The following is a 57,671-nucleotide window of genomic DNA, read 5'->3' as shown; positions in this document are numbered from 1 at the left end:
CTTGGCGCGCGCAGCACCCGGCGCAATCTCGGTAGCGTACGACGCCAAGGGCGGCTGGGCACAGAACCTGCCCGGAGCCCCATCGGTCGTCAGCGTCTGGGGATATCTTCTCGGGCCCGACCATCGCCCGCTGCCGGAAGTCCAGGCCGACATCGAAAACAGCGCCGTGCTCGACCTCGTCGCACCGAGCCTGCTCGCAAGCGGCAGCTCCAAGCTGCAGATGTACTACATCGGTCCGCGCGAACGACCGATCTTCAGAACCGCGCCCTATACGGAGCAGGCGCAGACCTTCGATCGCCTCTATCCCGGCCACAACCAGGCGGAATTCTGGACATTCTTCTTTCCGGGTATCTACGAATCCTGGCAACAGTGGGCAGAGAACCCCGGCCTGCGGCCGGTACCGAACGACACCACCCAGACCGCCCCCTATACCGACGCGATCACCGGCAAGCTGATCGTCAGCTTCTTCCAGCCACTCTGGTCGCAGGATCGCAAGAGCGTTGCCGGTGCTGCCGGCGCCGATATCACACTCGATCAACTCGCCGAAGTGGTCGAGAACGTCAAGGTCGCCGACAGCGGCTTCGGCTTCCTGGCGATGTCTGATGGCAATGTGCTTGCCATCAATCCGGTTGGCGAAAAGGTCATCGGCCTGCAACGATCGAGCGATACCGGCGGGCAAGGCGTCACCGGACTCGAGCGTTCGCTGCGTCGCAGCGTACAGCCAGCGATCGCAGACCTGCCGCTCGGCGTCGACGGCGCCATTCAGCGCGTGCTGCTCGACGAGGCCGGCGAGAAAGTGCCTTATCTCATTCTCCTGAAGCAGCTCGAGCCCGAGAATTTCTGGCTGTCCGGCCCCGTCCGCCGCGAGACCATGTCGCTCGGCATCGTGGTGCCCGAACGGGAAATCTACGCCTCGCTGTTTGCGGCGCAAGCGGGGATCTCCGAGGCGGCGAACCGGATCCTGATCTATCAGATCCTGGCCCTGCTCGCCTCGCTGCTGTTCGTCACCGCCGCGGTGTTCGGCATATCCAAGCGCGTGACCCGCGGCATCAGCGCCCTCGCCGGCGCGGCGACGCGCATCGAGGCGAAGGACTATTCCGTCCGCGTCCCGATTTCGACGCGCGACGAGGTCGGCGAAGCGGGCATTGCCTTCAACCGAATGGCGGAAGAGATCAGCTACCACACCGAGAACCTCGAAAACCTGGTAACCGAGCGCACGAGCCAGCTTGAGGACGCAAATCACCAGATTTCAGCACTGAACACGCAGTTGCGCAGTGAGAACCTGCGCCTTGGCGCCGAGCTTGCCGTCGCCAAGCAGATCCAGATGATGGTGCTGCCCAAGGCCAGCGAACTCGCGGAAATTGCCGACCTCGAAATCGCCGCCTATATGCGGCCTGCCGACGAGGTGGGCGGCGACTATTACGACGTGCTGCGCGACGGCGAACGGCTGAAGATCGGCATTGGCGACGTGACCGGCCACGGGCTTGAAAGCGGCGTGCTGATGCTGATGGTGCAGTCCGTCGCCCGGGCCTTGCAGGAGGCCGGCGACATGGACCCGCAAGAGTTCCTCAATCGCCTCAACCGCGCCATCTACAAGAACATCGTGCGAACCAACACCGACAAGCACCTGTCGCTGGCCTTCCTCGATTACGATGATGGCCGCATGACTCTGTCCGGACAGCACGAGGAACTGATCGTGGTGCGCGAGGGCGCCGAAATCGAACGGATCGACACGCTCGACCTCGGTCTGCCGATCGGCCTCGAACCGGACATTTCGGCTTTCGTCGCGACGCGCGAGATTTCCTTCAGCCGCGGCGACATGATCGTCCTGCACACCGACGGGGTGACTGAGGCGATGAACGCCAAGGGCGAGCTTTTCGGGATCGAACGGCTGTGCGAAAGCGCCCGGCAATTTTACGGCCACAGCGCCGAGGACGCCAAGGTGGGTATTCTCGAAGACCTGATGGCGCATATCGGCGAGCAGAAGATATATGACGACATCACGCTCGTCGTCATGAGACACAGGTGATCAGATGACCACGCTCTACGGACTGGCGGACCTGACGATTGGTGCCCACCAGAGAATGACGCGGCTACGCCTCTACGACGGGCCGCTCGATCTCAGCTGGAAGCATTGCGCCATGGCTTCGGATTTCGTCGCTGAACTCGCCGCGCTGCGATACCGCGCCTCACGCAGCACCTACAGGGAGGTACGGCACAATATCGGGTATCTCACCAACGAGTTGGTCGAGAACGCGGTGAAGTTCCGGGCGTCCGGCGAAATCGTCCTCGAAGCCGCTCTCGAAGCGAACAGCTTCCGCACGAAAGTGTCCAACGTGATCGACAACGAAGCGGCGGTGCGCTTCCAGCATCTGCTTTCCGAAATCGCTACCGGCGACCCCGGAGACCTTCTCATCGAGCGCATCGAGGCCAATGCATCCGGGCTTGGGAAAAGTGGCTCGGGGCTTGGTCTTTTGACACTGATGAGCGATTATGGTGTTCGTTTCGCTTGGGTTTTTGGTGCCCTCGGAGAAGATGGCGAAACCACGCTGGAGACCTATGCTTCCATTGCAGTCCCAGCCCTCTCGAACTGATGAGCCGATGAACATGGAAAACAAGGACGTAGAAGAGTATCGCGTTTGGTCCGAAGGCAACGATATCCATTTCGAAGGCACGATGCGGCTGCCGGGAACGGAAGCCTATGCCCCGATCTTCTCGACCGTCATGGGCGTGCTCGAAACCGAGCCTGAGCACATCACGATCGATTTGACCGAATTGCAGTTTCTGAACTCGTCAGGGATCAACCTGCTCGCCAAACTGACGATCGAGGCGCGCAATCGCCCGAACGTGCAATTGACGGTGCGCGGAACCTCCGAAATCCCGTGGCAATCGAAATCCTTGCCGAACCTCAAGAAACTGCATCCCGGCCTCGATCTCCGGCTCAACTGAGGTCGGCGGCCCGGCTGTATCGCGCCGGTTCAACGACAGAGCGCCGTGCGTTCAACTTTACGCACGAGGACGCTCTAGCACTTTGGTTCTATAGCATCTTTCCGCCTCCAGCGACTTCGCCGGAGAGCGGGATGCTGATGACATCAAGCCAGCATTTCCGGCTTCTGCCGGTCATGCTGGCTGGCACCTTGTCGACAAAGCACGCTTCAGAGAAAAAGCTCGTGCCGCTCGCTGCCCCTGGCCGCCGCCGGGCCCCATTGACTCGCGCGTCAACTCGGCTTATCCATCAAATCATCTGATGACTTGATGAGCAGACGATGCAGCCGATCAATCGTACCAATCTCACCGAGAGCGCAGCCGAAAGCCTGCGAACGGAAATCCTCAGCGGCCGCTGGGCAGTCGGCGAGCGCATTCCGAACGAAACGACACTCACCGAACTACTCGCCGTCAGCCGCGGCACCGTGCGTGAAGCCGTTCGGGTCCTGATCTCGAAGGGCCTTCTCGACGCCCGCCAGGGCTCCGGCACCTATGTCCGCTCAACCGTCGACACCTCGGGCGCGCTCGACCGGGTCAAGCGCACCGGTCTGCGCGACCAGTGGGAAGCACGCGCGGCACTCGACGTCGAGGCGGCGCGGCTGGCGGCACTCCGTCATACGCCGGAAGACCTCGAACGCATGTTCAAGCTGCTTGGCGCCCGCGGCACGGTGGCCGATGGAGGACGCGATGCCTTTGGCCAACGCGACATCGCCTTCCACAGATCGATCGTCGAGGCATCGGGCAACAAAGCGATCGTCGAGCTCTATGATTTCTTCACCTCGGCCATCCTCGAAACCATCCACTCGACCCTTCGTGGCGACCTTCCCGAACCGGACGACCGGGCGCATGCGGCGATCGTCGAGGCCATCGCGTCCGGTGATCCGGACCAGGCCGCGGCCTCCGTCCGGGCGTTCATGGCCCCCGTCCTCGCTGAACTTGATCGGCTTCTTACCCAATGAACCAGACTTTTCGTGACCCCCACAAGGCCGAGACCGCCGAGCCACTGGACCTCGAAGACCAGCTCATCGATGCCGAGGCCGACAGCCTGCCGGCGCCGCAACCGCCTGTCTTGAGCCGCAGCGCCCGTGTTCTTCTTGGCGTGAGCCTCGTCCTGATCGCCTTCAACCTGCGGCCACTGTTTTCGAGCCTCTCAGTGCTGCTGCCCGAGGTGATGCAGGCAAGCGGCCTGTCGACCGCAGGCGCCAGCGTACTCACCACCCTGCCGGTGCTTTGCCTCGGCATCTTCGCGCCGCTTGCGCCAAAACTCGCGCAACGTTTCGGCGCCGAGCGCACGCTTCTTGGCGTGCTGCTGCTTCTGACGCTCGGCACGGGCCTGCGCGGTGTTCAATCCGTGCCGCTGCTGTTCCTCGCGACCTTTACCGCCGGTGCGGCGATCGCGGTCGGCAACGTCCTCCTCCCAGGCCTCGTCAAGCGTGACTTCGCCGACCGGGCCGCGATGATGACGGGCCTCTACACTATGGCGCTCTGCGCCGGCGCGGCCAGTGCCGCCGGCCTCACTTTGTCGATCGAGCACCATGTCGCCGGCTCCTGGTCCGGCGCGCTCGCAGCCTGGACGGTGCCAGCTCTGATCGTGCTCCTGATCTGGGCGCCACAGGCGCTGCGTGGCAAGGCGCAGGCCCGCCACAGCGGCTTCCGCGTTGTCGGCCTCTGGCGCGATCGCCTCGCCTGGCAGGTAACCCTGTTCATGGGGTTGCAGTCGGCACTGGCCTATTGCGTCTTCGGCTGGATGGCGCCGATCCTTCGCGAGCGCGGCCTTGATGCCGCAACCGCCGGCGCGGTCGTCTCGGCCTCGATCATGATGCAGGTCGTCACCTGCCTGCTCGTGCCGTCTTTTGCCGTCCGCCGCCGGGACCAGCGCGCCGTCTGCGTGACGCTCGCGGCCGCTGCCGTCATCGCCCTGATCGGCATCCTCTTTGCGCCGCTGTCGACGGTGCTCGTCTGGGCCGTTCTTCAAGGTATCGGACAGGGTGGCCTAATTGCCGCGGCGATGACCCTCATCGTGCTGCGCTCACCCGATTCCCATGTCGCAGCCCACCTCTCCGGCATGGCCCAGGGCGTCGGATACGTGCTCGCCGCCATCGGCCCGCTGTTCGTGGGCTTCATTCGCAGCTGGACCGGCAACTTCGCGGCCAGCTCCATACTCTTCATCGCCCTTGGCATCGGCGTGGCGATCATGGGCATGGGCGCCGGCCGGGCACTCCATGTCGGCGCACGAACGGTCAGGATCGACGATCGCTAAGACGGGCGCAGCCGTCCTCGAAATGAAAGCTCAACTCGATAGGGCTCCACCTCTCCGGTGGAGCCCTTTCTCGTCGATCTCAGTGCACTGCTTCACGCCGCAGCGACCGCCTGCTGATAGCGCGGTGCGGGCCTGAAGGTGAGCGCGATCAGGAACGCCCCGAGACCGATGCCCCAGGAGCCGACATAGAGCCAGGTATAGCTGGCCAGCGCATCATAGATCATGCCGCCGGCAATCGGTCCCGTCGCCATGCCGAGGCTGCCGGCCATGGCCGTTCCGCCGATGACCGTTCCCATCATCCGCAGGGGGAAATTCTCGCGGGCAAGCACGGCATAAAGCGGCATGACGCCGGCATAGATGAAGCCGAACAGGGCGGCGACAGCGTAGAATGAGCCGAGCCCCGCGGCGAAGACATAGGCCAGTGCCCCAAAAGCCTGCGCCAGCAGCCCGAGAACCAGCACGCGCTTTGCCCCGAAGCGGTCGCCGAGCAGGCCGAAGACGACGCGGCCGCCCATGCCAGCGAGCCCCTCGACACTGTAGATCGACACAGCCGCCATCACGGGGATACCGCACGTGATGGCGTAGCTCACCGTGTGAAAGATCGGGCCGGAATGCGTTGCGCAGCAGAAGAAGTTGGTGAGCAGCAGGATAATGAAGAGCGGCGATTTCAGCACCTGGCTCGTCGTCATCGTCGATTGCGCCTCTTCCTCAGGAGAGGCCGCGGCAGCACCGACAGCAAGTGCCGGCGCCTGGCGAACGAGAAGCGACACCGGGATCATGATGACCGCGACGACGACGGCGATGATCTGCAGTGCAGTTCTCCAGTCGTAGCCGGAAACCAGCCATGCCGCGAACGGCGACATGGTCATCGGCGCCATGCCCATGCCGGCCGAAACGAGCGAAACGGCGAGGCTCCGGTGCGTATCGAACCAGCCGGTAACGCAGGCCATCATCGGCGCGAAGATCGCCGCCGTGGCGGTGCCGACGACGACGCCGAAGACGACCTGGAAGGCGATCAGCGAGGTCGCCCAGCTGGCCGCCATCAGGCTGGCGGCCAGAAGCACCGAGCCGATGAGCACGATCGGCCGCGCACCCCAGCGATCGGAGAGACTGCCCCAGGCAATGCTGGCGAAAGCCATCGCCAGGAAGCCGATGGTCATGGCACTGGAGACCCCGGTGACGGACCAGCCGGTATCCCGCGAGATCGGCAGCAGGAAAACAGGAAGTGAGAACATGGCGCCGATCGCCAAGCAGCCAAGCAGGCCGCCAGCCGCCACGATCACCCAACGATAAAACGAATTGCTCATTGCAATCTCCTTGGTGGCGCCCGACTGCCGGCAGCGCCGATAACGTGCAAACTGATCGCGCAGCAGGTTTGGAAGTGCAGAGCACCTCCTCTTGCTGGTTCCTGTAAGACGCAAGCGCCAGCGGAAAGCCGACACCGAAATTTGCAGAATTTTGTAACTATTGCAGGTTCGCCTGGGCGTCGCTCGCGGCATGCCTTCAATCCGTTTGGATCCAACCCACTTGATTGTGCCTCGAAGGTCCTCTCTGTTGTCCCGTGCCGTTCGAGCAATAGATAGAGGCCGAAGCACTGTTGGGGGAGTGACAAGTGTGACGGGATTTCGATGGATTCGCTGATTACCGCGGCAGGCCAGGCGCTGGCCGCCGGTGACCTGCTCGGCGTGCTGAAGCGGGTCGCCTTGCGCGACGACCCGCCGGCGCTGGCGCTCCGCGGCATCGCGATGGCTCAGCTCGGAGATCTCGGCCGCGCCAAGACGCTGTTGAAGGCGGCGGCGCGCGGCTTCGGCCCGAAAGAGGCCGTGGCCCGCGCGCGATGCATCGTTGCCGAAGCGGAGATCGCCATAGTCTCGCGCGATCTCTCCTGGCCGATGAAGGCGCTCGACGCCGCCCGCGCGACGCTCGAAGACCATGGCGACCACCTCAATGCCGCGCACGCCCGCAATCTCGGCGCCCGCCGTCTGCTGCTGATCGGCCGTCTCGACGAGGCCGAGCAGATGCTTGCCGGTGTCGATCCAGGCCGGCTGACACCGCCGGCGAGAGCCACGCACGAGCTCGCGATTGCCGGCATCGCCGTTCGACGATTACAAACCGCTTCGGCGACCCGCGCCTTCGCCCGGGCGACTGAAGCGGCGCGAGCAACCGGCATAGCGGCGCTGGTCGCGGAAGTCGAAGGCGCGGCGCTTGTCCTGAAGACGCCGGCGGCCCGGCTTCTGACCGGGGGAGGCGAGCGCCTGCTGCTGCTCGACGACGTCGAAGCCCTGCTCAACTCCGGTACCCTGGTGGTCGATGCGTGCCGAAACATCATCCGGCGCGGAGCCTCCGCCGTTTCGCTTACAACGCGGCCGGTGCTCTTCGCGCTGGCGCGTGCTCTCGCAGAGGCGTGGCCGGCCGACGTCTCGCGGCGCGCCTTGCTCGCCCGTGCCTTCGGCGCGAAACATGTCGACGAATCCCACCGGGCACGACTGAGGGTCGAGATCGGCCGGCTTCGCGACGAACTCCGCGCTTTCGCGGATATCAGCGCGACCAGCGACGGCTTCCGGCTGGCTCCGCGTGGCGACCACGCGGTCGTGGTGCTTGCACCGCCGGTCGACGATCGGCATGCGGCGATGCTGGCGCTTCTTGGCGACGGCGAGGCATGGTCGAGCTCCGCTCTCGCCATCGCGCTCGACGCCAGCCCGCGCACAGTGCAACGGGCGCTCGAAGACCTCTCCTCGGAAGGCAAGGTGCTGCCGGTTGGCCACGGGCGGGCGCGACGCTGGGTGATCCCGCCCGTGCCGACATTCCCGACAGTCTTGTTACTCCCCGGCCCACTGCCAAGCGATTAGGATTGAGACCATGAAACGATCCGAAGCCGAAATCCTCCGCGAATATGGCCCCTTCCCTGGCGCCGACCACATCCATGGCGTCACATTCGACGGTCGGAACGTCTGGTTTGCCTCCGGCGACAAGATCAATGCCCTCGATCCCGAAAGCGGGAACCCGGTGCGCTCGATCGATGTCGCGGCGCATGCCGGTACCGCCTTTGACGGCAAGCACCTGTTCCAGATCGCCGAGGACCGCATCCAGAAGATCGATCCCGAGAGCGGCCGCGTGCTGGCAACGATCCCGGCACCGGGCGGCGGCGGCGATTCCGGCCTTGCCTGGGCGGAGGGAACCCTTTGGGTCGGGCAGCACCGAGGTCGCAGGATCCATCAGATCGATCCCGAAACCGGTGCAATCCTGCGCACCATCGAATCCAAGCGCGTCGTGACGGGCGTCACCTGGGTCGACGGAGAGCTCTGGCACGGCACCTGGGAAGGCGACGACAGCGACCTCAGGCGCATCGACCCTGAAACGGGGTCAGTGCTCGAGCGGATCGTGATGCCGCCGGGAACCGGCGTTTCGGGTTTGGAATCCGATGGCGGTGAACGCTTCTACTGCGGCGGTGGCGGAAGCGGAACGATCCGGGCCGTCCGCCGGCCGAAGAAACATGCTCCCTAGGTTCAACCCTCAACGCAAGGTCTCCAGCCTGACCGCTCGTCGAGCAAGCAGCTTGGCGGCCAGCGCCAGTGCCGCAAGCGCCAGGCCAAGCGCGCTGACCCCGGGCCAAGAGCCATAGCTCCAGGCGGCGAAGGAGAGAGCCGAGCCCGCCGCTCCCCCGAGAAACATGCTGGTCATGAAGACCGTATTGATGCGGCTGCGCGCCGCGGGCTCGAGCGCATAGATGATGTGCTGGTTGGCGATCAACGCGACCTGGATGCCGATATCAAGCACGATGACGCCAACCGCCAATCCGGCGATCGAGGCCCAGGCTCCGAGTACGACCCAGGCAGCGAGCGTCAAAGCCGCCCCGAACCAGACGACGGACAGCGCACCCCGCCGATCCGCCATCCTGCCGGCGACCGGTGCCGCAAAGACGCCGATTGCCCCGACAACGCCGAACAGACCGGCGGCATCCGCACCCAGGTTGAAACGCGGCGTCGCAAGATAAAGCGCGAGCACGGTCCAGAACGCAGTGAAGGATGCAAAAAGCGCCGCCTGCACCATCGAAGCGAGACGGAGCGCAGGCTCGCGCCGCCAAAGCGTGGCGAGCGAGGCCAGGGCTTCGCGATAGGGCAAACGCAATGCCGGGCGCAGATCCGGCAAGGTCCGAAACATCAGGAACGAAGCTGCTAGTGCGAGCGGCACACTTGCCCAGAACATCTCGCGCCAGCCGGCATGGGCCCCGACAAATCCGGAGACCGTGCGGCTGAGCAGGATGCCGGTCAAAACGCCGGCCATGACCGTGCCGATCGCCGCCCCGCGTTTGTCAGGCGTGGACAGCATCGCAGCGATCGGGACGATCTGCTGCGCGACGGTGGCGCTTGCCCCAAGCAGCACCGAGGCGGCGATCAGCAAGAATGGCGACGGGGCCAAAGCAGCGGCGGTCGCTGCTATCGCGATCGCCAGGAATTGCCCGACGATCAGACGTCTCCGCTGGACGATATCGCCGAGCGGCAACAGAAGCAGCAACCCGAGCGCGTAGCCGAGTTGCGTCGCCGTCGGAAGCAGGCCGACGGCCGTCTCGCCAGGAAACTCGGCCTCGATGAGCCCCAGCAATGGCTGATTGTAGTAGATGTTTGCAACCGCGATACCGCTGGCGACGGCCATGGCGTAGAGGCGGGTTCGACCGAGGTCGGAATGCTCCGTTTCGTGGGTAACCATTTCACTTGCCCTTCTCACTGGAGAGATGGGCTTGATCTATCGCCTTATCGAAATTCGCTGTAGTGTCGTCATTATACATAGCAGAATATCGGATTTCGATACAATGAACCTCGACGAAGTCCTCGTCTTCACCGCAGCGGCAAGCGGCGGCAGCCTCGCCGAGGCCGCGCGACGGCTTGGCATCACCCCCATGATCGCAACCCGGCGGCTCGCCTCCCTGGAGCAGGCGCTTGGCGTCCGGCTGATGCACCGCACGACCCGGTCCCTGTCGCTGACGCCAGAGGGCGAAACCTTTCTGCCCTATGCCCAGGATCTGCTCGAAACCGAACAGCAGGCGCGAACGCTCCTGAGGGGTGACGGCGACGGAGCGACCGGTCTCCTGCGCATCTCGGCGCCGGTTGCCTTCTCGATCAAGCTGATTGCTCCGCTCATGCCTTCGCTGCTTGATGATCACCCGGGGCTCAAGGTCTCGCTCGATATGAGCGACACAATGCCTGACCTGGTGGCGTCGGGCATCGATCTGGCGATCCGCGTCGCGCGTTTGAAGGATAGCAGTCTGATCGCCAAGAAACTGGCCGAAAACCCGCGTTCCCTCGTCGTCTCCCCATCCTATGTCGAAAAGCATGGGAGCCCGCGGACCAGTGGCGATCTCATCAATCATCAATGCCTGCCGCTGCACGGCGTCAGCCATTGGACCTTTCTGAGCGCCGGGGTCGAGAGCCATGTGCGGCTGCAGAGCCGCTTTTCGTCGACAAGCATCGAAGGATGCCATGCGGCCTGCCTCGCCGGTGCCGGCATCACCCTGCTCTCCGACTGGAATATCGCCGACGATCTCGATGCAGGTCGGCTGATACGCATTCGCCTCGAAGATGCGGCACCCGAGACATTGGCGATCTGGGCCGTCTACCCGACGACGAAGCTTGTCGCACCCAAGGTACGCGTCTTCATCGACCGGTTGATGGGGGCACTTGGCAAAACCGCGAAGGCAAATGCTTGAACGACGGAACCCGCACCGCGATCAACACGGTGCGGGCGCCAAGATTTGTCCCGGCACGGTCCGCGGCACCGAGACGCCGCGGATCATGCCAGCCTTTTAGGCCTTGATGAAGGCAAGCAGGTCAGGATTGATGACATCGGCATGGGTCGTCAGCATGCCGTGGGCATAACCCTCATAGACCTTGAGCGTGCCGTTTTTCAGGAGCTTGACGGAAAGCCGCGCACTGTCGTCGATCGGAACGATCTGGTCGTCGTCGCCATGCATGACCAGCGTCGGCACGTCGATCGCCTTGAGGTCCTCGGTGAAGTCGGTTTCCGAGAAGGCCTTGATGCCCTCGTAATGGGCTTTGGCGCTGCCCATCATGCCCTGGCGCCACCAGTTCCGGATCACGCCCTCAGACACCTCGGCACCCGGCCGGTTGAAGCCATAGAAGGGACCAGTCGGAACATCGAGGAAGAACTGCGCACGGTTGGCGGCGAGACCAGCCCGCAAGCCGTCGAACACCTCGATCGGCAGGCCGCCCGGGTTGTTCGCGGTCTTGACCATGATCGGCGGCACGGCACTGACGATGATGAGCTTGGCGACGCGGCCGGCACCGTGGCGAGCCACATAAGCCACGGCCTCGCCGCCGCCCGTGGAATGGCCGATATGCACGGCGTCGCTAAGGCCGAGCTTGGTGGTGAGTGCGGCAACGTCCCTTGCATAGTGCGCGATATCGTGGCCCTCGCTCACCTGTGTCGAGCGCCCGTGACCGCGGCGGTCATGGGCAATGACGCGATAGCCCTTGCTGACGAAATAGAGCATCTGCGCGTCCCAATCGTCTGCCGACAGCGGCCAGCCATGGTGAAAGACGATTGGCTGGCCCGAGCCCCAATCCTTGTAGAAGATATCGACGCCGTCTTCAGTCCTGACGAAGTTCTCGGTCATGGGAGCGGTTCCTTTGCTTGGGTTCTAGGGTGTGTGTCTTCCTGGCACGTTCCGCGGCGCCGGATGGACGCCATGGAACGCAACCCACGTCAACCGAGCTGCGGCCGGTTGATCGCGAGAAGGTGGTGTACGACCGGCGCCGCCGGCCCTTTGTGAAAACGACGAACGTCTTCCTGGACGTCGGCATCGGCCTTGGACACGCGCTTGTGCTGGCGCAGATGCTCGGCCCAGGATTCGACCATGAACCACTCAACCATGCGGCCGGTATCAGCCGCGTCCTCGGTCACGCCCCAGCCATAGGCGCCATCACGGCGGCGCTCGTGCGACAGACGGGCGAGCGCCTTCAGGAATTCGGAGCGGTCCGCCCTGTCGACCATGTATTCGATCAGCACAAGGACGGGGCCGCGGTCGTGTTCGACCGGCTCGCTGGTCAGCGGCTCCGGCCAATGGTTGGAGGGAATGAGGTCCGCCTCTCCCTTCGGCAATTTCATGGCGTGGAAGACGACGCCGACGCAGAGAAGGCCGATAGCCGCCGCCGAGAGGGTGAAGGGCACGCCGATCGCTTCGGCGATGGCGCCCCAGGCCAGGCTGCCTCCGGTCATGGCGCCGTTGAAAACGGTAAGATAGACGGCGAGCGTACGCCCGCGCACCCAATTGGGAAGGATGGCCTGCGCGGTGCTGTTTAGCGTCGTCAGTGCGGTGATCCAGGCCGCACCGCAAGCGAGCAAAGCGACAACCGCCACCCATTGCGCCGGCGCGAAGGAGAGCACGCCCATCACCGCGGCCGTGAGCACCGCAGAAAGCAAAAGCAGCCCGTCGGCATCCATCCGGGCGCGCAGGCGCGGCATCACCAGCGCGCCGCCGATCGCACCCGCGCCGACGGCACCGAGCAGGATGCCGTAGAAGCTGGCGCCACCGCCGAGAAGCTGGCGGGCAACCAACGGCAGCAGGGCCCAGATCGCGCTCGAAAATGCGAAGAACACGGCGGCACGCAACAGGACCACGTGCAGCTCGCGACTGGCGCGTGCGTAGCGCAACCCCGCCCGGAAGGCGCCAAAGAAGCGTTCCGCGAGAACGTCGTCCTCCGATACACCGCGCCGCCACCACAGGAGCGCCGCGATCACGAAGACATAGCTGATGACATCGACGCCATAGGTGACGGCTGCGCCGGACCAAGCGAGCAGCAGGCCGCCAAGCGCCGGACCGATCGCGCGGGCGATGTTGATGCCGAGCGAATTCAGCGCCACGGCGCCCTTGACGTCCTGCCTCGAGACGAGCTCAGGCACGATCGCCTGCCAGGTGGGGGCGACCAGTGCAGCCCCTATGCCGCCGACGAAGGTCAGCGCGATCAGCGAGCTCACGGACTGCAGACCTGTGGCGGAGAGAAACAGCAGGCAGAGGCTCGTGGATGCGAGCAGAAACTGCACCAGGATCAGGAATTTGCGCCGATCGAGAATATCCGAGAGAACCCCGGCAGGAATGGCGAGCAGGAAGATCGGCAGCGTCGCCGCCGCCTGGACCATGGAAACGGCGGCCGGCGTCGCCGACAGGTCGGTAACGAGCCAGGAGCTGGCGACATCACGGATAAAACTGCCGGTATTGCCGATGATCGTCGCCACCCACAGGACCGCAAAGACCTTCTGCCGCAACGGCGCAAACGTCCCTGCGCCCTCCTTCGCTGCCGTCATTGCCCAGCCTTTCCTGCGGATGCCCGTTCACGAAGATCGTAGCAGGCGACGAGCAGGAAGGCACCGCTGAGGCCGATATGCTCGAAGAAGCCGTTCGTCGCCATCGCACGCTCCATGCCGGGCGGAAGCTCCCAGAAGCGAAACGCGAGGAAGGTCGCGGCAAGCGTGAAAGCCGCGAGCGCGCTGGCAGCCGCCCAGCGGTAGAAACCTATGAGAATGAGGGCCGACATCAGAAGCTCGAAAACGATGACCCCGACGGCAAAGAGCGGCGCCGGATGCAGGCCGAAATGATCCATCTCGGCAAGCGCACCCGGAAAGTCGAAGATCTTCGTCAGCGGCCCCTGGATATAGGCCGAGCAAAGCGCCAGCAGGCCGACGAAGACGATCCATCGCCCGGCGTGGCTTGGCCACAGGCGGGCAGCGAGATGTTTTTCGAGAGAAGACAGGCTCAGCATTTTGTTTCCTTGTTAGACGGTCTTCGACTTAACGGGCGGCTTGGCCGCCTTCATCGGGTCTGCGGCCATTTCGAATTGCTGAACGCGGTCCGCGAAATGCCCTTGTAGTAGGCGCCCGCCTTCGCCGGCGATTGGTTCACCACGACCTTCGCCCAGGAGGGTCGCTTGTTATCTTTTGCGGGTGCACCATCGTCGCCGAGTGCCGCCGACGAAGTGATCAGGATGGAGGCTGCCAATGCGGCGGCGCCGACGATCGTTTTCATTTTGCGCCCTTCCACCGTCGTCACACGGCCCAGCAGGAGCAGCCGAGTGCGCCGAAGAAGCCCTTGAGATCGGCGATCGGCAGCTTTGACGTCCAGGCGCCGGCATGGTCGTGACCATGCAGACCGCAATTGCTGGCGCAGCCGCACGCGGTGATCGCCGTGCGCCGGAGCGAGTTCCTGCCGGCACCATCGGGCTCGCCCCAGGCGGCATAACCGCCGAAGCTGCGAACCGGCGACCAGTCGGGCATCGCCGGCGGCACCGGGTTCTCGTCGTGGGAAGCGAAGTCGCCGGCCGCATAGACGACCTTGCCGCCGACCATCGTCAGCTCCGAGGTCAGGAACGAGATCTCGTCCTCGGCGCAGGCGAAGTAGTCCTTGTTCGGCACGATCAGGTCGGCAAACTGCCCCGTCTCGATCCGGCCCTTCTTGCCTTCTTCGTTGGAGAACCACTGCACCTTCTCGGTCCACATCCGCAGTGCCGTCTCGCGATCGAGGCAGTTGGCGCGCGGATAGAGCTGCAGGCCGCCGATGGTCTTGCCGGTCACCATCCACGACAGCGAGACCCAAGGGTTGTAGGAGGCGACGCGGGTGGCATCGGTGCCGGCGGAAACGTTGACGCCCTTGTCCAGCATGCGCCTGATCGGCGGCGTCGCTTCCGCCACCCCGTGGCCGTAGCGCTCGACGAAATATTCGCCCTGGTAGGCCATGCGGTGCTGGGTGGCGATGCCGCCGCCAAGCGCGGCGATGCGGTCGATCGACCGGTCGGAGATCGTCTCGGCGTGGTCGAAGAACCAGTTGAGGCCGTCGAGCGGGATATCCTTGTCGACCTTCTCGAACACGTCGAGCGCGCGGCTGATGGTTTCGTCATAGGTCGCGTGCAGCCGCCAGGGCCAGCGGTTCTCGGCCAGCACCCGGACGACCTCCTCGAGTTCGCCCTCCATCTCCGGCGCCATCTCCGGGCGCGGCTGGCGGAAGTCCTCGAAGTCGGCCGCCGAAAACACCAGCATCTCGCCGGCGCCATTGTGGCGGAAGTAGTCGTTGCCCTGCTTGTATTTGACCGACGAGGTCCAGTTGAGGAAGTCCTCTTTCTCTTCCTTCGGTTTCTGGGTGAAGAGATTGTAGGCCAGGCGGACGGTCAGCTGATCGTCGTCCGACAGCTTCTGGATGACGGCGTAGTCGTCCGGATAGTTCTGGAAGCCGCCGCCAGCGTCGATGACGCTGGTGACGCCGAGCCGGTTGAGCTCGCGCATGAAGTGGCGGGTGGAGTTGACCTGATAGTCGAAGGGCAGTTTCGGTCCCTTGGCCAAGGTCGAATAGAGGATGCCGGCATTGGGCTTGGCCAGGAGCAGCCCGGTCGGGTTGCCGGCGGCATCACGGGTGATCTCGCCGCCCGGCGGGTTGGGCGTGTCCTTGCCATAGCCGACCGCCCTGAGGGCGGCGCCGTTCAAGAGCGCCCGGTCATAGAGATGCAGCAGGAACACCGGCGTATCCGGGGCGACCGCATTGATCTCGTCGATCGTCGGCAACCGCTTTTCGGCGAACTGGTGTTCGGTAAAGCCGCCGACGACCCGCACCCATTGCGGCGCCGGCGTGATCGCCACCTGTCGCTTCAGCATCGCCATCGCATCGGCGAGCGAACGCACGCCGTCCCAGCGCAGTTCCATGTTGAAGTTGAGGCCGCCGCGCACGACGTGGGTATGGTTGTCGTTGAGGCCCGGCAGCACGCGCTTGCCCTTGAGGTCGATCACCCGGGTGCCCGCGCCGGCCAGCGCCATGATCGTCCGGTCGTCGCCGACGGCCAGGAACTTTCCGTCCTTGATGGCAACCGCGCTTGCCGTCGGGTTGCTGCGGTCGAGCGTGGTGACAAGGCCGTTGTGCAGGATCAGGTCGGGCGTCATCGAGGTGTCTCCAGTCTGTTGGGCGTGTGTCGCGGTTGCCCTGCCCAAGGCTAGGGCGGCGGCGGTTGCACCGAGGAACGAGCGTCGCGTCGGCATCATCCGGCCCTTTCATCGTTGATGGCCGCATCCTTCGCCTTGCCGGCGGTGGCCGGTGCGCCGCCGGGCAGGTGGCCGAACATGTGCGGCATGCACTGCAGATTGAACCAGCTGAGATTGACCGGCTCACCCGACAGGGCGCGCTTGACCAGCGGCACCGATTGCTCGCCGATCAGGATGCCGAGCAAGCCGATGAGCGCAATGACCGGCGGCGCCGGCGAGCGGACGTTCAAGAGCGAATAGATGATGCCGACAAGCAGTCCGGCTCCGAGCGAGAGAAGATACAACTTCATCGCCAACTCCTTCACGAATGACAGTGCCGCCCTGGCCGCCTCAAGCACGGCCAGAGCGATAATCCAGGGCATCTCGGTCCCGTGTCAGTGCCCTTCGGAGGCGCCGAACATCGACTTGGCGTAGATGATGCCGAGGCCATAGGCGCCACCGAACTTCTTGGCGATGCCGGTGGTCATCTCGTAGGTCTCGGTACGGGCCCAGTCGCGCTGCAGCTCGAGCATGTACTGCAGCGCCGTCATCGGCCGCACACCGGCCTGCACCATGCGGTCCATCGCCCGCTCATGCGCCTCGTCGGAGACGTCGCCGCAGGCGTCGGCAATGACATAGACTTCGAAACCCTGGTCGAGCGCCGACAGCGTCGGGCCGACGATGCAGACCGAGGTCCAGAGCCCGCACATCACCAGGCGCTTCTTGCCGAGGCGGTTGACCTCTTCGATCACGGCGGCGTCTTCCCAGGTGTTCATCGAGGTGCGGTCCAAAAGCGTCTGGCCCGGGAAGGCGTCGGTGATCTCGGAGAACATCGGACCGGAGAAGGTCTTCTCGGCAACGGTGGTGAGAATGGTCGAAACGCCGAAGCCGGCGGCCGCATGGGCGACCAGTGCGGCGTTGTTGCGCAGCAGCACCGCATCGATCGACTTGGTCGCAAACGACATCTGCGACTGGAAATCGATCATGATCAGGGTGTGGTCCTTGGGCGAGACGAGGAGTTTGCCGGGGGTCGCTGTCGCGGGCATGGTCGTGGCCTCTTTCTATTGAAACTGGCTCCGATTGGAGAGGCCCAACTATGCCGCCGACGGCGGTCCCGTTCTTGTCGCCAAAGATGGATTTTTGAAAATTTCGCTCGTCATACCGGAGACTGTTAGTCTGATCCGGGCCGCTTCGCCGCACAACTATATTTGCGGTAAGCCCTACGACTGCCGGCTGCGTCGCCATTGGCGCGGCGTGGCCCCCACCGCCTGCGCGAAGGCACGGGTAAAATGGCTCTGATCCGAAAAACCGCAGGCGGTGGCGATCTCGCTCAGCGATGTGGGAGAGAACTGCAGCAGGTCCTTGGCCTTTTCGATCCTTTGCTGCAGCAGCCAGCGGAAGGGCGTGCTGCCCATGGTCTCCCGAAAGGCGCGGAGAAAAGCTGCCTGCGACAGGTTGCAGGTCGAGGCCAGCTCTTCGACGGTAAGCTCGCCGTCGAGACGGGCTTGCACGAGTTCGCGAATACTTGCCTGGCAGCGCTGCGAGAGCCTGCGTCCTCCAGCCAAACTTTCGCCGCGGCCGTTGCCGTACTGTCGCACCATATGCACGCCGATTGCGACGGAAAGCTGATCGACGAACAGCGCGCTGCGATCGGTGTAACCGTCCACCGACGCAAACAAGGCACCGAGCATGCCGCCGAGAACAGGATCGGGCGAGCCGGAAATGGACCTCAGCTCGCTGACTCCCGTGGCATTTGCTGCATCCGCAATCCTCTGGAGCGCACCGTAGCCGATTTCAAGCAAAGTGAAGTCGAAGGAACCTTCCAGATCCGCTTTGTAGTCGTCGGCGAAGTTCCTGACGTAAATGGAATTCTGGCCGAACTCCTGGATCGCCGAGTGATGCTCCCCGAAAACCCGGCGGCTATGACCGCCTGCGAGCGACAGGCCGATCAGATATCCCCGCCCATTGCCAGGAGTCGCGACCCTGCCCGGCGGACCCGCTGCCGATCGCTTGCGATAAAAGACCATGTCGCGGCCTTCGATCGTCCTGTCGTCATCGAGCTGGTCCAGCGAACATCCGAGGCTGTCGCGCGGGCGCAGTCCGACCGAGGCAGCGGAGGCATTCGTCATCGTCTTCGCTCCTGTTTGTCGAGACCACCCGCCAAAAACTCCCGCAGCGCTAATGAAAACGAAACGCGCGGAACCAACCGACGCCCGGATTGCTGTGCGCCTGGGACGCGTGCCACGCAGTTCATTCTCATCATCATCTGCAGGAGCGGCCTATGATGGCCCCGGCCGCCGCGTCATTCTTGCACGCTTTTCACGTGTTTTGAACAATCTGCATGAGGGCGCGCCCTCTTTCCACGCTATTACTGATCTACCGCCACCCCGACGGAGCGGTTCTTTTTCCTGAAGCGCGCCGGCGTTTCCGCCGTCTGGCTGGTGAACACCCGGGTCATGTGGCTCTGGTCGGCAAAACCGCAGTGGATCGCGACTTCGGCAAGGGGGGTGTCCTGAAGCAGACACTCCTTGACCCGCGCAATCCGGTATTCGGTCAGCCACCTGGACGGCGTGCGCCCGAAGCTCTCCTTGAAAGCCTTGTTGAAATAGCTGCGCGAGAGCTCGCACTGGGCGGCGAGATCGCCGATCGAAAACGCCTTGTTGAAGTGTGCGACCAGAAAATCCGTCGCCAGCCTCTCCTGCCATGGCGCGAGCGTACCCTTCTTGTCGACAGGGAAATGCAAACCGCCATAGGTCTGGCTGAGATGAGCCAGTGCTGCAAGGTTGATCTGTTCGACGAAAAGCAGATTGGCCCGGTCCGGCTCTTCGAGCGAGGGCAGCAGCGCCTGGGCGAGGCCGAACATCACCGGATCCACGCATCCCTGCACGGAAGACAACGACACATACTCGCCGCGTCCCGCCCTTTCGGTGAAGGCCCGCATGCAGGCGAATGGGATGTGGAAGCGGACATTGTCGAAGGGCGACAGATGGTGGCACTGCCATTGGTCCCGAAGATCGGTGATCGCGAGCGATGCCTTGGAGTGCCCTCCCTCATAGACGAGTTCGCCGCGCCGCCACAGGCGATGTGCCTCGAAGTCACGCATCTGGACGATGACGTTGAAGGCGTCGGCGACCGGGATCAGCGGCCCGAGGTCCAGATCGAAGCGATCCGAAAAGGTTCTCGTCACGGTGATATCGCCCGCGCTGATCCTTTTGACAGTGGGGCGCAGTGTGCGCTCACTTGCGCCCAGTCCCGCTTGTAAGGCCATCGGTCAGGGTCTCCCAGTATCGAGCTCAGCCGCCTGCTTCGGCGGCGGGGCAGATGCTACAACGGTTGGCGGCTGCATTACAGAGGCAAATCTCAGGGGACATCGCAGAGCTTCACAGGTCAACGGACGCTCCCCTCACTGCCGCCAGCGCGCGCGCCACACGGCCGGCGCCACTCCCGTCACCTCGCGAAAGGCTTCGATGAACCGCGCTTCGTCGGCATAACCGCAACTGGCGGCGGTTTTGGCCACCGACCACCCCTCCTCGATCAGATAGCGTTTGGCTCGGCCGATCCTGTACCGCATCAGCCACGCCTCCGGCGTTTGCCCGGTCACGGATGCAAAGGCCGCGGCAAAAGCGTCCTCAGACAGGTTTGCGGCCGACGCCGCAGCCGCAAACGAAAAGTCCTCGGCCCAATGGTCGATCATGAAGTCCTTGGCCGCCTTCTCCTGCCACACGGACAGATCGCGGCTGGCGGATGCATTGGCTCGATCCGGATAGGCGTGCAGGAGATGTGCGCAGATGGCGACAGCGATGTGCTGCAGTACGGGGCCCGGTTCCTTCTCGCTCTTGGCGAGAAGCGGCAGCAGCGCCAAGGCAAGATTGTGTATGACGTCGTCGATCTCGCCGCGGCGGCACCTGAGACCGGTGGCGGCCGGAGCGTGCGAGAACTCGGAGACTTCGCGGAACAAGGCCCGCGGCAGGTGGAAGGCGAGTGAATCGAGATCGCTGACAAGCCGGATACTGGCGCCCTGAACGAGATCGACGAGGCAGACCGACCCCTGCCGGTAGCGGCGAATTTCACTCTCGCCTCCGCCCGGCACCACGTCGCGGTGCATGACGTCCTTGAAATAGAACATCAGGAAATAGGCGTCGTCGGCGGGAAGGGACACGACGCGGCTCATTGCTCCATTCAGCCGGCATTGCAGGCGCGTGACCGAAAACCGGGCGTCGCGAACGGGCCGAACCTTGAGAAACGGCGCCTTCGGCTCGCCAAAACACGCTCCAATGCCATTCGGTTGTTTCATAGCCTGCCGTCCACCTTCGCCTCCTGGCGATGGAGTTCATTCTTCGCGTGGAAACCTGCCTGGATGCATGATCGCTCCGATGACGAACGCACAGGGGATCAACTCGCTATTGCCGTTCATGTCAGGGGAAAATGCAGGGTGCTGCCACCAATTTCTTGTATCCTTTGCTCACATTTAGCCGCAAACGACTCTGTTTTGACGGAAGCCCGTTGTGCGTGAACCGATCGCGCAATGCTCGCGGGACTCCTGGTCGATTGTCTTTTGGGGGCAAAGGGCCGATGTCCGAGCCCCTCTACAATCGTGGCGGGCATGAAATCGGACAGGAGGCATTGAAGGTGCTGCGGGAATTCCTTCAGGAGCCCACAGGCAGAAGTGATGCGGGCCGCATCGGCTGACGCGGCCCGCGATCGATTACTGTGAGGCGGCTTCGAGATCGACCTTGTCGAGCAGAAGCGCCGGATTTTCGGCGGCGCCCATCAGCTCGAGTGCGCCAATCCCGGCTTCATCCTTGGCCTTGACCTTCAGGGTGAAGGCGCCGGGCTTGCTGATGAACTGGGTAAACGCACTTGCCACGTCCTGCAGCTTCGGCTGTGTGGCAGCAAAATGCTGCACGCCAGCGCTCGTCATCAGCACGAGGAGACCGCGAACGCTGTCCTCGGTCATGTGGTTATCCTCGGCATAGAGTTTGATGCCCTTGGCCACGATGCCCTTGTCTTCGAGCTTGAGCGTGGCTTCCCGGGCCGTGAGGCCGAAGAGCGCCACCTGCGCAGCGGTCATGTCGCCGGAGAAGAAGTCCTTGCTCGCGCCGCCCATCAAGCCGGAGAAGGAGAAGCTGCCCATGTCCTTGCCACTCAAGGAGATATCCTTGATGACGAGGTTCTCGTTCGGCTCATCCCAGGTCAGCTCGACGTTGGAAGAGAACACCAGCTTGTCGAAGCCCAGCTTGCGCAGCGTCGCGAAGCCTTCCTCCTGCGTGTCGGCAGGAATCGGCACGCTGAGGTCGCGATAGCTGACGCGCACATCCGTCGGGATGCCGTTGTGCAGCTTGGTCAGGGCCAGCTCGTAGTTGTCGAGCGTGAAACGGACGCGCTCCGGAACGGAAGGCACGGCCGCCTGCTCGGCCGGCGCTTCGGCCATCGGATCGTCCTGGGCATCGCCGGGGACCTCTGCCTCGGATGAGGCGTCGCCATCGGTTGCCTCATCCGGCGCCGGCTCGGCGCTGACCGCCGGATCGGCTTCGCTTTCGGTGACGCTCTGGTCGTCTTCAACAGTTTCGTCGTCGGTCACGCTTGTCGGCGGGCTGCCGGGCATGTCTACATCCAGCCCGGCGATACGGATCGTTCCGAATTCCGGCATCAGGGTCGTGAAGGGGAAGGTTTCAAACTCTTCCTCTTTCAGGCCCGCCAGCTTCGTGAGCGCCTCCATGGTCGGAGCCCAGGAGAAGCCCTTGATGCTGGCTTCGGCGAGCTTGACGTAGTCTGCGCCCTCTCCGGCGGAAAGACCGTGCAAGGCACCGTCGAAGCTGCGGCCATTGAGCTGCATCGCCATTTTGCCGACGGCGAGCTTGATCGTCTTGCCTTCCTCTTCGCTGCTCTTGTCCGGCACTTCCATCTTGAGGCCGAGCAATTCGATGTCGCCGCTGCCGATCATGTCGACAACTGAAAGGATGCGCTTGAAGAACGCTTGCCGCTCCGCCGGCGGCAACGCTTCGGGGTCCGTCACCCCTTGCAACTTCTTCAAGGTCTCCAGCAACGGCTCGGCCGGCATGCGCGCGCTGAAGCCCTTGCTGCGCACTTCGTCATAACCGAACTGCGCCTCGCCGTCGGAGAAGGAAAGGTTCTTTGCCGACATCGGACCGTAAAGCGGCTTCGGCTCCTTGTCGTCCGGGCCGGCCTTTTCCGTGTAGATCCGCACCATATAGGCCGCGTCGAAGTTCTCGCCTGCGACAGCCCCGATCGAGCCGTTCATCTGCTCGCGCTTCGTTGCGCCTTCTCCGTCTGGAACATCCATGGCGAAGGCGAAGCTTGCACCGCTCGCCGAATAACGAGAAACGCGGCCGCCGGCGATGTCTTCGAGCGCGAGGTCCTTGTAGACCGTTTTCTGCTCGGTGCCGGCCACATCCTGGCTGATCGTCGCCTCCGGCGCCGATATCCGTTTTGCGGCAAAGCGCTCGATGCGTTTCAGCGTCGTCAACTCACCCTGATCGCCTGCCTTGGAAAGCGCGCCAGCGAAGAAGTCCGGTTCTTCGAGGGTCGCATGCGGCACGGAGAACTTGCCTGCGGCGATATCGAGCTCAAGGCCCTTCACATCAAGCCTGCCGCTCAGGAAGAAGATCTTTGGCCGACCATCGATCGCGGCGACCTGGACACGGGCGCCATTGGCGAAGGGCAGCGTCACGTCACGCAGATGAATGCGCCCGAGGAAATCCGCCTCGACGGAGCCCGCCTTGCCGCCACGCTCGGCGATGAACTTGTCGACCGTCCTTTCGAGCATGAACTTGCCGCCGACCACGCCGGCGGCTGCGATCGCGATCACCGCGACGGCCGCCCAAAGTGCTTTGCGACGGCCCTTGCCGGCCCCAGTTTCTGTCTCAGCCACGATGTCTGTCCTTTCACCACGCGAAAAATGGAAAAGCTCTTTGAGTCTTTGCGGATGTGACTAACCATTGGCGCTTTCTTACGCAAGTTTGGCGGGAGTACAGTGCACCAATATTCTTGTGTGGGCTGCAATCGGCAAAGCGCTCGCGCGTCATCAAAGATGCATGCAGGGCTGCAAGCATGCGCTTGTTGCCCCGCCGTCCATTAGTCATAGGATCGTCTTATCGCCACCATCAGGAAATCCAACTTAAATTAATGAAACCACTTTGATAGAGTTGCCGGTGCAATGAGGGAGACGCAGCCAGTGGCGAGACCGCTTCGCGGAACGACAACCACCGACGGCACAAAGAATGCCGCAAGCCGGGCCCGGCGCATCGCTGGCCCGCACAGCCTGCCTTTCCTCTGATCCGCACAATTCACGTTATCGCAAAGGGAGATAGAAATGGACGCGAAAGCCGACAAAACGGGCAAATGTCCCGTCATGCACGGAGCTCAGACGAGCGCTCAATCCGCCGGCACCTCGAACCGTGACTGGTGGCCGAACCAGCTCAACCTGAAGATCCTGCACCAGAATTCCTCCCTTTCCGACCCGATGGGCGAAGCCTTCAACTATGCCGAGGAATTCAAGAAGCTTGATCTGCCAGCGGTGAAGAATGACCTCTTCGCGCTGATGACCGATTCGCAGGATTGGTGGCCGGCCGACTTCGGCCACTACGGCCCACTCTTCATCCGCATGGCCTGGCACAGCGCCGGCACCTACCGCACCGGCGACGGCCGCGGGGGCGCAGGCGCCGGGCAACAGCGCTTTGCGCCACTCAACAGCTGGCCGGACAACGCCAACCTCGACAAGGCGCGCCGCCTCCTCTGGCCCATCAAGCAGAAGTACGGCAGCAGCATCTCCTGGGCCGACCTGATGATCCTCGCGGGCAACTGTGCGCTCGAGTCGATGGGCTTCAGGACCTTCGGCTTCGCCGGCGGCCGTCCGGACGTGTGGGAACCGGAAGAGGACATCTACTGGGGTACGGAAAAGACCTGGCTTGACGACAAGCGCTATTCCGGCGACCGCGACCTCGAAAATCCGCTCGCAGCGGTGCAGATGGGCCTGATCTATGTCAATCCGGAAGGCCCAAACGGCAACCCGGACCCGGTCGCTGCGGCCCGTGACATCCGCGAGACCTTCGCGCGCATGGCGATGAACGACGAGGAAACTGTCGCGCTCATCGCCGGCGGCCACACCTTCGGCAAGACCCATGGCGCCGGTGATGCCGCCAATGTCGGTCGCGAGCCGGAAGGCGCCGGCATCGAGGAACAGGGCCTCGGCTGGGCAAGCACCTACGGCAGCGGCCGTGGTGGCGACGCCATCACCAGCGGTCTCGAAGTCACCTGGACGACGACGCCGACCAAGTGGAGCAACAACTTCTTCTGGAACCTCTTCGGCTACGAATGGGAACTGACGAAGAGCCCGGCCGGTGCGCACCAGTGGACGCCGAAGCATGGCATGGGCGCCGGCACCGTCCCGGATGCGCATGACAAGTCCAAGCGTCACGCCCCGTCGATGCTGACGACCGACCTCGCGCTACGCGTCGACCCCGCCTACGAAAAGGTCGCACGGCACTTCTACGAGAACCCGGACGCCTTCGCAGACGCCTTCGCTCGCGCCTGGTACAAGCTGACGCACCGCGACATGGGCCCACGCGCCCGCTATCTCGGCCCGGAAGTGCCGGCCGAAGACCTGATCTGGCAGGATCCGATCCCCGCCGTCGATCATCCGCTCGTCGACGCCAAGGATATCGCCGACCTCAAGGCCAAGATCCTTGCTTCGGGCCTTTCGGTCTCCGAACTGGTCTCCACCGCCTGGGCGTCCGCCTCGACCTTCCGCGGTTCGGACAAGCGCGGCGGTGCCAACGGTGCCCGCATCCGTCTTGCCCCGCAGAAGGACTGGCAGGTCAACCAGCCGGTACAGCTGGCCAAGGTGCTCGAAACCCTCGAAGGCATCCAGCGCGCCTTCAACGACGCGCAGTCCGGCGGCAAGAAGGTGTCGGTCGCCGACCTGATCGTGCTTGGCGGTGCGGCCGCAATCGAGAAGGCAGCGAAAGCGGCGGGTCACGACGTTGAGGTTGCCTTCGCACCGGGTCGCGCAGATGCCAGCCAGGAGCAGACCGACGTCGACTCCTTCGAGGTGCTCGAGCCAATCGCCGATGGTTTCCGCAACTACCAGCGGACCCAATACGCGGTATCGCCGGAAGAGCTGCTGATCGACAGGGCACAGTTGCTGACGCTGAGCGCGCCGGAAATGACCGTTCTCGTCGGCGGGCTTCGTGTCCTCGGCGCGAACCACGATGCGACGAAGCACGGCGTCTTCACCGATCGCCCGGAAACGCTCAGCAACGACTTCTTCGTCAACCTGCTCGATATGGCCACCGCGTGGACGGCGACGTCGGATGCCAAGGACGTCTTCGAAGGTCGTGACCGCAAGACCGGCGACGTCAAGTGGACGGCGACCCGCGTCGATCTCGTCTTCGGATCCAACTCGCAGCTTCGGGCAATCGCGGAAGTCTATGGACAGACGGATGCCAAGAAGAAGTTCGTGCGCGACTTCGTGGCCGCCTGGAACAAGGTGATGGACGCCGATCGCTTCGATCTCACCTGACATTCCGGCCTGACGCCACCATCGACCGCAGGTCCCGGCATAAAGCCGGGGCCTGTTTTTAGAGCATCCGCGCGAAATGCGTCACCTAAGGTTGCAAGGCCGGCCCTGCGGCCGCCACGGCGCAACACACGTTAAACGGTCGCCCTCGGGTGACGGGTTCAACCGAACCATCCTGAACCTCGCGCCAGCAAGCACTTCCACCTCGGACCGGACAAGGGGTGCAAACCATTGCTTTTGTGACAAGTTCTCCTTCGTGCCGTCCAGCTCCGGCAAACCCATCCCATTTATGTGGTCGACGCCTTATCAACCATTAGTTGCGTGACTTGAGGCAGAGAACGTGTTCTGCTTTCAACGCAACGAGGGCGCCTGCCCAGGCGCGCTGAAGTCATCTCAAGCTGTTTCGTTCAGGGGGAACGTTGCATGCGTCATACGAGAATCCGTGCAGCTTCAATCACATCAACGCTTCTGGTCGCAATTGGTCTGACGGCGCAGACGGCTCTTGCCCAGCAGGCTCCGGCCGTTGTCGTGGCGCCGGCAGCAATCATGGACCTGCGCGAAAGCGTCGACCTGACCGGCAAGGTCACCGCCATTCAGAAGGTCGATATTCGCGCCCGCGTGCCGGGCTTCCTCGAAGCCGTCAACTTCACCGAGGGACAGAAGGTCACCGCTGGCACGGTGCTCTACCAGGTCGAAGACGGCGCCTATCGCGCCGCCGTCCAGGAAATCCAGGGACAGATCGAAGCGGCGGAAGCCTCCAAGGATCTGGCTGTCCTTGAGCGCGATCGCGCCGACCAGCTCCTCACCACCAAGACCGTCTCCCAGGCCAAGGTGGACGAGGCTAATGCCGCGGTCCGCAAGGCAGACGGCGATCTCGTGCGGCTCAAGGGCAGCAAGGACAATGCCGACCTCAACCTTTCCTACACGAAGATCGTGGCCCCCTTCGACGGCATCGTCGGCCTGACCGCCGCCGATGTCGGCGCACTCGTCGGTCCGGACAGCGGGTCGCTGGTCACGCTGACCCGGCTTGATCCCATCTATGTTCAGTTTCCGGTAGCGACCGCGCTCTACCTCACCTATCGCGAGCGCGTGCTGAAGGGCGAGATCAGCGGCGGCGCCAATGTCGGGCTTGGGCTTCCGAACGGCACGGAATACAAGCAGAAGGGCACGATCAACTTCATCGCCAGCAACGTCTCGCAAGGCACCGACACGGTGACCGTGCGGGCCGAATTCCCCAATCCGGACAGCATACTGCTCGACGGCGCCCTGGTGCGCGTCGTGCTCGAGCAGTCGGACAAACAGGATGTTCTGGCCGTGCCGCAGCAGGCGATCCAGCGCGATCAGCAGGGGGCCTTCGTGCTGGTGGTCGACGCCAGCTCCAAGGTGGAGCTCCGCCGCGTCGATGTAGCGCGCAACACCCGCGGCCAGGCGGTCATCAGCAAGGGCCTGAAAGAAGGCGAGAACGTCATCACCGAGGGGGCGGGCAAGGTCCGGCCGGGCATCACCGTCGATGCCGCCACGGCAGCAGGTGGCTAAGCGATGATTTCAGAGATCTTCATCGATCGCCCGCGCTTCGCCACGGTCATTTCCATCGTGCTGACGCTGGCGGGCCTTCTGGCGCTCACCCGTCTGCCGATCGCGCAGTTCCCCGACATCGTGCCGCCGCAGGTCAGCGTCACGGCAAGCTATCCAGGCGCCGGCGCCGACGTGGTGGAAACCACCGTTGCCCAGCCGATCGAGAGCAAGGTCGTCGGCGTCGACGACATGCTCTACATGAAATCGACGAGCGGCGCCGACGGCTCCTATACATTGACCGTCACCTTCGCCGTCGGGACCGACCCTGACATCGCCACCGTCAACGTGCAGAACCGCGTGTCGCTGGCCGAGGCCGGTCTACCGTCCGAGGTCAAGCAGAGCGGCGTCAGCGTGCGCAAGAAGTCGTCGGCGCTGATGCAGGTGATCACCATCTTTGCTGCAGACGAGAAGCAGAACTTCGATTCCCTGTTCCTGTCCAACTACGCCACGATCAACGTGCTCGACACGGTCAAGCGCGTGCCCGGCGTCGGCGATGCTCAGCTCTTCGGAGCCCAGGACTATTCGATGCGCGTCGTCCTCGACATCGACCGCATGACGAGCCTGGACCTGACGCCAACCGACGTGATCAACGCGTTGAAGGCGCAGAACGTTCAGGCAGCGATTGGCCGCATCGGCGCCCAGCCGATGACCGACGATCCGCTGTTCCAGCTCAATCTTCAAACGCAAGGGCGCCTCACCGATCCCAAGCAGTTCGAAGACGTGGTGCTGCGTGCAAGGCCCGACGGCTCCTATGTGCGCATCCGCGACGTTGCGCGTGTCGAGCTCGGCGCCGCCAGTTCGGATTCCAACGCCCGGATCAATGGTAAGCCTGTCGCCATGATCGGCACCTATCAGGCGCCGGGCGCCAACGCGCTTGCCGCCGCCAAAGGCGTGCAGGAGGCGATGGAACGCTTGTCGAAATCCTTCCCGCCCGGCCTCACCTATTCGGTCTCCTATGATACGGCGCAGTTCGTCGAAGCCAGCGTCGACAATGTCGAGGAAACGTTGTTCGAGGCCTTCGTCCTCGTCATTATCATCGTCTTCCTGTTCCTCGGGAACTGGCGGGCAACGCTGATCCCGCTCGTCGCCGTTCCGGTCGCCCTGATCGGCACTTTCGCGGTGCTGCTCGCCATGGGCTTTTCGCTCAACACCGTGTCGTTGCTGGCATTGGTTCTGGCGATCGGTATCGTCGTCGACGACGCCATCGTGGTCGTCGAAAACGTCGAGCGGGTGATGGAGGAAAATCCCGGTCTCTCGGCCGCGGAAGCCGCGCGGCGCGCCATGGGCGAAATCACCGGCGCCATCGTCGCCATCACCCTCGTGCTGCTGTCGGTTTTCGTCCCCGTCGCCTTCATCCCGGGCTTGAGCGGCCAGCTGTTCCAGCAGTTCGCCGTCGCCGTCTCGGTGTCGATGGTGATCTCGGCGATCAACGCGCTGACGCTCAGCCCGGCGCTCTGCGCCGTGCTTCTGAAGCCGCATCATGGGCCGAAGCGCGGCATTCTCGGCTACATTTCGCGCACCATCGACAAGGGGCGCGACGGTTATGCCTTTGTCGCCGGCCACATCGCCCGCCGCGCGATCATCGGCCTTGCGTTGCTGGCCGTCGCCTTCGTCGCCACCGGCTACCTCTTCCGTGTCGTGCCGACCGGCTTCCTGCCGGCGGAAGACCAGGGCGCCTTCTTTACCGAAATCCGCCTGCCGGAAGGCGCCTCCTACAACCGTACCGACGCGGTAGTGAAACAGGTGGAGACGATGCTTGGCGACATCGAGGGGGTCGCCAATGTGATCACCGTCACCGGCTACTCCTTCCTCGATGGCCTGTCGAAGTCCAACTCGGCCTTCGCGATCGTCACCATGAAGCCCTTCGCAGAGCGCCTAAGTGATGCGGCCGGCGTCGAAGCGGCAATCCGCACGACCATGGCCAAGGGGCAGGCGATCCGCGGCGCACAGATCTTCGCCTTCAACCTGCCGCCGATCATGGGCCTCGGCACCGGTTCGGGCTTCGAATACCAGCTGCTCGATCTGCAGGGTCGTTCGGTCGCCGATCTTTCGGCCACGGCGGGCGGCCTGATCATCGCCGCGAACCAGAATCCGGCGCTCGGGCCAACCTTTACCACCTATTCGGCGAGCTCGCCGCAGCTCTATCTCGATATCGACCGCGACCGTCTGCAATCGCTCGGCGTCTCGGTCAGCGACCTCTTCACCACGCTGCAGGGCACGCTCGGCAGCTACTACGTCAACGACTTCAACCTCTTCGGCCGCACCTGGAAGGTGACGATGCAGGCTTCTCAGGCGGACCGAAACGCCGTCGACGACATTCAGCGTCTGCACGTGCGCAACGCAAACGGCGACATGGTGCCGGTCGCTTCGGTCGCCAAGGTCGACTATATCGTCGGCCCGCAGTCGATCGTACGCTACAACAACTATCGCTCGATCACGCTGAACGGCCAGCCGTCCGCGGGACATTCGTCCGGTGAGGCGCTCGCCGCGATGGAGGCGCTCTCGGCTTCGACATTGCCGCCTGGATACAGCTACGAATGGACTGGAACGGCGCTGCAGGAACTGGAAGCGGCCGGCAAGACTACCGCCATCCTGGCGATGGCCGTGCTCTTCGCCTACCTCTTCCTCGTGGCACTCTATGAAAGCTGGACGATCCCGGTGCCGGTGCTGCTGTCGGTCGTCTTCGGCGTATCAGGTGCGCTGCTGTCGGTGCTCGTCGCCGGGCTTTCCTTCGACATCTACGCCCAGATCGGCCTCGTCGTTTTGATCGCGCTCGCCTCGAAGAACGCGATCCTGATCGTCGAGTTCGCCAAGGCCCACCGTGAAGCCGGCGCTTCGATCGTCGATGCGGCGATCGAAGGGGCGCGCGCCCGCTTCCGCGCCGTGATGATGACGAGCTTCGCCTTCATCGTCGGCCTGGTGCCGCTGGTGGTCGCCAAGGGCGCTGGTGAACTCAGCCGTCGCGCGGTCGGCACCGGCGTTGCCGGCGGCATGCTTGCCGCGGCACTCGTCGGCATCTTCGTCATCCCGGCGCTCTACGTTGCCTTCCAGTGGCTGCGCGAGCGCGGCCACAAGCTTGCCGGCATTTCCATGCACCCGGTCGGAGCGCACGGCGCGTCGGCAGAAAGTGGCGCGACGGAGAGCGGCGCCCAGACACCAACCAGCCATGGATAGGCTTGGCGGCCCGACGGCAACATCGACAACGGGGCCGGTTCGGCCCCGTTTCCATTCGACCCTTTCCGCCAATCGGCGTTGGATCCGCCTGCCCCACAATCCCGACAGGAACTGCCTCCGGGGCTGCCGGGCCCCTGTTGCGACGGCGCGCGTCAGGAGGGGGTGATCCCCATGTCCGCCAGATTGGCGTCGAACACATCGGGCGCCTGCTCCAAAGCGGCAACCGCCACGTAGGTATCGGGGCGCAAGAGATAGGCCGCATCGATGGCCAGGCCCGCGGCCGCGTGCTCCTCGGTCCAGGGAAATACGTGGAGCGGCACGCCGCGCGCCGCGCACCATTGCTTCAGTGCGCCGGACGCCGCACTATAGACATGAACTTGCCAGGTGATGGCGGCAAGGGGCGCGTAGTTGTCGAGACCTTTGACCAAGACCCAGGGAAGCCGGTCTCCGCCGTCCACCCTGCCGGCCTTGCCGTGGCTTAAAGGTCCGCCACGATAGTTCAGCTGGGTTTGCGAGAGGATCCGGAACAGAAATGCCCTGATGCCGCCGATGCGGTAGGCGACACCTGCCAGAACCGGCGCGATCTCGACCCGCCAAAAGTCCGCGAAGCGGCCCTCTGCCGTCACGAAGGTGAACAGGCGATCGGTGGTCTCCACGAGCTGGTGCGCGAAGCCGGCGCGTTCGCGCTCATAGCTCTCGAGAAGACCATCGGGCGCTCGTCCCCTCAGCACCGCCGCGAGCTTCCACGCAAGATTGATCGCATCGCCGATCCCGGTGTTCATGCCCTGGCCGCCGACAGGGCTGTGCACATGCGCCGCGTCCCCCAGCAGGAAGGCACGCCCCTCCCGAAAACGGTCAGCCACACGATGATGGACGCGATAGGTCGAGAACCAGTTGACCTTGTCGATGGTGAGCCGCAGGCCCTCGATCGCCCGGTGGCTGACATCTTCGAAGGTGAGCTTGTGCGCGTCCTCGCGCTCGTCACGGACCAGGCCAATAAGGCGTCCTCGCCCCTTGGCATAGGCGAGAAGCGCAACGAAGTCGCCGCTTTCGAGCGATATGTGCGCCTCGCCGTTGGCGGTGGGGCCGCTCGCCTCGACGTCGGCCACGTAGAAAGTCTGGTTATAGGTGCCGCCCTCAAACCCGATAGCGAGCTTGTGCCGCACCGCTGAACGGGCGCCATCGCAGCCAGCGAGGTATCGCGCAGCGCTGACCTCCTCGCTGCCGTCAGGCAGCCGAAGGCGCGCGCGGACCGCGCCGCCCGCGTCTTCGAAGTCGACCAGCTCGGTCTGCCGCTCGACGGTGACGCCCATGGTTTCCAATCGCTCGGTCAGCAAGCGCTCATGATGATCCTGCGGATAGACCAGGACAAAAGGGTAGGGCGTCAGCTCCCCACCGGTGGGGCCAAAGGGGATATGCGCCCTGATCCTGCCCTTCGCCCAAAGATTGACCGACGGGTTGCTGTGTCCGGCCGCGATCACCGCTGTCGCCAGATCGAGCTGGCGGTAGAGTTCGAGCGTGCGCGCATGCACCACCATCGCCCGCGACGTCGGGCCTGGACCGGTATTCTTGTCGACGATGCGGACCTTCACCCCCTGGGCGGTCAGCCAGAGAGCAAGCACCAGCCCTGTCGGTCCCGCGCCGACGATCAGAACATCCTGTTCCGTCACCCTGCTCTCCGCTCGCCTTCGCCGGCGGCAAAAGTTGCGCCGGCATCTTCGCCGACCCTACGCCCACGCGACGGACAAAGCCAAGCTGCGCTGAAAGTGCTTTGTGGCAACTCGTCTGCGGAGCGTCCGGCGCTCACCTCCGGATCAGCCGCGCGCCCTCAAATTTGCGATCAGCTGTTGCTGCCCAACGCGTATCACATGCTCCATCGCGCTTCGTGCACCTTCCTCGTTGCGCAGGCGGATTTCCTCGACGATGCGGATATGCGCGACGGCGACACGATCGATCTCGGCGCCATCAGCCGCCGAGTTGCTCAACCGGAAAACGCCGATCAGCGCCGCCTCGATCAGGCTGCCAACGGTCTGCATGAACGGATTGAGCGAAGCTTCGAGCAGGCGGAGGTGGAATTCGAGATCGGCACGCGCCAGCGTCTGCGCGCTATGGTCGGCGTCACCCATGGCAACCGCCAGCCGCATCATATGGGAGATATCGGTGTCCGTGGCGCGGCGCGCAGCCAGCCCAGCCGCGTAGGGCTCCAGAGCGAGACGGACCTCGGTGACATGGCGCAGGAACTCCTCATCGACACCGGCCCGGAAATGCCAGGAAAGCACGTCGCCGTCGAAGAGATTCCAGTTCGCCCGCGGCATCACGCGTGTGCCGATGCGGGCGCGCGCGACGACGAGCCCCTTGGCGGCGAGCGTCTTCATTGCTTCCCGCAGAACCGTGCGGGAGACGTTGAATCGTGCCGCAAGCTCCACGTCTCCGGGCAGGATGGCGCCGACGGCGAATTCCCCTGCGACAACCGCCTGGCCGAGCTCTTCGACGACGAGCCGGTGGCTCGTCCTTTTACGCGGCGGCTGGAAGAATGGCCACATCGCCCGGTCCTTGCCAGATCACGCCGGCTGTCGGCGATGACGCGAGACGTAGATGATGCCCTTCTGCAAGAGGATGAAAGCAAACAGCAGAAGGCCGATCAGGATCTTCGTCCACCAGCTCGACAGCGATCCGTCGAAAGTGATGTAGGTCTGGATCAGGCCTTGGATGAGGATGCCGACAAATGTACCCGCAACGAAACCGGAACCGCCGGTCAGAAGCGTCCCGCCGATGACGACCGCAGTAATCGCGTCCAGTTCGACGCCGACGGCCGCAAGGGAGTAGCCGGCGGACGTGTAGAGCGAAAAGACGATGCCGGACAACCCCGCCAGCAACCCCGAAAGCGCGTAGATCCGCACGGTCGTCGCTGCGACCGGCACGCCCATCAGCCGCGCCGTCGCCGCGCCGCCGCCGAGCGCGTAGATATTGGTGCCGAAGCGGGTTCGATGCGCCAAGAGAATGCCAATCGCAAAGACGAGCAGCATCAGCCCGCCGATCAGCGTGATGCGTCCGCCGCCCGGCAGCTTGAAGTACAGGCTCTTCAACGTCGCGTAGAATGGATGCTTGATCGGAATGGAATCGATTGACAACACAAAGGCCAGACCGCGCGCGAGAAACATGCCCGCAAGCGTGACGATGAAGGCTGGCATCTCCAGATAGTGGATGATCGCGCCCATCGCCGCGCCGAAAAGCGTCGCGATCGTTAGAACCATGGCGAAAGCGATGAGCGGGTGGACGCTCGTGTGTTCCAGCACGACGGCCAGGAAAACGCCGGTGAACGCGATGACCGAACCGATGGAGAGATCAATGCCGCCCGAGAGGATGACGAAGGTCATCCCGACGGCCGCGATGCCGAGGAAGGCATTGTCGGTCAAAAGGTTTCCAAGCACCCGCGTGGAGAGGATGTTCGGATACTGCGCGACGCAAAGCGCATAGCCGAGAAGAAAGATCACGAGCGTAGTGATCAGCGGAAGATATTTAGGCTTCATTTTGCAGCTCGCTCGCTCGGTTTGCGCGCGCCACACGCCGGCACCAAGAAGGAAAAGGCGGTGCGGAACCGCGGCGACTGAAGCACCAGGATGAAGACGATGATCGCGGCCTTGATGATCAGGTTGAACTCCGGCGGGAAGCCGGAAAGAAGAATGCCGGTGTTGATCGCCTGGATGATGATCGCACCGAGCACCGATGCGGCAATGCTGAAGCGGCCGCCGAGCAGGGATGTGCCGCCGACCACGACCGCGAGGATGGCATCGAGCTCCAGCCAGAGCCCGGCGTTGTTAGCATCAGCGCCACGAATATCGGCGGCGGCAATGATGCCGGCGATGGCGGCACAAAGGCCGGAAAGAACATAGGCGGCGATCAGCAGCACGGGCGTTAGCACGCCGGACAGCGTACTCGCCTGACGATTGACGCCGATCGCTTCGATCAGCATGCCGAGCGCCGTCCGTCGGACGAGCATGGCGATCAGCACGCCGAAGACCAGCCAGATCACGACCGGCATCGGCAGGCCCGCGAAGGAACCGCTGCCGATGAAGGCGAGGCCGGGATCATTGAAGGTCAGGATCGCGCCCTCGGTGATGAGCTGGGCAATACCGCGCCCGGCGACCATCAGGACCAGTGTCGCGATGATCGGCTGGATGTCGAGCACCGCCACCAGCACCCCGTTCCACAGACCGCAAAGGATACCGACGGCAAGCGTGATCAACAGAGTTGCGGCGAGCGAGTGGCCCGAGGTGATCGCCGCGGCGGCGGTGGCACCGCAGATCGCCATGACTGCGCCGACCGAGAGGTCGATGCCCTTGGTAGCGATGACAACCGTCATACCGATCGCCAAAAGTACGACCGGCGCGCCGCGGTTGAGGATGTCGATGAGGCTGCCATAGAGGCGGCCGTTCTGGATCTGCAGGTTGAGGAAACCGGGAAACACCAGCGATACCGCGACGATGATGATGCCAAGCGCGATCAGTTGCGGCAGCAACCGGTTGAAATAGAGCCTGAGGAACGACGTCACGACGTCCTCCTTTCATTGGTTGCGGCAATCGCCTCGACGATCTGATCGGCAGTGATCCGGTTGCCGTCGAGTTCTGCGACATGGGCGCGGTCCCGAAGCACGATGACCCGGGTGCTGTAGGCGACCAGTTCCTCGATCTCCGAGGAGACGACGATCAAAGACAGGCCTTTCTCGCGCAGCGCCTCGATGAGCTTGACGATCTCCGCATGGGCGCCGACGTCGATACCGCGCGTCGGTTCGTCGAGAATCAGGAATTCGGGCTCGGTCGCGAGCCAGCGCGCCAGGATCGCCTTCTGCTGGTTGCCGCCGGACAAGAGCTTGATTGGCTTTTCGCGATCGGCCGTGCGGATATCGAGCGCGCGGATGTAGTGGTCCGCCAGCCGGTTCTGTTCCGCCCGGGCGATCGGCCGCGTCCAGCCACGGCGCGCCTGCAGCGCGAGCACGATGTTCTCGCGTACCGAGAGATCGCCGATGATACCTGATGTCTTGCGATCTTCCGGGCAGAAGCCGAAGCGATGGCGGATAGCGGCGCGCGGCGACGCAAGGTCGGCCGCGCGGCCATCGATCTCGGCCTCGCCGCTATCGGCGCGATGGGCGCCGAAGAGGAGCTCCGCCGTTTCCGTCCGCCCGGAGCCGAGCAGGCCCGCCATGCCGACGACTTCACCGGCGCGGACATCGAGGTCGAAGGGACGGACGCGGCCCTTGCGACCGTAATTGCGAAATCGGTAGCGCAACGGTCCTTCCTGGGCCTGCGCGCGCGGCGCGTGGATTTCCGCCGCCAGTTCACGGCCGATCATCATCGCGATCAGTTCGCGCCGATCAAGATTGGCAGTTTCACGGGTTCCGACGAGTTGCCCGTTCCTGAGCACCGTTATCCGGTCTGAAACCTCGTAGACCTGTTCAAGGAAGTGGGTGACGAAGATGATGCCGAGCCCACGCGCCTTGAGGCGCCGGACAATGCGAAACAGCATCGCCACCTCGTGCGCGTCGAGGCTTGCCGTCGGCTCGTCGAGAATCAACACCTTGCCTGAGAGATCGACCGCGCGGGCGATGGCGACGACCTGCTGGATCGCGACCGAATAGCTTGCAAGATCGCGGGTGACGTCGATGTCGAGTTCATAGTCGGCGAGCAGCGCCTGCGCACGCCGGTTCATGGCGCTGACGTCGACCATGCCGAAGCGCCGGGGCTGGCGCCCGAGGAAGAGATTTTCGGCAACCGTCAGGTTCGCCAGCAGGTTGACCTCCTGGTAGACCGTGCCGATACCGAGCGTCTGGGCCTCGAAAGTGTCGCGCGGATCGACCTCCGCGTCATTGAGCAGGATGGCGCCGCCGTCGCGGCGGTAGGCGCCGGTCAGGCATTTGATAAGAGTAGACTTGCCGGCGCCGTTTTCGCCAAGCAGCGCATGAACTTCTCCGCGCCGCAGGTGAAAATCGACCTTGTCGAGGGCCTTCGTTCCCGGGAAGGTCTTTTCGATCCGGATCGCCTGGAGAATGTGGTCATTGGTCTGCATCGGTACCGTCTCCGCGATGCTGGTATCTGTCGGACGAGAAGCACGGCGCCTGTCTGCGACAAGCAGCGCTCTTCAGCCGGAAACTTGGAAAAGAGCGTGGCCCGCGCGAGAAGCAGCGCGGGCCACGGCCGACATCAGTAGCCGAGGCTTTTCTTTTCCTCGTAGACCTTCAGCGGCTCGTCGGCCTGAGTGTAGAGTTTCGATTCCGTCTGGATCCACTTCGGCGGTGCCGTGCCATCCTTCTGGTACGCGGCAAGCGCATCGAAGGCGGGGCCGGCCATGTTCGGCGTCAGCTCGACCGTGGCATTGGCTTCGCCGGCCGCCATCGCCTGGAAGATATCCGGAACGGCATCGATCGAGACGACAAGGATATCCTTGCCCGGCTTCAGGCCGGCTTCCTTGATGGCCTGGATGGCGCCGACCGCCATGTCGTCGTTGTGGGCGTAGAGCGCGCAGATGTTCTTGCCGCCATCCTCCGCCTTGAGGAAGCTTTCCATGACTTCCTTGCCCTTGGTGCGGGTGAAGTCGCCGGTCTGGCTGCGGACGATTTTCAGGTTATCGTGGCCGGAAAGCGCCTGCTCAAAGCCCTTCTTGCGGTCGATTGCCGGCGAGGAGCCGGTTGTGCCTTGAAGCTCGACGACGTTGCAGGGCTTGCCTGCCGTGGCGTCGACGAGCCACTTGCCGGCGACGTTGCCCTCATGCACGAGATCGGACGTCACGGCCGTCAGGTAGAGGTCCTTCGAGGCGTCGACGGTGCGGTCGAGCAGGATGACCGGAATTTCCGCGTCTTTGGCTTCCTGCAGCACCTCGTCCCAGCCGGTAGCGACGACCGGGGCGACGAGGATGGCGTTCACGCCCTGCGCGATGAAGGAGCGGATCGCCTTGATCTGGTTTTCCTGTTTCTGCTGCGCATCAGCGAATTTGAGGTCGATGCCGCGCTGTTCGGCCTGCTGTTTGGTCAGCGTCGTCTCGGCGGCGCGCCAGCCGGACTCCGAGCCGATCTGCGAAAAGCCGACGACCAGATCGGCCGCGGAAGCGCTACCGAACGTGCAGGCAGCAAGGATCGTTGCACTCGCAAGTGCCTTGGCGATTTTCATGATTTCCTCCCAAAGAAAGCTGCCTCCAAGCAGCCATCGAGAAAAAATCATATAATATTACTTTTGTAAACGGGCACTTTTCACCTAACGCGCTAGACGTCGATGAAATCCGTCGGAGGTCGCAGACGGCTGAACGCGGGCCGGCCGACCCCGACGCGGGAGCGTCGGAACGTTCAGAGGTTTGGCGGGCGAGAACAGGCGCCTTCCGCTAGGCGCTAGGCGCTAGGCCCTCGCCAGCAATGTGCCGGCGGCGCTGGCGGTCATCACGAGAACCACGCCGAAGATCTGGTTGAGGGAGAGCGCCTGCCCAAGAACGATGAAGCCGGCGCCGGCGCCGATCGCCGGCTCAAGGCTCATCAGGATGCCGAAGGCCGACGGTTGCATGCGACGGAGCGCCATGAACTCGAGCGCGTAGGGGAGCAACGGCACCAGAACGGCGAGCCCGGCCGTCATCAGCAGCATGTCGAAGGAGAAACCGGATTGAACCTGGTGCAGCCCGAACGGCATCGCGAAGACTGCTGCAAACAGCAGCGAAACAGCAAGTCCCTCCAATCCCCTGAAGCGCTGGCCGGCCTGTTTCATCAGCACGATATAACCGCCCCAGCCGATCGCCGCGCCGAAGGCGAAAAGCAGCCCGCGCGTATCCGCCACCCAGGCGGTACCGTCCCAGGAGAGGCAGAGTACGCCGGCAGCGGCAATAATGGGGCAAAGCAGGCGCCAGCCACGGCCGCCGAAAATCGCAGCGACCGTCAACGGACCGAGAAACTCGATCGCCACCGCAAGCCCGAGCGGGATGCGCGCGATGGCCGCAAAGAAACAGAGCGTCATCACGGCCATCGTGGCGCCGAGCGAGAGCGCCGAAAGCCACTGCGCCCGGGTGTAGCTGAGGAAGGGTGGGCGGACGAGGAGCAGCAGGAATGCCGCCGCCCAGGAGAGCCGCAGCCAGGTCGCGCCAAAAGCCCCGACGCTTTCCATCGCCGGCTTGGAAAGTGCAGCGCCGAACTGCACACTCGACATGGAGAGCAGGCAAAAGACGATCGCGACAGAGACACGCCCTGTGGAATCGTCCGTCGTACCCTGCCCGCTCCACCCGCGATCCGCAGTCGTCTCCGTTTCCGTCATGTCCGTTCTCCCGTTGGGCTTGAACAGACATAGCAATCCCGGCACAATAAGGAACGCTAATAGTTGTGATGTCTTCATAAGGGATCGTTATATGCATGACCTCGACACCGTCCTGCTGCGCGCCTTCGTCGTGATCGCCGAATGCGGCAGCGTCAGCGGCGCTGCCCAGCGGCTGGCACGGACTCAAGCCGCCGTCAGCATGCAGTTGCGCCGGCTGGAGGACGATGTCGGCGCCAGGCTTTTGAACCGCAGCACCAGGGGCATGGACCTGACCGAAGCCGGGCATGTGCTGTTTCCCTATGCCCAGAAGATGCTCGGGCTGAGCGAAGGTGCCCGGCGAGCGCTCGCCGGGCAGGCGCTCCAGGGCCCGATCCGCTTCGGCATGATCGAGGACATCGCCGTCGGCTCGCTGCCAAGGGCACTGCAGCGCTTCGCCGAATGTCATCCGAACGTGGGGCTCGAACTGACGGTCACCGAAAGCACCGTGTTGTCGGAGAAGCTGTCGCAGGGTCAGCTCGATGTCGCGATCGGCGATCCGGCCCTGATCCGTGGTGAGCCGATCCTCACCTGGCGGCTGCCGCTGCGCTGGGTCGCGGCGCGCGGTTTCGTGCTCCCGGAGGAAGGGCCTTTGCCGCTCGTCACCTTCGACGGGGTCTGCACCTGGCGCGAGAAGATGATCGAGGCGCTGAAGGGCGGGGATCGGCCTTGGCGCACGGTGCTGACGAGCGCCAGCCTCTCCTCGATCCAGTCGATGATCGAGGCGGGGCTCGGCATCGCCGTTCTGCTGGATCTCAATATTCGCGCCAACACGATGCGGGTCCTCGGGACCGAAGAGGGCTTGCCGCCCGCCCCGGTGATCGAACTCGGGCTTTTCGCGGCCGATGACCAGGGCCTGTCATCCCGCCCGGTCTCAGCACTGTGGGCGTTCCTTTCCGAAGAGCTTCAGGCGCAGGCATTGGCAACCGGCCGCGCTGCGTGATCTCAACCGCGGTTGCGTCACGTTCGACGAACGAAATACGACGCCCAGAGATTGAAAAAACCCAAGCAAAATTTTACTAAATAAAGATTGCGCCGCGCCCGAAGCCTGGGTTGTGGCGGCGGGCAGGACGTTGGACATGGTAACAATCAAGGAAATCGCTTCGGCTGTCGGGGTCTCTTCGGCGACCGTCTCACGGGTGCTGAATTACGATCCAACGCTTTCGATCTCCACCAAGAAGCGGCAGGCGATCATCGAAACGGCCGAGGCCCTGAACTATGCGACGCCCCGCAACCGCGGGCGCGGCGCGGGACCGATGCAGGGCCTGAAATTCGCGCTGGTGCATTTCCTCCAGCCCGCCCAGGAACTGATCGATCCCTATTATGTCGGCGTCCGGCTCGGCATCGAAAACCGCTGCCAGGCGCTGAAGATCGAGGTGGTCAAGGTCTTCCACAACGGCAACCTGCCGGAGGCGGCGATCCTGCAGGGCGCCAACGGCGTCGTTGCCGTCGGCCACCACTACGGCGAAGAGGTCCACTGGCTGCGGCGGCACAGCCGCCACCTGGTCTTTGCCGATTTCGCCCCCGACGACGATGTCGACGACAGCGTGATGAGCGACGTGTCCGTGGCCATGAACCGCCTGCTTCAAGGCATATACGGCATGGGTTACCGCCGAATCGGCTTTCTCGGCTGGATCGACGCCTTCCGCGACAAGGACGACATCCATTCGGAGCGCCGCTGCCGCGCCTTCATCCACTGGATGACGAAAGCCGGCCTCTACGATCCGGAACTCTGCATGGTCGAGAAGCTGACGCCGGACAGCGGCTATACGCTCGCCAAGGCGATGCTGTCGAAACCCAATCCGCCCAAGATCCTGGTCACCTGCAACGACAACATGGCGATCGGCGCCTACCGCGCCATTCACGAGATGGGGCTTCGAATCCCTGACGATGTCGCCGTGGCAAGCTTCAACGACATCCCGGTCGCGCAGTTTCTCGGCCCGCCGCTTTCGACGGTCAAGATCCCGGCCGAAGTGATCGGCGAGACGGCCGTCGACCTATTGGTCGAGCGGCTGACCGGACGCGACGTGGCGAAGAAGGTGATCCTCGGAACAGAGATGGTCTGGCGCGGCAGCACGGCCACGACGGGCTCCGTTGCTGGCCGGTAAAACAACCGGTAAAAAACACGGTGGTAAAAATTTACTGAAATATTGCCTTCTTCAGAATTTTGCGAAATACTCCGCGCCGAGACTCGGAGGAACGTCTCGGGGAACGAAATTCAAGGGAGGAAAACAATGGACATGCGTATCTATCTGCCGCGCTTGAGCGCCATCGCGCTTGCCGGCGCCAGCCTCTTGGCGGTGACTGCGGCGCAAGCCAAGGAAATCACCGTCTGGTGCTGGGATCCCAACTTCAACGTTGCGATCATGAAGGAGGCTGGCGCGCGTTATACCAAGACGCATCCTGACGTCACCTTCAACATCGTCGATTTCGCCAAGGCCGACGTCGAGCAGAAGCTGCAGACCGGCCTTTCGTCCGGCACGGCGGATGCCCTGCCCGATATCGTGCTGATCGAGGATTACGGCGCGCAGAAGTATCTGCAGTCCTTCCCCGGCGCCTTCGCGCCACTCTCCGGCACGGTCGATTATTCCGGCTTCGCTCCCTATAAGGTCGAGCTGATGACGCTGGATGGCCAGGTCTACGGCATGCCCTTCGATTCCGGCGTAACCGGCCTCTATTATCGCAAGGACTATCTGGAGCAGGCCGGCTTCAAGCCCGAGGACATGCAGGGCATCACCTGGGACCGCTTCATCGAGATCGGCCAGCAGGTCGAAGCCAAGACCGGCAAGAAGATGATGGGTCTCGACCCGACCGACGCCGGCCTCGTGCGCATCATCATGCAATCGGCCGGGCAATGGTACTTCGACAAGGAAGGCAAGGCGAACATCACCGGCAACGCCGCGCTGAAGGGAGCGCTGGAGACGGTCGGCAAGATCATGTCTTCCAACATCTACAAACCGGCGGCCGGCTGGGCCGATTGGGTCGGAACCTTTACGTCCGGTGACGTCGCCACCGTCATCACCGGCGTCTGGATCACCGGTACCGTCAAGGCGCAGCCGGACCAAGCGGGCAAGTGGGGCGTAGCACCGATCCCGGCCCTTTCGATCGACGGCGCGACGCACGCCTCGAACCTCGGCGGATCGAGCTGGTACGTGCTCGAAAGTTCGGCGGAGAAAGCCGAGGCGGTCGACTTCCTGAACGCGGTCTACGCCAAGGACGTCGATTTCTACCAGACGATCCTGCAAGACCGCGGCGCCGTCGGTTCGCTTCTCGCCGCCCGCGGCGGAGCCGCCTATGGCGAGGCCGATGCCTTCTTCGGCGGTGAAAAGGTCTGGCAGAACTTTTCCGACTGGCTCGCGAAGGTCCCCTCGGTCAACTACGGCATCTTCACCAACGAGGCGGATACCGCCGTCACCGCGCAATTGCCGGCGCTGCAGCAGGGAACACCCGTCGACGACGTCCTGAAGGCGATCGACTCCGAGGTCAGCGCACAGGTCCAGTAATCGCTACGGCGATTGTCTGCACCACAACTGCATAATTCCTCAAGTCGAAGTCGATTTGAGGGAAAAATTATGCAGCAATTCAAAGTGTTACAGCGTTCTTGGCGCGTCTTGAAGACGCGCGGCGCTGTAGGCCGTGGCGATTGCGCCGCGGCCAACGGCTCCAGCTATCCATGGGGATGATGATGGCTCTCGCGCGCCGCGGCGGCATCGGCCGATACTACAACGCCAATGGCTGGCTCTTCGTTGCGCCGGCGCTCGGGCTGATCGCCCTTTTCATGATCTATCCGATCGTGTGGTCGCTCTGGATGTCGTTCCAGTCCGGCCGCGGCATGATGCTGAAATTCGCCGGCTTCGCCAACATCGTCCGTCTCTGGAACGACCCGGTCTTCATCAAGGCGCTCACCAACACGCTGACCTATTTCGTCGTGCAGGTGCCGATCATGATCTTGCTGGCGCTAATCCTGGCGTCATTGCTCAACAATCCGAGGCTCGTCGGCCGCGGCTTCTTCCGCACCGCCATCTTCCTGCCCTGCGTCACCTCGCTCGTCGCCTATTCGGTGCTGTTCAAAGGCATGTTCGCGCTCGACGGCATCGTCAACTCGACGCTTGAGGCGATCGGCATCATCGCCTCGCCGATCCCGTGGCTGACGCATCCCTTCTGGGCGAAGGTGCTCGTCATCATCGCCATCACCTGGCGCTGGACCGGCTACAACATGATCTTCTACCTGGCGGCGATGCAGAACATCGACAAGTCGATCTATGAGGTGGCCCGTATCGACGGGGTGCCCGCCTGGGCCCGCTTCACCCACATCACCATCCCGTTGCTGAAACCCGTCATCCTGTTCACCACGATCATCTCGACGATCGGCACGATCCAGCTCTTCGACGAGGTCTACAATCTGACCGAGGGCAAGGGTGGCCCTTCCAACGCGACGCTGACCCTGTCGCTCTACATCTACAACCTGACCTTCCGCTTCATGCCGAACTTCGGCTACGCGGCGACGGTCTCCTACGTGATCGTCGTGCTCGTCGCTTTGCTCGCCTGCCTTCAGTTCTTCGCGGCACGGGAGCGCGACCGATGAACAACGGATCCGCACGCATCGCAACCGCCATCGTCACCTACGGCTTCGTCGGGCTGATGGCCTTTCTCTCGATCTTCCCCTTCATCTGGATGCTGCTCGGCGCCACCAATTCGTCGATCGACATCATCAAGGGCAAGATGCTGCCCGGCAGCGCGCTCGCCACCAATATCAGCGCCTTCTTCACCCAGGTGAATGCGCCGCTGGTCTTCTGGAATTCCGCCAAGATCGCCATTCTGGCGACGGCGCTGACGCTCGCCGTCTCGTCGCTGGCCGGCTACGGCTTCGAGATGTTCCGCTCGCGCCACCGCGACCGGATCTACAGCGCCATGCTCCTGACGATGATGATCCCCTTTGCGGCGCTGATGATTCCGCTCTTCATCATGATGGGCAAGGCGGGGCTCATCAACACCCACCTCGCCGTCGTCTTGCCGTCAATCGGCTCGGCCTTCATCGTCTTCTACTTCCGCCAGTGCACCAAGGCGTTCCCTTCGGAGCTGCGCGACGCAGCCAAGGTCGACGGGCTGAAGGAATGGCAGATTTTTCTCTACATCTACGTGCCGGTGATGCGTTCGACCTACGCGGCGGCCTTCATCATCGTCTTCATGACGGCGTGGAACAACTATCTCTGGCCGCTGATCGTGCTGCAGTCGAACGAGACGAAGACAATCACACTCGTCGTCTCCTCGCTCGCCTCCGCCTACTACCCCGATTACGGCGTCGTCATGGTCGGCACCATTCTCGCAACGCTTCCCACCCTCGCGGTCTTTTTCTTCATGCAACGCCAATTCGTCCAGGGAATGCTGGGCTCAGTCAAATAGGAATGATGATGCGTTCTGTTACCTCTTTCAACGATTCCTGGGTCTTCTCCGAAGGCTTCGCCGCCACTGAAGCCGGCCGCCTGCAGGCGGGCAGGCCCGTGAGCCTGCCGCACAATGCGGTGGAACTGCCGTTCAATTACTTCGACGAGGCCTCCTATCAGCGCGCTTTCACCTATCAAAAGCCGCTCGCCTGGCGTCGGGAGTTCCATGGCCGCGAGGTCTCGCTCGTCTTCGACGCTGCGATGGCCGATGCCGTCGTCTATCTCAACGGCGAAGAGATCGTTGCCCACAAGGACGGCTATACGCCCTTCGAAGCGCGCCTGACCGACAGGCTGCGGGAGGGCGATAACCTGATCACTGTCAAGATCGACGGCAGCGAAAACCCGGAGATCCCACCCTTCGGCGGCCGCATCGATTATCTGACCTATGCCGGCATCTATCGCGACGTCTGGCTGAAGGTCACCGACGCGGTTTCGATCGCCAACATCAAGATCGAGACCCGCGATGTCCTCAGCGACGCCAAGTCCGTCACGGTCCGTTGCGATCTCGCCAATCCGCAAAGCTTGACGTTCGCCGGAACTGTCACGGCACTGCTCAAGGACACGAACGGCAAGGTGCTGGCGGAAGCCATCGGCGAGACCCGCGGTGAGAGCGTCACATTGGAGATTACCGGTCTCAAGGGGCTTTCGCTCTGGGATATCGACAGTCCCGTCCTCTACGAGGCGGAGGTGCAACTGCGCAGCGATCGCGGCAGCGACCGGCTCTCGTCGCGCTTTGGCTTCCGTACAGCAGAGTTCACCACGGAAGGTTTCAAGCTCAACGGCCGGCCGCTGAATATCCGTGGTCTCAACCGCCACCAGGCCTTCCCCTATGTCGGCTATGCCATGGGCCGGTCGGCCCAGGAGCGCGATGCCGAGATCCTGAAGAACACGCTACATTGCAACCTTGTCCGCACCTCGCACTATCCGCAATCCAAATGGTTTCTCGACCATTGCGACCGCATCGGCCTGCTCGTCTTCGAGGAAATCCCCGGCTGGCAGCATATCGGCGGTGAGGCCTGGAAGCAGGAGGCGATCCAAAACGTCCGGCGCATGATCGAGCGCGACTGGAACCACCCGTCGATCATCATCTGGGGCGTGCGCATCAACGAGTCGCAGGATTCCCACGACTTCTACGTCGAAACCAACCGCCTGGCGCACGAGCTCGACTCGACCCGCCAGACCGGCGGCGTGCGCTACATCACCGACAGCGAGTTTCTCGAAGACGTCTACACCATGAACGACTTCATCCTCGGCAACGAGGAACTGCCGGGCGCAAACCGCCCGCGCACGGCGCTGCGGCCGCAACAGGAGTGCACCGGGCTCAATCGCAAGGTGCCCTACATGATCACCGAATTCGGCGGTCACATGTATCCGACGAAGATCTACGACCAGGAGCAGCGGCAGGCCGAGCATGTGCGCCGGCATCTGGAAGTGCTGAACGCGGCCTATGGCGACCCGAATATTTCCGGCGCGGTCGGCTGGTGCATGTTCGACTACAACACCCACAAGGATTTCGGCTCCGGCGACCGGATCTGCTATCACGGCGTCATGGACATGTTCCGCCAGCCGAAGTTTGCAGCCTATGTCTACGCCAGCCAATGCGAGCCGTCGGAGGACGTGGTGATGAAGCCGGTCACTTTCTGGGCGCGCGGTGAGCGCAATATCGGCGGCGTGCTGCCTTTGATCGTGCTCACCAATTGCGACGAGGTCGAGCTGAAATACGGCTCGCTGGTGAAGCGCGTCGGTCCGGACCGCGAGAACTTCCCGCATCTGCCGCATCCGCCTGTGGTCATCGACCACCGCCACTTCACCAAGGACGAACTCGGCGTCTGGGGCATGAAATGGGAAGACGCCGCCTTCACTGGCTTCATCGACGGCAAGGCCGTCGCCAGCCTGCGCATGGTCGCCGACCCGGTGCCGACGACGCTCGAGGTCGTGGCAGACAACACCACACTACGGGCCGAAGGGCGTGACAGTGTTCGCGTGATCGTGCGCGCGCTCGACCAGGCCGGCAACGTCCTGCCGTTCCTCAACGATGCGGTCGACGTCACCGTGACCGGCCCTGCCCGACTGCTTGGGCCCGAGCGCCTGGTCTTCCAGGGTGGTTCGACGGGCTTCTGGCTGGAGACGACGGGTGCTGCCGGCGGCATCGCCGTCGCGGTAACCTCGACACGGCTTGGATCCGTAAGACTGGAACTTTCGGCAGTGGCAAGCGAGGCAGCGGCTGCATGAGCGAACTCCAACTCAGCGACGTCAGAAAGTCCTATGGCAACTTCGAGGTCATCAAGGGGGTCGACCTCGACATCAAAACCGGTGAGTTCGTCGTCTTCGTTGGACCATCCGGCTGCGGCAAGTCGACCCTGCTTCGGATGATCGCCGGTCTCGAGGAGATCACATCCGGTGATCTCACGATCGACGGCGAGCGGATGAACGATGTCGATCCGTCGAAACGCGGCATCGCCATGGTGTTCCAGTCCTATGCGCTCTATCCGCATATGACTGTGCGGGAGAACATGGGCTTCGCCCTGCGCTTTGCCGGCGTGCCGAAGGCCGAGATCGAACAACGGGTCGGCGAGGCTGCGAACATTCTCGAGCTCGGCCCGCTGCTCGACCGTAAGCCAAAACAGCTTTCCGGCGGCCAGCGCCAGCGTGTTGCGATCGGCCGGGCGATCGTACGGCATCCGAAAATCTTTCTCTTCGACGAGCCGCTGTCCAACCTCGATGCGGAACTACGCGTGCACATGCGCATCGAGATCGCCCGGCTGCACAAGAAGCTCGCGACCACAATCGTCTATGTCACCCATGACCAGGTCGAGGCGATGACGCTTGCCGACAAGATCGTCGTCATGCGCGGTGGCGTGGTCGAACAGGTCGGCTCGCCGCTCGACCTTTACGACGATCCGGCCAATCTCTTCGTCGCCGGTTTCATCGGCTCACCGAAAATGAACTTCTTGAAGGGGATCGTCGACGCTGGCGGAACGCAGGTACGTCTGCCCGACTTCGGCAACGCGACTATTCCAGTGGCCATCAAGGAGGCTACGCCGGGGAGCTCCGTGACCATCGGCATCCGGCCCGAACATTTCGGCGACAGCGGCTCGGCAAGCCTCGATCTGACGATCGACATGCTGGAACACCTCGGCGGCGAGACCTTCGCCTATGCCCGCCATGGCGACGGCGAATTGATCATCATCGAGACCAAGAACGGCCGCGGCCTCAAATCCGGCGACAGCATTGCGGCGCGCTTCGATCCGGCCGCCGTTTTGGTGTTCGACGCAGACGGAAGGCGTCTGCGTTAGTCTAGGCGGCTCGCGCGTGTTGTCGCGCTGGCGCCATCTCTCTGGAGATGGCGCCAGTCGAATCTTACTGGAACATGCCCTTCGGCGTCTCGCCATTCAGGAAGGGTTCGATGAAGGCGTAGAGCAGGTCCGTCTGGTTGATGACTGCGGTGTGCGACGTCGCCGGCAGGATGGCGAGCCGCGAGACAGCCAGGGGCTTGCCCATGTCGCCCATCGCTCCGCCGCCAAGCAGACGGAAGAGCGCGACATTGTGTTCGAGCGTCGCCACGTCCGCATCGCCGGCAATGATCAGGACCGGTGCCTTCAGCGTCTTGACGTCAGCCTCCCAGGCCATCGGCTCCTTTTCGAGCTGAATGAGCTTCTTCGCCAGCTCCGGAAAGCCGTCAGGGTTCGCGGCAAGCTTGCGATAGTCCTCGGCAAACGGCAGGCCGACAATCATCTCGACGGTCATCTGCGGGATGACCGCCTTGAACTCCGGCTGCCAGCCGTCAGCGTCATAGGCGACGGATGCGGCAGCGAGCTTGTTCACCTTTTCCGGGTGGCGGATCGCCAGTTGCAGACCGGCGGCCGCATGGAGTAACCAAGGACGTCAGCCTTCTTGAGATCAACCGCATCCATGAAGGCAGCGACGTCATCGGCGAGGTTCGGATAAGTGATCGGCCGGTCGATATCATTGGTGCGGCCATGGCCCTGCAGTTCGACGGCGTAGACCTTATGGGTCTCGGCAAGCTTCGGGATGATCGCGCCCATCGACGGAATGTTCATGTAGGCGCCGTGCAGCACGACCAGCGGTTCGCCCTCGCCCAAGACCTCGTAATACATCTTCATGCCGTTGACATCGACGCGATTGCCCACCGGCTCGGCGTCGGCAAATGTGGTGCCGGAGATCAGCAGAGCGCCAGCAATGAAAGCGGTGCGGAACATGCATATTCTCCTTGTTGTCAGCGCGGTCCAAAACCGCCGTCGAGCTTAAGACGCGCGGCGCTTTCCCATCCCGACGTCGACAATCAAGAAAATTTCGGCCTGCATTGCGGCGCGCCGAAAGGGTCTCGCGCAGCAGTCGTCGCGACCGGCGTTCAGCTCGACGGATTGAGTTTCGGCCGCAGGCCCGCGAACTGCGAGACGGCGAAGTCTATGAGTTTTCGCACCCGCGGGAGATTGCGCGTCTCCTGGTGCACGCCGAGCTTCAACGACAGGACTGGTGCGGCAACGCCGAGGTCCACAGATACAAGGCCGTCCCGGCCGGCCGCAAGGAAATGCGGAAGCGTCGCGAGCGCCGCGCCGGTTTCGACAGCACTCAGTTGCGAGCGGATCGAGTTCGCGCGCAACATTACCCTCGCATCCGGCAAGAGGTCCTTCAGCCAAGTCGAGAGTGACACCCGCACCGGTACCTCGGCCAGTTCGACAATGGCGTGACCGTCACCGGTGGCGTTTGGATGGCCGAAGCGATCGAGGTAGGCCTGCATCGCAAACAGGCCATAGCGGATATCGGCAACCTTGCGCTCGACGATGTCGCTCTGATCGAAGCTGCCGAAGCGGAAGGCGATATCGGCGTCCCGCCGGGACAGATTGAAGCGCCGGGCGTCGTTCAACAGGTGAATGGTGACGCCGGGATGGGCAGCGGCAAATCTCGTCAGGATCGGCGCCAGCAGATAATCTCCGAGCCAGTCGAGGCTGGTGACGGTGATGGTACCCGCCAGCGCATCGTCCTGCGCCGCCAGGCGTCGCTCGACCGCAAGCGCATTCGCCTCCATCTGCTCGAGCGCCGACAGAATGGACAGGCACGCCGCAGTCGGCACAAGGCCGCTTGTTTGCCGCTCGAACAGCTTCTGCTGCGTCTTCTGCTCGAACGCCTCGAGGCGACGGCTGAGCGTCGGTTGCGTGGTGCCCATCGCACGGGCCGCTGCACTCAGCGAGCCGTGGCGGACCAAGTGCTGAACAAGATGGAGTTCTTCCCAGTCCACAAGCACCTCAGGGTTCAGCCGGCCGAGGCGGCTCGCCTCGACGGTAATTCATAGGCACTTTCGTGCCCGCCGTCATGCCCCCGTCGATCGGCAGCACTACGCCGGTGATGTAACTCGCCGCATCGGAACAGAGCCAGAGGACACTTGCGGCCACCTCCTCCATCCGGCCAAGCCGGCGCATCGGCGTCGAAAGTGCTGCGTGCCGCTGGATTTCCGCGCCGGCGGCCTCGAGATGGTGGGTGAGGATCGGCCCGGGCGCAACGACATTGATCCGGATGCCCTGGTCGGCATAGTCCAGCGCCGCGGCCTTGGTCAGCCCGATGATCCCGGCCTTCGCACTGACATAGCCGGCAAGCCCGGAGGTGCCGTTGATGCCGGCAACCGACGCCATGTTGACGATCGCACCGCCACCAGCCCTCGCCATCGCCTCGATCTGGTAACGCATGCCGAGAAAGGTGCCGCGAATGTTGGTGCGGATGCCGCGATCGAACCCGTCGATGTCGAGATCGGCAAGCGGGGCCGGCATGGTTCCATCCGTCGCATTGTTGAAGGCGGCGTCGAGCCGGCCATAGTGCTGCATCACGCTTGCAAGCGCCTGCTTCATGGCACTCTTGTCGCCGACATCGGCCGCGATCGCCAGTGCGTCGCCGCCCGCCTGGCGGATGGAAACCGCCAACGCCTCGACCGCCGGCTGCGAGCGGGAAAGAAGGACAACGGATGCGCCGGCCTGCGCAAAGGCGCGGGCGGTGGCCGCGCCGATACCCTTGCTGGCGCCCGCGACTAAGGCGACTTTGCCTGCAAATCCCAGATTGTTTGTGTTCATCAACCCGACTCCATCTGACGTTGTCGCACCGTTTCTAGCGCCGGACGACGACGGCTGCCTCGTGCAGGCGCGTATGCCTCCCATACGGGAACAGACGATCGACTTTCGCTGCGAACGGGCTTTGCCTTTGTCCGGGAGCCCGAATTTCGCCCTGAAGCGTCGACCGGGCCGCAGTTTCGAGAAGCACAGGAGACGATCATGGATGCGACAAGACAAGGAAGATCGCAGCGCAGAGAGCGGCTGAAGGCCGAACTCGACCGAGTGATTGCGGAAGCCCTGGATGAACAGCGCATCGTCGGCACAGTCGTCGAGATCCTTATCGACGGCGAGCCCGGCTACCGACATGCCGCCGGGCTTGGGGACCGCGAGGCCGACCAGCCGATGACCGAGGACAGCATCTTCCTGCTCTCCTCGGTCGCAAAGCCGATCGTCACGGTCGCCGCTCTCAACTTGGTGCAAAGGGGCACCATCGGTCTCGACGATATCGTGTCGGAATGGCTGCCCGCGTTCAGGCCGCAGCTGCCGGACGGCAGCGAGCCTCGGATAACCATCCGCCAACTCCTGACGCACAGTGCCGGTTTGAGCTACGTGTTCATGGAGCGAGGCGACGGCCCTTATCGCCGGCACGCCATCAGCAGCGGCCTCGACGACACCGACGATGATCTCACCGCCCTCATCGGCAAGCTCACCGCCATTCCGTTATCCTATCCGCCCGGACACGGCTGGGGCTATTCGATGAGCCTCGACGTGCTTGGCGCCGTTATCGAAGAGGCGACGGGATCAAAGCTGCCGGAGGCGATTGCTGCGCTCGTCACACGCCCGATGGGGATGAACGACACCGCCTTTTCCGTGACCGATAAACGCAGGCTCGTGGTCCACTATGGCGATGCCTCGCCGCGGCCACGGCGGCTCGTTGGCGACGACGCGGTCCCCTTCTTTGGCAATCCCGTGCGCCTCTCGCCCGGCCGGATCCTGAACCCGCGGGCCTTTCCCTCCGGCGGCGCCGGCATGGCAGGCACGGCCGGCGACGTGATCCGCCTTCTCGAAAGCCTCAGGACCGGACACTCGCCGGTGCTCGACGCCGCCAGCACCCGCTCGATGTTCGACATTCAGGCAAGGACGGGCGGATTGGCCGCCGGCGCCGGGTGGGAGTTCGGTTTCGGCGGCGCCGTGCTTGTCGAACCCGAGATGGCGGGAACACCGCAGTCGCGCGGCACGCTGCAATGGGACGGCGCCTACGGGCACAAGTGGTTCATCGACCCGGCCCGCGGCCTGACCGTCGTTGCGCTCACCAACACCGCCTTTGAAGGCATGAACGGACGCTTCCCGGTCGATCTCCGCGACGCCATCTATCGGAGCCTCTAACCATGCGGAACGCCTCGTTTCCCGTCGACCTCGGCCGTTACTTCGCCCGCATCGGTTACTCCGGGCCGCAATCGCCCGATCTGGCAACGCTCGGCGGCATCATTGCTCGCCATGCGGCGTCGATCCCCTTCGAGGCCATCGATGTGCTGCTTGCCCATCCGGTCGAGTTGTCGCCGGCGGCAATCGACAGCAAGCTCATCGACCGCAAACGCGGCGGCTACTGCTTCGAACAGAACAGCCTTTTGCAGCGTGTACTCAGCGCGCTCGGTTATCGGGTAGAGCCCTTGATGGCCCGCGTCCTGTGGATTCGCGAACCCGATGCGCCGCCGCCCGCATGGTCGCATATGGCGCTTCGCGTCTTCGTGAACGGTGTCGGCTATCTCGTCGATACCGGTTTTGGCAGTTGCGTGCCGACCGCGCCTCTGCGTTTCGACCGGACCACGCCACAGCCGACGCCACATGAGCCATTCCGCCTCAGCCGGACGATCGAGGGCTTCTTGCTCGAAGCCCAACTCGGTCGCGATTGGGTACCGGTCTACGAAGTGTCGCCAACGATTTGCGGGGAGGAAGCGTATCGGATCGCGAATATCGTCACATCGACCCATCCGCAGTCGCTTTTCCGGCGGAACCTGTTGGTGGCGTTGACCACCGAGGAGGCACGCAAGATCCTGTTCGGAAACCGGCTGACGATCCGTGACAGGAACGGCACCGTCACACGCCGTGATCTCGATGCGCCTGCAATAGAAACTGCCCTGACAGGCGTCTTCGGCCTACCCTTCCAGGACGATTGGCGCCGGATCACTGCGCGCATCGGCAGCACGTTCGAAGTATCCACCGCAACGACATGACGTGAGCCCGACGCCCCCGTCTATCGGTGTGTCAGGATGTAGTCCTTGAGGATCTCTGCATGGGTTCGAGCCTCATCCTTCACGCTGTAGAGCAAGGTCACGGGGGCCTCACCAATGTGCTGCCGCAACACGTCAACTGCCGCCGGATTGTTGTCGAGCTCGGCAAGGTAGCGCTTGCTGAACTCGTCCCAGGTGCCTTGAGCCCCGTGAAACCAGCGACGCAGTTCCGTTGTCGGCGCGATCTCCTTGAGCCACAGGTCGACCGCCGCTTCCGCCTTGGTCAGTCCACGCGGCCACAGGCGATCGACCAGGACGCGCATGCCGTCCCCATCCGCCTTCGGCTCATAGACACGTTTCGTCTTCAGATGCATGAACGCCCCTCACACGGTCTCATTGCTTGGACCATAGCCGCCCGCCGCTGTCCGACCAAGCCCGGAGGATTTGCAGGCAGACAACAAGGGCGCGCCCGCTATACCCCGCGTCTGTTGCCCCAGAGCAGAACATGCAGTTGCGGCAGCACCCGAGCCTCGAACCAGCGATCTTCCGTCACCTTGCCGACCAGCCAGAGCATGCGGTCGATGATGCCGTCGATATCGACGGTGGCATCGTCGTCATCAGGGGGCGGCGGCGTGTGGTTGCCGGGCTGCAGGTAGAGCGGCAGATGCGGATAACGGGCCGCCGCATCGCGGGCATAGGCATAATCGCGCTCGTCGAAGACGACGATCTTCAGCGCCACCTCGGGCCGGCCTGCCGCCATGCGAAGACAGTCGTCGAAGGCGTTCCAGTCGGTCTTCATGCCGCTCGACGGCGGCTTCGGGCTCAAGACCAGCACGTCGAGATCGGCAAACCAGTCCTTGGCGATGCTGCCCTGCGTCTCCAGGGCAAACCGGTAGCCTTCCTCTCGCCCACGCGCGATCAGAGGTCCAAGCGGCTGGATCGCCGGATTGCCACCGGATAGCGAGACCGTGAGCGGCTTGCTGCCGGATAGCCGGCTGACTTCGCTCCAGATCTCCTCCACCGTCATCGGCAGCCATTGGTCGCGATATTCGCTGTCGACCGCATGCAGCGTGTCACACCAGCTGCAGCGATAATCGCAGCCGCCCGTGCGCACGAACACGGTCGGCAGGCCGATCAGGATGCCCTCGCCCTGGATCGTCGGCCCGAAGATTTCGCTGATCCGGATGCGCGTTTCGCCAGGCCCGGTCATGGCCGGTATTCCGCCCAGGTCTTCGGTGTTTCGCTGACGCGCACCGCCGAGGTTTCAGGGAGCCTCACCTTGCACCAATCGTAGAAATGCTTTGCCAGACATTCGGCCGTCACCTGGTCATGGCCGAGGACGTCATTGAGGTGACGATGGTCGAAGCTCTCGTCGATGTAGCGCTTCAGTGGCGCCAGCTCGTGATAGTCGCGCACGAAGCCGTGTTCGTTGAGTGCCGCACCGGCAAGCTCGACTTCAACGACGTAGTTATGCCCGTGCAGCCGGGCGCACTGGTGGTCCGCCGGCAGGCTCTTCAGCTGGTGCGAGGCGGAGAAATGGAACTCCTTGGTGATCCGGAACATCACTTCACCTCCTCGGCTGAAAAAGCAGACGTCGCCGCCACCCAGAAATCCGGATCCTCATAATCGGTCGGGTCCGCAACACCGGCAAGATGAAAGGCCTCGCGCCGCTCGACGCAGGTGCCGCAGCGGCCGCAATGGCGTGCGCCACCCTTGTAGCAGGACCAGGTCTCTTCGAAGGGTGTCGCATGGCTTGCGCCGTCGGTGACGATATCCGCCTTCGATACGGTCACGTAGGGCGCGTAGAGTGCAACGTTGGCATAGCCGTCGAGCGCCTGGTTCTGCATCGCCTGAAACGCATCGATGAAACCGGGACGGCAATCGGGATAGATGAAATGATCGCCGCCATGCACGGCGACCGCAACCGCGTCCGCCTTCTGCGCCGCCGCAAGCCCGAAGGCAATCGCGAGCATGATGGCGTTGCGGTTCGGAACCACCGTCGCCTTCATGGTTTCCTCGGCATAGTGGCCGTCGGGCACGTCGACATCGTCCGTCAGCGCCGATCCGGTGAGGTGGGCGCCGATGGCGCGAATGTCGATGATCTGATGTGGTACGCCAAGCCGCCTCGCACAGGCGGCGGCAAAGTCCAGTTCCTTGCGGTGTCGTTGTCCATAGTCGAAGGAGAGCAGGCCTATAAGCTCCTGCTCGGCTGCGACCTTGTGGGCAAGCGATACCGAGTCCAATCCGCCGGAGCAGATGACAATCGTCTTCATGATAGGTGTCCTTGTTTTGACCGGGTAGGCTGCGACCGGATTACGGGGTGCCTTCTAGGACAAAGCAGGGGCGATGGGAAGCTTAATGTCGGAGATTGTGGCGAACAAATACTGTTTCGACGACCGAACATCGGCGCTGTGGCACAAGGCCATAGAGAAATTTTCGATCACCAAGGGGAACGGGAAGCGTCTGCAAGCGTTGCGGCGTGAAGGTCGCCGATGCATTGGTCAATAGCTCGCGCGCCCATAATGGCGGAACTGGGCGCGGGGGTTTCGATGATTCTTGAGATGCGTCAGTGGCTACTGCTGAAGCCCCGGATACGCCCATACGCCCGAAACACGCATCAGATCGCGGTAAATTACCAACCTCTCGTCAGACCCGACCTTTGCCGCCTCATCTTGGGATGGTGCGTCCAGCGCATTCAGCGGCACCACTGCCGTCAGCAGGTCGCGCTGTTTCAATGCGTCTTCCATTACTGTGCGAGCTCGGCGCATGTGGCTTGAGCTGGTCACCAGGATCACAGTGTCGGCCTGATGCCGCACCAACAGATTGGCAGCATTGATCACATTGCCGATCGTGTCTTTCGACTTGTCTTCAATGATGATGCGGTCGCGGCTGACACCCTTGTCGACCAGCCACTTGGACATCACGTCGCCTTCAGTAACGCCATGCTTCGGCACGCCGCCACTCACCATCACCAGTGCTGTCGGGTTCGCCTCTGCAGCCTTCAACGTCACGTCGAGGCGGTCGAGCAAAGTCTGCTGCGCCGTGCCGTCATCCGCCAGCGCGTAGCCCAAGGCGACGACCACGACCTTGCCGGGCACCGTTGGGACATCGAAGTTGGGCTTTTCGGCCATGATCTGTTCTGCGCGAACAAAGCGCTTGCGATACGCCTCCGCGCGCTCGCGATCGAGCCCTGCGAGTGCTTGATGGGCGAGTGCCGCGCCGGTCTCATCGCCACGGATGCGGGCAATCGCTTCCAACCAGCTTTGAGCGTCAAATGCGGTCGGCTCCTTGTCAAGGATACCCTGGAACGTCGTCTGCGCCTCGTCGAGCTTCTTCTGGATGATCTGCGTTGAGGCGACGGCATACTGAAAATCCAGCCGCTCTGGTGCTAACGTCGACGCTTCCTTGAAGGCCGCTTCCACGACATCGTACTTGCCGTGCAAGGTAATGCCCTTGAAGACTTCGGCTTCCGCTTTTTTGACGTCGCCTCCCGACCAGTAATATTGCATGCCAGTGTCCACCAGCTGCTTGATACGGCCAGCGTTGGTCTGATCGAAGGCCACGGCTGGAGCGACCGAGATAAGACACGCTGTTGCTGTCAACACTGCCAGGAGTCGGCGTCTCGCGCCGCCCGCCTTCGTCCGATGCGGAACATCCGACGCAAACACGATCGAGCCCGTCAAAAGGGCAAGAATGGAACTCGGCTTCATTTGATATCTCCCAGTTTTCCGGTTGCCCACAGGCTTGCTCGCCCTCGGGCCGATAAGCGTTCCGTAATCACTTCCGATCTGGCCCAATCTATATGCGGCCAGCATTAGCAATACCAAAACATGACCACCTGTCTAGTGCGCGATGTCAAAACGGACCGCGACTGCGACCAGATTCGGAATAATTCATATTACATTTCTTACAGATAGCGCACACAAGTTGCGTCAGCATTCAGAGACAGTTGCTAGTTGGTATGATATTGGTATTATCCAATTGTGCACCGGCACGCGCGCACCGGGCGGTGCGCGGTCGTTCCGTGAACGCCAATGTCATGGGCAATCAGCTTTTGCCTGCGGGGAGTTCTGCGGCTTATGGGAAGGCAAAGCCTATTCGGCGGCCTCGCTACCGAAGTCCATGCGGAAGCATGCGCCGCCGCCTGGCGAATTCAGAACGGTCATTTGCGCACCATGCCTTCGCGTAATCTGCAGCACGAGATTGAGACCGTGGCCCGCGCCTCGATGCCGCGGCTTCAGCCGGTAAAATGGCTCGAATATTCGCTCGCGCTCTGCCTCGGGAACGCCGGGACCATCGTCGCAGATCTCGATCACGCCGTTACGCTCGACCCGAACGACAATCGCTCCCCGGTTTCCGGCATGCTCGATCGCATTTTTTGCCAGGTTGATGATGGTACGCCTGAGAGAAGGCGAGCCCGCCTGAACGAGCGAGCGCTGCACCGCCGGCTCATATGAAAACTCGTAGCCTTCATCGATCGCCAGCGGTGAAATGTCCCGGCTCGCCCGGTTGACGATCCATGGCACGCCGGCGACCGTCACCAGGGCCAGCAAGACCAGCATCGGCGCGAGGGAAAAGCGCGAAAACTGCAGGATGAGAGCCGACTGGCTCATCAACTCGCCTTGCCCGAATACCGTGAAATCGCCTTTCGCATTCGACCGTCGCCGGAGAACGGCAAGATAGGGTGATGGTTCACCTGCGTCGCGAATGTCCGAATAGGTCATCCTGCCGAGATTCTCGCTCATGCCCCGGTAGATCGCGGGGATGTTGCCGACCCGCACGATCTCTCCGTGGTCGTTGCGCGCGATGAACCAAAAGTCTGGATGCCTGGCATGGACGCGCCCCATTTCCTCGGTTTTTGCCAGCACGAGTTTGCCCTCCGGACCTCTCCGGATCGCGTCGAAGGCCTTCTCCACCGGCGCTGGGCTGACCAGCACACCGCCTTCGTCGGCAAGGACCAGGAGGCTTACAAACGAAAGTCCGAAAGCCAGCAGTATCGCCAACTGGAGAACGAGTAGCTGGGCGATCAGCCGCTGTTTGAGAGATCGGGGCCACAGTTTCCTCACCGGCG

At 63.2% G+C, this 57,671-nt stretch carries 48 protein-coding genes and 1 pseudogene (1 of these 49 running past the window's edge); 20 read left to right on the top strand and 29 right to left on the bottom strand.

Annotated features, from left to right (window positions below; genetic code table 11):
* From AC070A_RS08745 to AC070A_RS08725, 5 genes are all read left to right on the top strand, one after another.
* Positions 1-2,029 carry the 3' portion of a SpoIIE family protein phosphatase gene (locus AC070A_RS08745; protein WP_112994079.1) on the top strand. 332 nt of this gene lie to the left of the window's left edge, so 2,029 of the gene's 2,361 nt are visible here — the last part of the coding sequence; the start codon falls outside the window, past its left edge; its stop codon occupies positions 2,027-2,029.
* A gap of 4 nt (positions 2,030-2,033) precedes the next feature.
* Positions 2,034-2,594: a slr1658 superfamily regulator gene (locus tag AC070A_RS08740; RefSeq protein ID WP_112994078.1), complete on the top strand. Its 561-nt coding sequence runs from the start codon at positions 2,034-2,036 to the stop codon at positions 2,592-2,594.
* Positions 2,595-2,607: 13 nt separating this feature from the next.
* The gene (locus AC070A_RS08735; RefSeq protein WP_057255452.1) at positions 2,608-2,949 is read left to right on the top strand and encodes a slr1659 superfamily regulator; all 342 of its coding nucleotides are present in this window, start codon (positions 2,608-2,610) and stop codon (positions 2,947-2,949) included.
* A 317-nt stretch (positions 2,950-3,266) separates the two neighbouring features.
* A complete protein-coding gene (locus AC070A_RS08730) occupies positions 3,267-3,944 on the top strand; it encodes a FadR/GntR family transcriptional regulator (RefSeq protein ID WP_113736679.1) in 678 nt (225 codons plus the stop codon).
* Positions 3,941-5,245: a CynX/NimT family MFS transporter gene (locus AC070A_RS08725; RefSeq protein WP_113736680.1), complete on the top strand. Its 1,305-nt coding sequence runs from the start codon at positions 3,941-3,943 to the stop codon at positions 5,243-5,245. Before AC070A_RS08730 ends, AC070A_RS08725 begins: the two co-directional genes overlap by 4 nt.
* Positions 5,246-5,337: 92 nt before the next feature.
* Here the strand turns inward: AC070A_RS08725 and AC070A_RS08720 are convergent, their stop codons facing one another.
* Positions 5,338-6,552 (bottom strand): MFS transporter, encoded by a 1,215-nt coding sequence (locus tag AC070A_RS08720; RefSeq protein ID WP_113132980.1) that lies wholly within the window; start codon positions 6,550-6,552, stop codon positions 5,338-5,340.
* A 321-nt stretch (positions 6,553-6,873) separates the two neighbouring features.
* Here AC070A_RS08720 and AC070A_RS08715 point away from each other — a divergent pair, with 321 nt between their 5' ends.
* Positions 6,874-8,094 carry a helix-turn-helix domain-containing protein gene (locus tag AC070A_RS08715; RefSeq protein ID WP_113132981.1) on the top strand — a complete coding sequence of 407 codons (1,221 nt, stop codon included), beginning with the start codon at positions 6,874-6,876 and terminating at the stop codon, positions 8,092-8,094.
* A 10-nt stretch (positions 8,095-8,104) separates the two neighbouring features.
* Entirely contained in the window at positions 8,105-8,749 is a 645-nt protein-coding gene (locus AC070A_RS08710) for a Vgb family protein (RefSeq protein WP_057255447.1), read from the top strand.
* A gap of 9 nt (positions 8,750-8,758) precedes the next feature.
* Here the strand turns inward: AC070A_RS08710 and AC070A_RS08705 are convergent, their stop codons facing one another.
* Positions 8,759-9,952 carry an MFS transporter gene (locus tag AC070A_RS08705; RefSeq protein ID WP_057255446.1) on the bottom strand — a complete coding sequence of 398 codons (1,194 nt, stop codon included), beginning with the start codon at positions 9,950-9,952 and terminating at the stop codon, positions 8,759-8,761.
* Between the two features lie 103 nt (positions 9,953-10,055).
* Between AC070A_RS08705 and AC070A_RS08700 the strand changes: the two genes are divergently transcribed.
* A complete protein-coding gene (locus tag AC070A_RS08700) occupies positions 10,056-10,949 on the top strand; it encodes a LysR family transcriptional regulator (RefSeq protein WP_057255445.1) in 894 nt (297 codons plus the stop codon).
* A gap of 96 nt (positions 10,950-11,045) precedes the next feature.
* On the opposite strand, the gene AC070A_RS08695 is transcribed toward AC070A_RS08700, so the two are convergent.
* The 11 genes from AC070A_RS08695 to AC070A_RS08645 form a co-directional block, all read right to left on the bottom strand.
* Positions 11,046-11,876 (bottom strand): alpha/beta fold hydrolase, encoded by an 831-nt coding sequence (locus tag AC070A_RS08695; protein WP_057255444.1) that lies wholly within the window; start codon positions 11,874-11,876, stop codon positions 11,046-11,048.
* A gap of 89 nt (positions 11,877-11,965) precedes the next feature.
* Entirely contained in the window at positions 11,966-13,564 is a 1,599-nt protein-coding gene (locus AC070A_RS08690; RefSeq protein WP_113132983.1) for an MFS transporter, read from the bottom strand.
* Positions 13,561-14,019 carry a DoxX family protein gene (locus AC070A_RS08685; RefSeq protein ID WP_113132984.1) on the bottom strand — a complete coding sequence of 153 codons (459 nt, stop codon included), beginning with the start codon at positions 14,017-14,019 and terminating at the stop codon, positions 13,561-13,563. The genes AC070A_RS08690 and AC070A_RS08685 overlap by 4 nt, the downstream gene beginning before the upstream one ends.
* Before the next feature lie 50 nt (positions 14,020-14,069).
* Positions 14,070-14,282, bottom strand: coding sequence for a hypothetical protein (locus AC070A_RS08680; protein WP_113132985.1), 213 nt, complete (start codon positions 14,280-14,282; stop codon positions 14,070-14,072).
* Between the two features lie 20 nt (positions 14,283-14,302).
* The gene (locus AC070A_RS08675) at positions 14,303-16,276 is read right to left on the bottom strand and encodes an amidohydrolase (RefSeq protein ID WP_492384393.1); all 1,974 of its coding nucleotides are present in this window, start codon (positions 16,274-16,276) and stop codon (positions 14,303-14,305) included.
* Positions 16,276-16,569, bottom strand: a complete 294-nt coding sequence (locus AC070A_RS08670; protein WP_057255558.1) for a XapX domain-containing protein — start codon at positions 16,567-16,569, stop codon at positions 16,276-16,278. The genes AC070A_RS08675 and AC070A_RS08670 overlap by 1 nt, the downstream gene beginning before the upstream one ends.
* Before the next feature lie 84 nt (positions 16,570-16,653).
* Entirely contained in the window at positions 16,654-17,304 is a 651-nt protein-coding gene (locus tag AC070A_RS08665; RefSeq protein ID WP_057255441.1) for a hydrolase, read from the bottom strand.
* A gap of 174 nt (positions 17,305-17,478) precedes the next feature.
* Positions 17,479-18,387, bottom strand: a complete 909-nt coding sequence (locus tag AC070A_RS08660; protein WP_057255440.1) for a helix-turn-helix domain-containing protein — start codon at positions 18,385-18,387, stop codon at positions 17,479-17,481.
* 239 nt (positions 18,388-18,626) lie between these two features.
* A complete protein-coding gene (locus AC070A_RS08655; protein ID WP_057255439.1) occupies positions 18,627-19,526 on the bottom strand; it encodes a helix-turn-helix domain-containing protein in 900 nt (299 codons plus the stop codon).
* Between the two features lie 135 nt (positions 19,527-19,661).
* Positions 19,662-20,552, bottom strand: a complete 891-nt coding sequence (locus AC070A_RS08650; RefSeq protein ID WP_112996403.1) for a helix-turn-helix domain-containing protein — start codon at positions 20,550-20,552, stop codon at positions 19,662-19,664.
* 411 nt (positions 20,553-20,963) lie between these two features.
* Complete coding sequence (locus AC070A_RS08645; RefSeq protein ID WP_492383834.1) at positions 20,964-23,150, bottom strand: aq_1923 C-terminal domain; 2,187 nt, start codon at positions 23,148-23,150, stop codon at positions 20,964-20,966.
* Positions 23,151-23,591: 441 nt separating this feature from the next.
* Between AC070A_RS08645 and katG the strand changes: the two genes are divergently transcribed.
* From katG to AC070A_RS08630, 3 genes are all read left to right on the top strand, one after another.
* Positions 23,592-25,799: a catalase/peroxidase HPI gene (gene katG, locus AC070A_RS08640; protein WP_494773562.1), complete on the top strand. Its 2,208-nt coding sequence runs from the start codon at positions 23,592-23,594 to the stop codon at positions 25,797-25,799.
* 420 nt (positions 25,800-26,219) lie between these two features.
* On the top strand, positions 26,220-27,332 hold the full coding sequence (locus AC070A_RS08635; RefSeq protein WP_110879862.1) for an efflux RND transporter periplasmic adaptor subunit: 1,113 nt from the start codon (positions 26,220-26,222) through the stop codon (positions 27,330-27,332).
* Between the two features lie 3 nt (positions 27,333-27,335).
* The gene (locus AC070A_RS08630; protein ID WP_492383832.1) at positions 27,336-30,545 is read left to right on the top strand and encodes an efflux RND transporter permease subunit; all 3,210 of its coding nucleotides are present in this window, start codon (positions 27,336-27,338) and stop codon (positions 30,543-30,545) included.
* Positions 30,546-30,697: 152 nt separating this feature from the next.
* Here AC070A_RS08630 and AC070A_RS08625 read toward each other — a convergent pair whose 3' ends face one another.
* The 7 genes from AC070A_RS08625 to AC070A_RS08595 all read right to left on the bottom strand — a co-directional run bounded on the left by AC070A_RS08625 (position 30,698) and on the right by AC070A_RS08595 (position 38,827).
* Complete coding sequence (locus AC070A_RS08625; RefSeq protein ID WP_492383831.1) at positions 30,698-32,215, bottom strand: FAD-dependent monooxygenase; 1,518 nt, start codon at positions 32,213-32,215, stop codon at positions 30,698-30,700.
* Between the two features lie 144 nt (positions 32,216-32,359).
* Positions 32,360-33,088 (bottom strand): FadR/GntR family transcriptional regulator, encoded by a 729-nt coding sequence (locus AC070A_RS08620; RefSeq protein ID WP_492383830.1) that lies wholly within the window; start codon positions 33,086-33,088, stop codon positions 32,360-32,362.
* Between the two features lie 18 nt (positions 33,089-33,106).
* Entirely contained in the window at positions 33,107-34,075 is a 969-nt protein-coding gene (yjfF, locus tag AC070A_RS08615) for a galactofuranose ABC transporter, permease protein YjfF (protein WP_492383829.1), read from the bottom strand.
* Positions 34,072-35,097, bottom strand: a complete 1,026-nt coding sequence (locus tag AC070A_RS08610; RefSeq protein WP_492383828.1) for an ABC transporter permease — start codon at positions 35,095-35,097, stop codon at positions 34,072-34,074. The genes yjfF and AC070A_RS08610 overlap by 4 nt, the downstream gene beginning before the upstream one ends.
* Positions 35,094-36,608 (bottom strand): galactofuranose ABC transporter, ATP-binding protein YtfR, encoded by a 1,515-nt coding sequence (ytfR, locus tag AC070A_RS08605; RefSeq protein ID WP_492383827.1) that lies wholly within the window; start codon positions 36,606-36,608, stop codon positions 35,094-35,096. The genes AC070A_RS08610 and ytfR overlap by 4 nt, the downstream gene beginning before the upstream one ends.
* Positions 36,609-36,742: 134 nt before the next feature.
* Complete coding sequence (gene ytfQ, locus AC070A_RS08600) at positions 36,743-37,705, bottom strand: galactofuranose ABC transporter, galactofuranose-binding protein YtfQ (RefSeq protein WP_113132624.1); 963 nt, start codon at positions 37,703-37,705, stop codon at positions 36,743-36,745.
* Positions 37,706-37,927: 222 nt separating this feature from the next.
* On the bottom strand, positions 37,928-38,827 hold the full coding sequence (locus tag AC070A_RS08595; protein WP_113132608.1) for an EamA family transporter: 900 nt from the start codon (positions 38,825-38,827) through the stop codon (positions 37,928-37,930).
* Between the two features lie 91 nt (positions 38,828-38,918).
* On the opposite strand from AC070A_RS08595, the gene AC070A_RS08590 reads away from it, so the two are divergent.
* From AC070A_RS08590 to AC070A_RS08560, 7 genes are all read left to right on the top strand, one after another.
* On the top strand, positions 38,919-39,806 hold the full coding sequence (locus AC070A_RS08590) for a LysR family transcriptional regulator (RefSeq protein WP_162733616.1): 888 nt from the start codon (positions 38,919-38,921) through the stop codon (positions 39,804-39,806).
* 136 nt (positions 39,807-39,942) lie between these two features.
* Positions 39,943-40,971 (top strand): LacI family DNA-binding transcriptional regulator, encoded by a 1,029-nt coding sequence (locus AC070A_RS08585; protein ID WP_192495532.1) that lies wholly within the window; start codon positions 39,943-39,945, stop codon positions 40,969-40,971.
* A gap of 126 nt (positions 40,972-41,097) precedes the next feature.
* Positions 41,098-42,366: an ABC transporter substrate-binding protein gene (locus AC070A_RS08580; RefSeq protein ID WP_113132605.1), complete on the top strand. Its 1,269-nt coding sequence runs from the start codon at positions 41,098-41,100 to the stop codon at positions 42,364-42,366.
* 182 nt (positions 42,367-42,548) lie between these two features.
* Positions 42,549-43,448: a carbohydrate ABC transporter permease gene (locus AC070A_RS08575; RefSeq protein ID WP_113132623.1), complete on the top strand. Its 900-nt coding sequence runs from the start codon at positions 42,549-42,551 to the stop codon at positions 43,446-43,448.
* Positions 43,445-44,266 carry a carbohydrate ABC transporter permease gene (locus tag AC070A_RS08570; RefSeq protein WP_113132604.1) on the top strand — a complete coding sequence of 274 codons (822 nt, stop codon included), beginning with the start codon at positions 43,445-43,447 and terminating at the stop codon, positions 44,264-44,266. Before AC070A_RS08575 ends, AC070A_RS08570 begins: the two co-directional genes overlap by 4 nt.
* An 8-nt stretch (positions 44,267-44,274) precedes the next feature.
* Positions 44,275-46,539, top strand: coding sequence for a glycoside hydrolase family 2 protein (locus AC070A_RS08565; RefSeq protein ID WP_192495531.1), 2,265 nt, complete (start codon positions 44,275-44,277; stop codon positions 46,537-46,539).
* Entirely contained in the window at positions 46,536-47,603 is a 1,068-nt protein-coding gene (locus AC070A_RS08560; protein WP_113478644.1) for an ABC transporter ATP-binding protein, read from the top strand. The genes AC070A_RS08565 and AC070A_RS08560 overlap by 4 nt, the downstream gene beginning before the upstream one ends.
* A gap of 64 nt (positions 47,604-47,667) precedes the next feature.
* On the opposite strand, the pseudogene AC070A_RS08555 reads toward AC070A_RS08560, so the two are convergent.
* From AC070A_RS08555 to AC070A_RS08545, 3 genes and pseudogenes are all read right to left on the bottom strand, one after another.
* Positions 47,668-48,527 (bottom strand): annotated as a pseudogene (locus AC070A_RS08555) (alpha/beta fold hydrolase).
* Between the two features lie 152 nt (positions 48,528-48,679).
* Entirely contained in the window at positions 48,680-49,567 is an 888-nt protein-coding gene (locus AC070A_RS08550) for a LysR family transcriptional regulator (protein ID WP_162733615.1), read from the bottom strand.
* Positions 49,568-49,574: 7 nt separating this feature from the next.
* Positions 49,575-50,390 carry an SDR family NAD(P)-dependent oxidoreductase gene (locus AC070A_RS08545; RefSeq protein ID WP_192495529.1) on the bottom strand — a complete coding sequence of 272 codons (816 nt, stop codon included), beginning with the start codon at positions 50,388-50,390 and terminating at the stop codon, positions 49,575-49,577.
* 198 nt (positions 50,391-50,588) lie between these two features.
* On the opposite strand from AC070A_RS08545, the gene AC070A_RS08540 reads away from it, so the two are divergent.
* On the top strand, positions 50,589-51,755 hold the full coding sequence (locus AC070A_RS08540) for a serine hydrolase domain-containing protein (RefSeq protein ID WP_492383826.1): 1,167 nt from the start codon (positions 50,589-50,591) through the stop codon (positions 51,753-51,755).
* A 2-nt stretch (positions 51,756-51,757) separates the two neighbouring features.
* Entirely contained in the window at positions 51,758-52,603 is an 846-nt protein-coding gene (locus tag AC070A_RS08535; RefSeq protein ID WP_113132599.1) for an arylamine N-acetyltransferase family protein, read from the top strand.
* 20 nt (positions 52,604-52,623) lie between these two features.
* Here AC070A_RS08535 and AC070A_RS08530 read toward each other — a convergent pair whose 3' ends face one another.
* From AC070A_RS08530 to AC070A_RS08505, 6 genes are all read right to left on the bottom strand, one after another.
* Positions 52,624-52,974: a DUF488 domain-containing protein gene (locus tag AC070A_RS08530; RefSeq protein ID WP_112996420.1), complete on the bottom strand. Its 351-nt coding sequence runs from the start codon at positions 52,972-52,974 to the stop codon at positions 52,624-52,626.
* A gap of 98 nt (positions 52,975-53,072) precedes the next feature.
* A complete protein-coding gene (gene queE, locus AC070A_RS08525; protein WP_112996421.1) occupies positions 53,073-53,810 on the bottom strand; it encodes a 7-carboxy-7-deazaguanine synthase QueE in 738 nt (245 codons plus the stop codon).
* Complete coding sequence (queD, locus tag AC070A_RS08520; RefSeq protein ID WP_492383825.1) at positions 53,807-54,163, bottom strand: 6-carboxytetrahydropterin synthase QueD; 357 nt, start codon at positions 54,161-54,163, stop codon at positions 53,807-53,809. The genes queE and queD overlap by 4 nt, the downstream gene beginning before the upstream one ends.
* Positions 54,163-54,873: a 7-cyano-7-deazaguanine synthase QueC gene (gene queC / locus AC070A_RS08515; protein WP_057255414.1), complete on the bottom strand. Its 711-nt coding sequence runs from the start codon at positions 54,871-54,873 to the stop codon at positions 54,163-54,165. Before queC ends, queD begins: the two co-directional genes overlap by 1 nt.
* Positions 54,874-55,173: 300 nt before the next feature.
* On the bottom strand, positions 55,174-56,310 hold the full coding sequence (locus AC070A_RS08510) for a YdcF family protein (RefSeq protein WP_112996422.1): 1,137 nt from the start codon (positions 56,308-56,310) through the stop codon (positions 55,174-55,176).
* 384 nt (positions 56,311-56,694) lie between these two features.
* Entirely contained in the window at positions 56,695-57,666 is a 972-nt protein-coding gene (locus tag AC070A_RS08505) for a sensor histidine kinase (protein WP_112996519.1), read from the bottom strand.
* Positions 57,667-57,671 lie beyond the last annotated feature (5 nt).

The organism is Ensifer sp. GW101-20A05 (genome assembly GCF_059424735.1).
Note: the sequence above shows the minus strand (reverse complement) of the source record. Positions and strands in the feature narration are given on the sequence as shown.

What these genes read in the sequence shown, in the direction of transcription:
- AC070A_RS08740 (WP_112994078.1), top strand. Translation starts at nt 2,034, where the DNA reads ATGACCACGCTCTACGGACTGGCGGACCTGACGATTGGTGCCCACCAG.
- AC070A_RS08735 (WP_057255452.1), top strand. Translation starts at nt 2,608, where the DNA reads ATGGAAAACAAGGACGTAGAAGAGTATCGCGTTTGGTCCGAAGGCAAC.
- AC070A_RS08730 (WP_113736679.1), top strand. Translation starts at nt 3,267, where the DNA reads ATGCAGCCGATCAATCGTACCAATCTCACCGAGAGCGCAGCCGAAAGC.
- AC070A_RS08725 (WP_113736680.1), top strand. Translation starts at nt 3,941, where the DNA reads ATGAACCAGACTTTTCGTGACCCCCACAAGGCCGAGACCGCCGAGCCA.
- AC070A_RS08720 (WP_113132980.1), bottom strand. Translation starts at nt 6,552, where the DNA reads ATGAGCAATTCGTTTTATCGTTGGGTGATCGTGGCGGCTGGCGGCCTG.
- AC070A_RS08715 (WP_113132981.1), top strand. Translation starts at nt 6,874, where the DNA reads ATGGATTCGCTGATTACCGCGGCAGGCCAGGCGCTGGCCGCCGGTGAC.
- AC070A_RS08710 (WP_057255447.1), top strand. Translation starts at nt 8,105, where the DNA reads ATGAAACGATCCGAAGCCGAAATCCTCCGCGAATATGGCCCCTTCCCT.
- AC070A_RS08705 (WP_057255446.1), bottom strand. Translation starts at nt 9,952, where the DNA reads ATGGTTACCCACGAAACGGAGCATTCCGACCTCGGTCGAACCCGCCTC.
- AC070A_RS08700 (WP_057255445.1), top strand. Translation starts at nt 10,056, where the DNA reads ATGAACCTCGACGAAGTCCTCGTCTTCACCGCAGCGGCAAGCGGCGGC.
- AC070A_RS08695 (WP_057255444.1), bottom strand. Translation starts at nt 11,876, where the DNA reads ATGACCGAGAACTTCGTCAGGACTGAAGACGGCGTCGATATCTTCTAC.
- AC070A_RS08690 (WP_113132983.1), bottom strand. Translation starts at nt 13,564, where the DNA reads ATGACGGCAGCGAAGGAGGGCGCAGGGACGTTTGCGCCGTTGCGGCAG.
- AC070A_RS08685 (WP_113132984.1), bottom strand. Translation starts at nt 14,019, where the DNA reads ATGCTGAGCCTGTCTTCTCTCGAAAAACATCTCGCTGCCCGCCTGTGG.
- AC070A_RS08680 (WP_113132985.1), bottom strand. Translation starts at nt 14,282, where the DNA reads ATGAAAACGATCGTCGGCGCCGCCGCATTGGCAGCCTCCATCCTGATC.
- AC070A_RS08675 (WP_492384393.1), bottom strand. Translation starts at nt 16,276, where the DNA reads ATGCCGACGCGACGCTCGTTCCTCGGTGCAACCGCCGCCGCCCTAGCC.
- AC070A_RS08670 (WP_057255558.1), bottom strand. Translation starts at nt 16,569, where the DNA reads ATGAAGTTGTATCTTCTCTCGCTCGGAGCCGGACTGCTTGTCGGCATC.
- AC070A_RS08665 (WP_057255441.1), bottom strand. Translation starts at nt 17,304, where the DNA reads ATGCCCGCGACAGCGACCCCCGGCAAACTCCTCGTCTCGCCCAAGGAC.
- AC070A_RS08660 (WP_057255440.1), bottom strand. Translation starts at nt 18,387, where the DNA reads ATGACGAATGCCTCCGCTGCCTCGGTCGGACTGCGCCCGCGCGACAGC.
- AC070A_RS08655 (WP_057255439.1), bottom strand. Translation starts at nt 19,526, where the DNA reads ATGGCCTTACAAGCGGGACTGGGCGCAAGTGAGCGCACACTGCGCCCC.
- AC070A_RS08650 (WP_112996403.1), bottom strand. Translation starts at nt 20,552, where the DNA reads ATGAAACAACCGAATGGCATTGGAGCGTGTTTTGGCGAGCCGAAGGCG.
- katG (WP_494773562.1), top strand. Translation starts at nt 23,592, where the DNA reads ATGGACGCGAAAGCCGACAAAACGGGCAAATGTCCCGTCATGCACGGA.
- AC070A_RS08635 (WP_110879862.1), top strand. Translation starts at nt 26,220, where the DNA reads ATGCGTCATACGAGAATCCGTGCAGCTTCAATCACATCAACGCTTCTG.
- AC070A_RS08630 (WP_492383832.1), top strand. Translation starts at nt 27,336, where the DNA reads ATGATTTCAGAGATCTTCATCGATCGCCCGCGCTTCGCCACGGTCATT.
- AC070A_RS08620 (WP_492383830.1), bottom strand. Translation starts at nt 33,088, where the DNA reads ATGTGGCCATTCTTCCAGCCGCCGCGTAAAAGGACGAGCCACCGGCTC.
- yjfF (WP_492383829.1), bottom strand. Translation starts at nt 34,075, where the DNA reads ATGAAGCCTAAATATCTTCCGCTGATCACTACGCTCGTGATCTTTCTT.
- ytfR (WP_492383827.1), bottom strand. Translation starts at nt 36,608, where the DNA reads ATGCAGACCAATGACCACATTCTCCAGGCGATCCGGATCGAAAAGACC.
- ytfQ (WP_113132624.1), bottom strand. Translation starts at nt 37,705, where the DNA reads ATGAAAATCGCCAAGGCACTTGCGAGTGCAACGATCCTTGCTGCCTGC.
- AC070A_RS08595 (WP_113132608.1), bottom strand. Translation starts at nt 38,827, where the DNA reads ATGACGGAAACGGAGACGACTGCGGATCGCGGGTGGAGCGGGCAGGGT.
- AC070A_RS08590 (WP_162733616.1), top strand. Translation starts at nt 38,919, where the DNA reads ATGCATGACCTCGACACCGTCCTGCTGCGCGCCTTCGTCGTGATCGCC.
- AC070A_RS08585 (WP_192495532.1), top strand. Translation starts at nt 39,943, where the DNA reads ATGGTAACAATCAAGGAAATCGCTTCGGCTGTCGGGGTCTCTTCGGCG.
- AC070A_RS08580 (WP_113132605.1), top strand. Translation starts at nt 41,098, where the DNA reads ATGGACATGCGTATCTATCTGCCGCGCTTGAGCGCCATCGCGCTTGCC.
- AC070A_RS08575 (WP_113132623.1), top strand. Translation starts at nt 42,549, where the DNA reads ATGGCTCTCGCGCGCCGCGGCGGCATCGGCCGATACTACAACGCCAAT.
- AC070A_RS08570 (WP_113132604.1), top strand. Translation starts at nt 43,445, where the DNA reads ATGAACAACGGATCCGCACGCATCGCAACCGCCATCGTCACCTACGGC.
- AC070A_RS08565 (WP_192495531.1), top strand. Translation starts at nt 44,275, where the DNA reads ATGCGTTCTGTTACCTCTTTCAACGATTCCTGGGTCTTCTCCGAAGGC.
- AC070A_RS08560 (WP_113478644.1), top strand. Translation starts at nt 46,536, where the DNA reads ATGAGCGAACTCCAACTCAGCGACGTCAGAAAGTCCTATGGCAACTTC.
- AC070A_RS08545 (WP_192495529.1), bottom strand. Translation starts at nt 50,390, where the DNA reads ATGAACACAAACAATCTGGGATTTGCAGGCAAAGTCGCCTTAGTCGCG.
- AC070A_RS08540 (WP_492383826.1), top strand. Translation starts at nt 50,589, where the DNA reads ATGGATGCGACAAGACAAGGAAGATCGCAGCGCAGAGAGCGGCTGAAG.
- AC070A_RS08535 (WP_113132599.1), top strand. Translation starts at nt 51,758, where the DNA reads ATGCGGAACGCCTCGTTTCCCGTCGACCTCGGCCGTTACTTCGCCCGC.
- AC070A_RS08530 (WP_112996420.1), bottom strand. Translation starts at nt 52,974, where the DNA reads ATGCATCTGAAGACGAAACGTGTCTATGAGCCGAAGGCGGATGGGGAC.
- queE (WP_112996421.1), bottom strand. Translation starts at nt 53,810, where the DNA reads ATGACCGGGCCTGGCGAAACGCGCATCCGGATCAGCGAAATCTTCGGG.
- queD (WP_492383825.1), bottom strand. Translation starts at nt 54,163, where the DNA reads ATGTTCCGGATCACCAAGGAGTTCCATTTCTCCGCCTCGCACCAGCTG.
- queC (WP_057255414.1), bottom strand. Translation starts at nt 54,873, where the DNA reads ATGAAGACGATTGTCATCTGCTCCGGCGGATTGGACTCGGTATCGCTT.
- AC070A_RS08510 (WP_112996422.1), bottom strand. Translation starts at nt 56,310, where the DNA reads ATGAAGCCGAGTTCCATTCTTGCCCTTTTGACGGGCTCGATCGTGTTT.